General features: G+C 72.4%; 54 protein-coding genes and 1 pseudogene (1 of these 55 only partly in view). 39 read left to right on the forward strand and 16 right to left on the reverse strand.

Features of this window, described 5'->3' with window-relative positions; translation table 11 throughout:
- Positions 1–100 precede the first annotated feature (100 nt).
- Positions 101–1405 carry an HAD family hydrolase gene (locus JW613_RS16045; protein WP_209211515.1) on the forward strand — a complete coding sequence of 435 codons (1305 nt, stop codon included), beginning with the start codon at positions 101–103 and terminating at the stop codon, positions 1403–1405.
- Between the two features lie 61 nt (positions 1406–1466).
- Positions 1467–2369, forward strand: a complete 903-nt coding sequence (locus JW613_RS16050; RefSeq protein WP_245225805.1) for a DUF2510 domain-containing protein — start codon at positions 1467–1469, stop codon at positions 2367–2369.
- A gap of 33 nt (positions 2370–2402) precedes the next feature.
- Here JW613_RS16050 and JW613_RS16055 read toward each other — a convergent pair whose 3' ends face one another.
- Entirely contained in the window at positions 2403–3617 is a 1215-nt protein-coding gene (locus JW613_RS16055; RefSeq protein WP_209211517.1) for an amino acid deaminase/aldolase, read from the reverse strand.
- Positions 3618–3885: 268 nt separating this feature from the next.
- Between JW613_RS16055 and JW613_RS35815 the strand changes: the two genes are divergently transcribed.
- Entirely contained in the window at positions 3886–5421 is a 1536-nt protein-coding gene (locus JW613_RS35815; protein WP_245225787.1) for a hypothetical protein, read from the forward strand.
- Positions 5418–6677, forward strand: coding sequence for a type VII secretion-associated serine protease mycosin (mycP, locus tag JW613_RS16065; protein ID WP_209211518.1), 1260 nt, complete (start codon positions 5418–5420; stop codon positions 6675–6677). Before JW613_RS35815 ends, mycP begins: the two co-directional genes overlap by 4 nt.
- Here the strand turns inward: mycP and JW613_RS16070 are convergent.
- The gene (locus JW613_RS16070; RefSeq protein ID WP_209211519.1) at positions 6586–7434 is read right to left on the reverse strand and encodes a serine hydrolase; all 849 of its coding nucleotides are present in this window, start codon (positions 7432–7434) and stop codon (positions 6586–6588) included. The two genes, mycP and JW613_RS16070, sit on opposite strands and share 92 nt — an antisense overlap.
- A 68-nt stretch (positions 7435–7502) precedes the next feature.
- On the opposite strand from JW613_RS16070, the gene JW613_RS16075 reads away from it, so the two are divergent.
- Positions 7503–8249, forward strand: a complete 747-nt coding sequence (locus JW613_RS16075; RefSeq protein WP_209211520.1) for an SseB family protein — start codon at positions 7503–7505, stop codon at positions 8247–8249.
- A 103-nt stretch (positions 8250–8352) separates the two neighbouring features.
- Positions 8353–9117, forward strand: coding sequence for an MIP family channel protein (locus JW613_RS16080; protein ID WP_245225789.1), 765 nt, complete (start codon positions 8353–8355; stop codon positions 9115–9117).
- Positions 9118–9137: 20 nt separating this feature from the next.
- On the opposite strand, the gene JW613_RS16085 is transcribed toward JW613_RS16080, so the two are convergent.
- Positions 9138–9512 (reverse strand): DUF1844 domain-containing protein, encoded by a 375-nt coding sequence (locus tag JW613_RS16085; RefSeq protein WP_099878849.1) that lies wholly within the window; start codon positions 9510–9512, stop codon positions 9138–9140.
- Between the two features lie 451 nt (positions 9513–9963).
- On the opposite strand from JW613_RS16085, the gene infC reads away from it, so the two are divergent.
- The 8 genes from infC to JW613_RS16125 all read left to right on the forward strand — a co-directional run bounded on the left by infC (position 9964) and on the right by JW613_RS16125 (position 19020).
- Positions 9964–10584, forward strand: a complete 621-nt coding sequence (gene infC / locus JW613_RS16090) for a translation initiation factor IF-3 (RefSeq protein ID WP_209211742.1) — start codon at positions 9964–9966, stop codon at positions 10582–10584.
- Positions 10585–10686: 102 nt separating this feature from the next.
- Positions 10687–10881, forward strand: a complete 195-nt coding sequence (rpmI, locus tag JW613_RS16095) for a 50S ribosomal protein L35 (protein WP_099878846.1) — start codon at positions 10687–10689, stop codon at positions 10879–10881.
- Between the two features lie 81 nt (positions 10882–10962).
- Positions 10963–11346: a 50S ribosomal protein L20 gene (gene rplT / locus JW613_RS16100; protein ID WP_099878845.1), complete on the forward strand. Its 384-nt coding sequence runs from the start codon at positions 10963–10965 to the stop codon at positions 11344–11346.
- Positions 11347–11501: 155 nt separating this feature from the next.
- A complete protein-coding gene (locus JW613_RS16105; protein WP_209211521.1) occupies positions 11502–12305 on the forward strand; it encodes a TrmH family RNA methyltransferase in 804 nt (267 codons plus the stop codon).
- Between the two features lie 71 nt (positions 12306–12376).
- Complete coding sequence (locus JW613_RS16110) at positions 12377–13432, forward strand: sensor histidine kinase (protein ID WP_209211522.1); 1056 nt, start codon at positions 12377–12379, stop codon at positions 13430–13432.
- A gap of 192 nt (positions 13433–13624) precedes the next feature.
- Positions 13625–14746: a phenylalanine--tRNA ligase subunit alpha gene (pheS, locus tag JW613_RS16115; RefSeq protein ID WP_209211523.1), complete on the forward strand. Its 1122-nt coding sequence runs from the start codon at positions 13625–13627 to the stop codon at positions 14744–14746.
- Positions 14746–17277: a phenylalanine--tRNA ligase subunit beta gene (gene pheT, locus JW613_RS16120; RefSeq protein WP_209211524.1), complete on the forward strand. Its 2532-nt coding sequence runs from the start codon at positions 14746–14748 to the stop codon at positions 17275–17277. Before pheS ends, pheT begins: the two co-directional genes overlap by 1 nt.
- A gap of 120 nt (positions 17278–17397) precedes the next feature.
- On the forward strand, positions 17398–19020 hold the full coding sequence (locus JW613_RS16125; RefSeq protein ID WP_307865920.1) for an MFS transporter: 1623 nt from the start codon (positions 17398–17400) through the stop codon (positions 19018–19020).
- Between the two features lie 65 nt (positions 19021–19085).
- On the opposite strand, the gene JW613_RS16130 is transcribed toward JW613_RS16125, so the two are convergent.
- The gene (locus tag JW613_RS16130) at positions 19086–19673 is read right to left on the reverse strand and encodes a TetR/AcrR family transcriptional regulator (RefSeq protein WP_209211525.1); all 588 of its coding nucleotides are present in this window, start codon (positions 19671–19673) and stop codon (positions 19086–19088) included.
- 70 nt (positions 19674–19743) lie between these two features.
- Here JW613_RS16130 and JW613_RS16135 point away from each other — a divergent pair, with 70 nt between their 5' ends.
- Positions 19744–20661, forward strand: a complete 918-nt coding sequence (locus JW613_RS16135) for an NADP-dependent oxidoreductase (protein ID WP_209211526.1) — start codon at positions 19744–19746, stop codon at positions 20659–20661.
- Positions 20662–20818: 157 nt separating this feature from the next.
- Here JW613_RS16135 and JW613_RS16140 read toward each other — a convergent pair whose 3' ends face one another.
- The 3 genes from JW613_RS16140 to JW613_RS16150 all read right to left on the reverse strand — a co-directional run bounded on the left by JW613_RS16140 (position 20819) and on the right by JW613_RS16150 (position 23314).
- Positions 20819–21691, reverse strand: a complete 873-nt coding sequence (locus JW613_RS16140; protein ID WP_209211527.1) for a 3-hydroxybutyryl-CoA dehydrogenase — start codon at positions 21689–21691, stop codon at positions 20819–20821.
- A 324-nt stretch (positions 21692–22015) separates the two neighbouring features.
- Positions 22016–22222, reverse strand: coding sequence for a DUF1918 domain-containing protein (locus tag JW613_RS16145; RefSeq protein ID WP_099878831.1), 207 nt, complete (start codon positions 22220–22222; stop codon positions 22016–22018).
- Between the two features lie 27 nt (positions 22223–22249).
- Positions 22250–23314 (reverse strand): DMT family transporter, encoded by a 1065-nt coding sequence (locus JW613_RS16150; protein WP_209211528.1) that lies wholly within the window; start codon positions 23312–23314, stop codon positions 22250–22252.
- Here JW613_RS16150 and JW613_RS16155 point away from each other — a divergent pair.
- Both JW613_RS16155 and JW613_RS16160 read left to right on the forward strand, forming a co-directional pair.
- On the forward strand, positions 23313–24773 hold the full coding sequence (locus JW613_RS16155; protein WP_209211529.1) for an aminotransferase-like domain-containing protein: 1461 nt from the start codon (positions 23313–23315) through the stop codon (positions 24771–24773). The two genes, JW613_RS16150 and JW613_RS16155, sit on opposite strands and share 2 nt — an antisense overlap.
- A 104-nt stretch (positions 24774–24877) precedes the next feature.
- Complete coding sequence (locus JW613_RS16160; RefSeq protein ID WP_209211530.1) at positions 24878–25444, forward strand: histidine phosphatase family protein; 567 nt, start codon at positions 24878–24880, stop codon at positions 25442–25444.
- Here the strand turns inward: JW613_RS16160 and JW613_RS16165 are convergent, their stop codons facing one another.
- The 4 genes from JW613_RS16165 to JW613_RS16180 all read right to left on the reverse strand — a co-directional run bounded on the left by JW613_RS16165 (position 25445) and on the right by JW613_RS16180 (position 28477).
- Positions 25445–26053 carry a hypothetical protein gene (locus JW613_RS16165; RefSeq protein WP_209211531.1) on the reverse strand — a complete coding sequence of 203 codons (609 nt, stop codon included), beginning with the start codon at positions 26051–26053 and terminating at the stop codon, positions 25445–25447.
- A 74-nt stretch (positions 26054–26127) separates the two neighbouring features.
- A complete protein-coding gene (locus JW613_RS16170; RefSeq protein ID WP_209211532.1) occupies positions 26128–27114 on the reverse strand; it encodes an aldo/keto reductase in 987 nt (328 codons plus the stop codon).
- Between the two features lie 133 nt (positions 27115–27247).
- Entirely contained in the window at positions 27248–27955 is a 708-nt protein-coding gene (locus tag JW613_RS16175; protein WP_209211533.1) for a class I SAM-dependent DNA methyltransferase, read from the reverse strand.
- Positions 27956–28078: 123 nt separating this feature from the next.
- On the reverse strand, positions 28079–28477 hold the full coding sequence (locus JW613_RS16180) for a hypothetical protein (RefSeq protein ID WP_209211534.1): 399 nt from the start codon (positions 28475–28477) through the stop codon (positions 28079–28081).
- A gap of 508 nt (positions 28478–28985) precedes the next feature.
- On the opposite strand from JW613_RS16180, the gene argC reads away from it, so the two are divergent.
- The 6 genes from argC (at position 28986) to JW613_RS16210 (ending at position 35264) form a co-directional block, all read left to right on the forward strand.
- On the forward strand, positions 28986–30023 hold the full coding sequence (gene argC / locus JW613_RS16185) for an N-acetyl-gamma-glutamyl-phosphate reductase (RefSeq protein WP_209211535.1): 1038 nt from the start codon (positions 28986–28988) through the stop codon (positions 30021–30023).
- Positions 30020–31192 carry a bifunctional glutamate N-acetyltransferase/amino-acid acetyltransferase ArgJ gene (gene argJ / locus JW613_RS16190; RefSeq protein ID WP_209211536.1) on the forward strand — a complete coding sequence of 391 codons (1173 nt, stop codon included), beginning with the start codon at positions 30020–30022 and terminating at the stop codon, positions 31190–31192. Before argC ends, argJ begins: the two co-directional genes overlap by 4 nt.
- Positions 31189–32187, forward strand: a complete 999-nt coding sequence (gene argB / locus JW613_RS16195; RefSeq protein ID WP_245225790.1) for an acetylglutamate kinase — start codon at positions 31189–31191, stop codon at positions 32185–32187. Before argJ ends, argB begins: the two co-directional genes overlap by 4 nt.
- Positions 32184–33395, forward strand: coding sequence for an acetylornithine transaminase (locus tag JW613_RS16200; protein ID WP_209211537.1), 1212 nt, complete (start codon positions 32184–32186; stop codon positions 33393–33395). The genes argB and JW613_RS16200 overlap by 4 nt, the downstream gene beginning before the upstream one ends.
- A gap of 34 nt (positions 33396–33429) precedes the next feature.
- Positions 33430–33957 carry an arginine repressor gene (locus JW613_RS16205; protein WP_099886328.1) on the forward strand — a complete coding sequence of 176 codons (528 nt, stop codon included), beginning with the start codon at positions 33430–33432 and terminating at the stop codon, positions 33955–33957.
- Positions 33958–34133: 176 nt separating this feature from the next.
- Positions 34134–35264: a PQQ-dependent sugar dehydrogenase gene (locus JW613_RS16210; protein ID WP_209211538.1), complete on the forward strand. Its 1131-nt coding sequence runs from the start codon at positions 34134–34136 to the stop codon at positions 35262–35264.
- Here the strand turns inward: JW613_RS16210 and JW613_RS16215 are convergent.
- Together JW613_RS16215 and JW613_RS16220 are read right to left on the reverse strand one after the other, a co-directional pair.
- Complete coding sequence (locus tag JW613_RS16215; protein WP_307865921.1) at positions 35261–36292, reverse strand: bile acid:sodium symporter family protein; 1032 nt, start codon at positions 36290–36292, stop codon at positions 35261–35263. The two genes, JW613_RS16210 and JW613_RS16215, sit on opposite strands and share 4 nt — an antisense overlap.
- Positions 36293–36400: 108 nt before the next feature.
- Positions 36401–37285 carry an SCO6745 family protein gene (locus tag JW613_RS16220; protein WP_209211540.1) on the reverse strand — a complete coding sequence of 295 codons (885 nt, stop codon included), beginning with the start codon at positions 37283–37285 and terminating at the stop codon, positions 36401–36403.
- 72 nt (positions 37286–37357) lie between these two features.
- Between JW613_RS16220 and JW613_RS16225 the strand changes: the two genes are divergently transcribed.
- From JW613_RS16225 to JW613_RS16250, 6 genes are all read left to right on the forward strand, one after another.
- Positions 37358–37741, forward strand: coding sequence for a DUF488 domain-containing protein (locus tag JW613_RS16225; protein ID WP_209211541.1), 384 nt, complete (start codon positions 37358–37360; stop codon positions 37739–37741).
- Between the two features lie 267 nt (positions 37742–38008).
- The gene (argH, locus tag JW613_RS16230; RefSeq protein WP_209211542.1) at positions 38009–39448 is read left to right on the forward strand and encodes an argininosuccinate lyase; all 1440 of its coding nucleotides are present in this window, start codon (positions 38009–38011) and stop codon (positions 39446–39448) included.
- 147 nt (positions 39449–39595) lie between these two features.
- On the forward strand, positions 39596–40567 hold the full coding sequence (locus JW613_RS16235; protein WP_209211543.1) for an aldo/keto reductase: 972 nt from the start codon (positions 39596–39598) through the stop codon (positions 40565–40567).
- 110 nt (positions 40568–40677) lie between these two features.
- A complete protein-coding gene (locus tag JW613_RS16240) occupies positions 40678–41763 on the forward strand; it encodes an alpha/beta fold hydrolase (protein ID WP_209211544.1) in 1086 nt (361 codons plus the stop codon).
- Between the two features lie 105 nt (positions 41764–41868).
- Positions 41869–42420, forward strand: a complete 552-nt coding sequence (locus tag JW613_RS16245) for a TetR/AcrR family transcriptional regulator (protein ID WP_209211545.1) — start codon at positions 41869–41871, stop codon at positions 42418–42420.
- Positions 42417–43925 carry an MFS transporter gene (locus JW613_RS16250; RefSeq protein WP_209211546.1) on the forward strand — a complete coding sequence of 503 codons (1509 nt, stop codon included), beginning with the start codon at positions 42417–42419 and terminating at the stop codon, positions 43923–43925. The genes JW613_RS16245 and JW613_RS16250 overlap by 4 nt, the downstream gene beginning before the upstream one ends.
- 21 nt (positions 43926–43946) lie before the next feature.
- Here JW613_RS16250 and JW613_RS16255 read toward each other — a convergent pair whose 3' ends face one another.
- Complete coding sequence (locus tag JW613_RS16255) at positions 43947–44627, reverse strand: lysophospholipid acyltransferase family protein (RefSeq protein ID WP_099878786.1); 681 nt, start codon at positions 44625–44627, stop codon at positions 43947–43949.
- A 288-nt stretch (positions 44628–44915) separates the two neighbouring features.
- Between JW613_RS16255 and JW613_RS16260 the strand changes: the two genes are divergently transcribed.
- From JW613_RS16260 to JW613_RS16270, 3 genes are all read left to right on the forward strand, one after another.
- Positions 44916–46088 carry a glycerophosphodiester phosphodiesterase gene (locus JW613_RS16260; protein WP_209211547.1) on the forward strand — a complete coding sequence of 391 codons (1173 nt, stop codon included), beginning with the start codon at positions 44916–44918 and terminating at the stop codon, positions 46086–46088.
- Between the two features lie 78 nt (positions 46089–46166).
- The gene (locus JW613_RS16265; RefSeq protein ID WP_307865922.1) at positions 46167–46835 is read left to right on the forward strand and encodes an RNA polymerase sigma factor; all 669 of its coding nucleotides are present in this window, start codon (positions 46167–46169) and stop codon (positions 46833–46835) included.
- Positions 46826–47320 (forward strand): GNAT family N-acetyltransferase, encoded by a 495-nt coding sequence (locus JW613_RS16270; protein WP_099878782.1) that lies wholly within the window; start codon positions 46826–46828, stop codon positions 47318–47320. Before JW613_RS16265 ends, JW613_RS16270 begins: the two co-directional genes overlap by 10 nt.
- Before the next feature lie 26 nt (positions 47321–47346).
- Here the strand turns inward: JW613_RS16270 and JW613_RS16275 are convergent, their stop codons facing one another.
- Positions 47347–47790 (reverse strand): hypothetical protein, encoded by a 444-nt coding sequence (locus JW613_RS16275; RefSeq protein ID WP_209211548.1) that lies wholly within the window; start codon positions 47788–47790, stop codon positions 47347–47349.
- Positions 47783–48154 (reverse strand): hypothetical protein, encoded by a 372-nt coding sequence (locus tag JW613_RS16280; RefSeq protein ID WP_099878778.1) that lies wholly within the window; start codon positions 48152–48154, stop codon positions 47783–47785. Before JW613_RS16280 ends, JW613_RS16275 begins: the two co-directional genes overlap by 8 nt.
- Before the next feature lie 70 nt (positions 48155–48224).
- Between JW613_RS16280 and JW613_RS16285 the strand changes: the two genes are divergently transcribed.
- The 7 genes and pseudogenes from JW613_RS16285 to cobT all read left to right on the forward strand — a co-directional run.
- Positions 48225–48878: an HAD family hydrolase gene (locus tag JW613_RS16285; RefSeq protein WP_209211549.1), complete on the forward strand. Its 654-nt coding sequence runs from the start codon at positions 48225–48227 to the stop codon at positions 48876–48878.
- Between the two features lie 492 nt (positions 48879–49370).
- Positions 49371–50453 carry a methionine ABC transporter ATP-binding protein gene (locus tag JW613_RS16290; protein ID WP_209211550.1) on the forward strand — a complete coding sequence of 361 codons (1083 nt, stop codon included), beginning with the start codon at positions 49371–49373 and terminating at the stop codon, positions 50451–50453.
- Positions 50450–51109: pseudogene (locus JW613_RS35820) on the forward strand (methionine ABC transporter permease); the annotation flags it as partial. The gene JW613_RS16290 and the pseudogene JW613_RS35820, both read left to right, overlap by 4 nt.
- Positions 51110–51190: 81 nt before the next feature.
- A complete protein-coding gene (locus tag JW613_RS35825; RefSeq protein ID WP_245225818.1) occupies positions 51191–51970 on the forward strand; it encodes a MetQ/NlpA family ABC transporter substrate-binding protein in 780 nt (259 codons plus the stop codon).
- Between the two features lie 142 nt (positions 51971–52112).
- On the forward strand, positions 52113–52799 hold the full coding sequence (locus tag JW613_RS16300) for a GNAT family N-acetyltransferase (RefSeq protein WP_099878770.1): 687 nt from the start codon (positions 52113–52115) through the stop codon (positions 52797–52799).
- 102 nt (positions 52800–52901) lie between these two features.
- Complete coding sequence (gene cbiE, locus JW613_RS16305) at positions 52902–54146, forward strand: precorrin-6y C5,15-methyltransferase (decarboxylating) subunit CbiE (RefSeq protein ID WP_209211552.1); 1245 nt, start codon at positions 52902–52904, stop codon at positions 54144–54146.
- Positions 54147–54402: 256 nt separating this feature from the next.
- A protein-coding gene (gene cobT / locus JW613_RS16310) for a nicotinate-nucleotide--dimethylbenzimidazole phosphoribosyltransferase (RefSeq protein ID WP_209211553.1) crosses the window boundary here: on the forward strand, positions 54403–56520 show its beginning. The gene runs 2193 nt beyond the window's last position; the window shows 2118 of its 4311 coding nt (coding positions 1–2118); the start codon lies at positions 54403–54405; its stop codon lies off the right edge, out of view.

Genomic DNA, 56520 nt, shown 5'->3' on the forward strand with positions numbered 1-56520 from the left:
CAGGGAGGGGGCCCAAGTGGGCCCCCTCAAGGGATGGTGACGGGGAATTGGATGTAGCGTACACAGAGACACTGTTGATCACCCAGGAGGGGCGCCCAGCATGCGCAGCAGATCCGTCCTGTCGACCCTCACCATGGCCGCGGCCCTCGCCGCGACCCTCACCTCCACCCCCGCCCAGGCGCACGGCGCCCACCACACGGGCGGCACACGCCACTGCCCCCAGCTCTCGAAAAAGCTCAGGTGGCACGGCGACAACCGCGCCAAGCTCCAGCGCACCATCGACGAGCGCGGCACCTGCTCCGCGAAGTGGCGCGGTGGCGGGCACGGGCACCGTCCGGTCGCCGCGTTCGACTGGGACAACACCATCGTCAAGAACGACGCGACCGATGCCACCATCGCCTGGGCCCTCCGGCACGACAAGATCCTCCGCCCTCAGGACTGGGCGGACACCAGCAAGTGGCTGACTCCGGCCGCCGACCGGGCCCTCACCGAGGCGTGCGGCACCGACGTTCCGGTCGGGAAGCCCCTCCCCACGTCGAGCAACGCCGCGTGCGCCGACGAGATCCTCCAGGTCCGGGGCGAGGCCGAGACGATGAGCGGCCGGCAGGCGTTCGCCGGCGGGTGGAACCACCGCCGTACCGTTCCCCAGTACGCCTGGGTCCCGCAGCTGTTCGCGGGGCACACGGTCGCCGAGCTCCGCTCCTACGCGCGGGCCGCGCGGGACGAGGCGCTGGCGGCGCCCATCGGCAGTGAGCAGCGGGTCGGCACCCACACCGTGCCCGCCTACAGCCGCTACTACGCGCAGCAGAAGGATCTGCTCCGTACGCTCAGGAGGGCCGGGTTCGAGGTCTACATCGTCTCGGCGGGCTCCGAGCCGGTGGCGGAGGAGTGGGCCAGCGGGGTCGGTATCGACCGCAAGCACACCCTCGCGATCCGCAGCGTCGTCGAGCACGGCAGGATCACCACTTGGACCGAGGGCTGCGGAGACATGCCCCGCAGCAAGGGCGGGATGATCCCCTACATCGACGGCAAGCGCTGCGTCATCAACCAGGAGATCTTCGGTATCGAGGGCGCCCGCGCCTGGCGGAAGCAGGACCGGGGGCACCGCATCGCCATCGGCGGCGGTGACGCCGACACCGATGTCACCTTCGTCGGGGACGCGACGGGCACCCATCTCGTACTCAACCGCAACAAGCCGGAGATCATGTGCCGGGGGTACGACGACGCCGACGGGCGTTGGGCGGTGAATCCGATGTTCATCGAACCGCTGCCGCGCAAGGAGACGCCGTATCCGTGCGCCACCGAGGGCCGCACCAACCCTGACGGCTCCCTCGGGCCGGTTCGCAGGAGCGACGGTTCGATCGTCCCCGACCAGAAGGACACCGCCTTCGGCGAGGAGGCGTGAGGCGGGTCTTCGGGCCGCCCTCCGTCGTCGTACGTATGTGCCATAGGGTGCGACCGTGAGCATGACGACCCCGCCCGGCTGGTATCCCGATCCCGGGCAGACGCCCCAACTCCCGCCGCAGGAGCGCTGGTGGGACGGCAGCACCTGGACCAGTCACACCCGGCCCGGCACCGGGGTTGCCGCCCCGCTGCCGGGCCGGGGCGGTGGCGCGGCGGGGCGCGGTCCGCTCGTCGCGGGCATCGTGGGCTCGATCGTGCTGGCCGCCGCGCTGGCGGTGGGCGGGGTGCTGCTGCTGGGCGGCAGCGACGGCTCGGACGACAAGGAGCCCGAGGCGGCCTCTTCCTCCTCGTCGAAGCCCTCCGAGAGCCCGGAAGCGGAGAAACCCGGGCCGGATGACGACAAGCCGGCGCCGCACATCTCCCCGGGAGAAGTGGTGTCCATCCCCCGCTTCGGCGTCGGGATGACCGTCCCCCAGGGGTGGGAGCTCAAGAACCCCGACTCGTCCTTCCTCAGCTACCGGGGCAGCTACCCGTGCCCCAAGCCGCAGTCCACGCCCTGCGTGCGCGGTGGCGCCGCGCTGCACCGCTTCCCCGGCGTGTGGGGGAAGGACTCGCTCAAGCAGATCGCCGAGGCTGAGGTGGCCAAGAACGCCAAGGAGTCGTACGGGAAGAAGGCGTACGGCGGTATCACCTCGCACAAGGTCACCGAGTCGGGTGAGGTCACAGTCGCCGGACGGCCCGGGTACCGCATCCGCTGGCGGGTGGAGAACAAGCTCGAACCGGACGCCGACGTGGAGGCGGTCGTCTTCCGCTCCCCGCACGACCGCCAGGACATCCTGGTCATGTGGAGCAGCGTCGACGTCTCCGACGGCGGGCCGTCCGCCGCCGATCTGGACGAGCTGCGCAAGGGGCTCGTCAAGACCGAGCTCGGCCGGCAGGACGACGGCAACACCGAGGCGGTCTGACCGGCGCCGGTGGCAGCGCCGGCACCGGTCCGGTCACAGGAAGGTCATGCCCTCGCCCCGGTAGGTGGGCACCGACGCCGTCACCCGGTCGCCCTCCACCAGGTGCAGCGTGTCGAACCGCTCGCACAGCTCACCCGCCTTCGCGTGCCGGAACCAGACCTTGTCCCCGATGAGCAGGTCGTCGGCGGGCCGGCCCAGCAGCGGGGTCTGCACCTCGCCGGGTCCCTCCTGCGGGGCGTAGCGGAGCCCGGTGGGCAGCCAAGGCTCGGGCAACCGGTCGGGGCCGGCGGCACCGGAGGCCGGATAGCCGCCGCCCAGCACCGTGACCACACCCACGCCGGGCCTGCGCACCACCGGCATGGCGAACAGCGCGGCGGGCCGGCCGGTGAACGAGGTGTAGTTGTCGAACAGCCGGGGGACATACAGCCCCGAGCCGGCCGCGATCTCCGTCACCGCCTCCTCGGCCGCGGTGTGCTGGACACTTCCCGTACCGCCGCCGTTGACGAACTCCAGGTCCGGCGCCACCGCGCGGACGGCCCGCACCGCTGCGGCGCGCCGCCCCGCCAGTTCGCGCCGGGCCGCCGACTGCATCAGTCGGATGCCGCGTGAGAGCACAGGCGCACCGGCCACGGCGTCCCCCACCCCCGCCACATGGCCCTCGTACGCCATGACCCCCACCAGCTGGAAGCCCGGGCGCCGCTGCACGGCACGGGCGAGATCGGCCAGCTCGGCGGGGGAGTGCAGCGGCGAGCGGCGGCTGCCGATGTGGATCCGGCCGCCCAACAGCCGCAGCGAGGTGTCCAGTTCGATGCAGACCCGGATCCGCTCGCCGCCCCCGTCGCGTGCCGCGTCGATCAATGCGAGCTGCGCCGGGTCGTCCACCATCACGGTCACCGCCGCGGCCAGCTTGGGGTCGCCGGCCAGTTCCGCGTACCCGGCGCGATCGGCCGACGGGTACGCCAGCAGCACGTCCGTGATGCCCGATCTGGCCAGCCACAGCGACTCGGCGAGGGTGTAGCTCATCACCCCGCTGAAACCGTCCTTGGCCAGCACCCGCTCCAACAGCGCGCGGCAGCGCACCGACTTGCTGGCCACCCGTACCGGCTTGCCCCCGGCGCGCCGCAGCAGGTCGTCGGCGTTGGCGTCGAACGCCGCCAGGTCCACCAGCGCGAGCGGCGCGTCCAGCTGGGCGGTCGCACGGTCGTACCGGGCGCGGACGGTGGCGGGATCGGCAGTCGAATCGAACACCCTGGCAGCTTGCCATGGGCGCCGGGCGCCGCACAGCCCCGGAACGCCGGACACGTTCCGCGACCGTTCCCGCCGGGGCGCGTTCGCCCACCTCGCCGGGTCCGTCACCCCTTTTGGCCGGGTTGCCGTCCCTCCCGGTTCGCACCGTAGAGTGACGCCGCACGCCGTGACGGGACGGCACGCGGCGAACAGTTCACTGTGGCCACGACGAACACCCCTGCTCAGCCAGGCGTTCGTGCGGGGCGGTATGGCGCGAAGGGGGGCGCACATGGGCACTGACGCCGACCGTGCCGCTGTCCCCGAGCGCCCCGCCACCCCGCCCCGGCCCGAGGCGCCGCCGCCGCTCGCCACGTCCATCCCCGCGCCACCGGCAGCACCACCCCGCCCCGCTGTCCCTCCGCGTCCCAGCGTCCCCCCACGTCCCGTCTCCCCACCACCGTCCACCGACGGACCGGCGAGCGCCGCTGCCGACGGCGCCGCCGGCCAGGTCGACATGGACGAGGAGACGGGGCGCGCGCAGGAGGCGGAGCCGACCCCGGAAGACGAGTCCAGCCCACAGATGCCACATTCCAGGGAGAGGGAAGAGGCAGCGGCGGAGCGCTCCGAGCGCGCGTCCGTCCCTGCCCCCCGCGACCCCGCGCACGCCCTCCGTCCCCCCGCTCCCGCACAACTTCCGCAACCCGCGCCCCCCACCGGCGAACCCCTCACCGGCCCCCGCGTCCCGGGCCTGCGCAACGGGCGCCCGCAGAACGGCCGCCCGTACGACGAGCCGGAAGCCCCCGAGGCCAAGGGAACCAGCGGAGCGCCGCCCGGGCCCCGTACCCCGGGCCGCGCTGCCGACCCCTCCCCGGGGGCCGGCACCGCACCGGCCGCGCCCGTACCGCCGCCGGCCCCCACGATGCCGCCGCCACCGCCGCGCGTGTCCGCCCGGTTCGGCCCGGCCTCGGCCGCCGGTTCCCGTGGGCATGCCCCGCCCACCGTCCGGTCGCTCCTCGCCGCCGTCTGCCTCGTCCTGGGCGTCGGCCTGCTGGGCGGCGCCGGCGCCGGGGTGCTGCTGTCCGGAGACGTCGACCAACGGCCCGCGGTGGCGGCCGGATTCGACGGCGCCCGCGCGGCCTGGCACGAGATCCCCGTCGACGAACTCTTCCCCCGCACCCTCAAGGGCGAGGGCGCCGGGCCCGGCGGCGCCGACCGGCGCTGGACCCGGGTCGCGGTGGCGCCCGACAGCAGTTGTGCGCACGCCTTCGACCCGATGCTGGCCAAAGCGCTGGCCCCGGTGGGCTGCGGCCGACTGGTGCGGGCCACCTACGTCGATGAGACCTCCACCAGCGTCATCACCGTCGGGCTGATGTTCACCAAGGCCGACCCGGCCGCCATGCGCGATCTGCGGGAGCGGTTCGCCTCCCAGAACCTCGCCGACCGCGCCGATCTGATGCCGCGTCCGTACGCCGCGCGCGGTACGGTCGCCGCCGAGTTCGGCGACGCGCAGCGGGCGAGCTGGACCGTCCGGGTGCTGCGGGACGTGCCCGTGGTCGTCTACTCCGTCTCCGGCTTCGCCGACGGCCGGGTGGTCACCGACCCCCAGCCGGCGAACGACGCCACCCGCAAGGGCGAGACCTCGGCCGCCGCCCAGGCCGGACTCGGCCATGACGCCCAGGGCGTCGCCGACCGCATCGAGCGCCGGCTGCGCGAGGCCACCACCGAGCGGGAGTCCGGCTCGGGCGGCGGCGCGCACAAGGCGCCCAAGGCGGACGAGGCGGACAAGGGCAAGGACGGCGAGGCGGAAGGCGACGAGAACCGATGAAGCGCGTACTGCGCCCACTGCGCATCCGGCGCACCCTGGCCGCTCTCGTGTGTGCCCTGCTCGCCCTCGCACCCGTCACCGCCGGTACGGCACATGCGCAGGGCGAGGGGCTGCAGCGGCAGGAGTGGGCGCTCAAAGCCCTGCACGCCAAGGAGGCGTGGAAGACCACCAAGGGCCGGGGCGTCACCGTCGCCGTGCTGGACACCGGCGTCGACGGCAGCCACCCCGACCTGCGCAAGAACGTCCTCGACGGCAAGGACATGGTCGGTATCGGCGCCGAGAAGGGCGACCGCCACTGGGCCCGGCACGGCACCGCCATGGCCGGGATCATCGCCGGGCACGGCCATGGCAAGGACGGCAAGGACGGGGTGCTCGGCATCGCGCCCGAGGCCCGCATCCTGCCGGTGCGGGTACTGCTGGAGGAGAAGGACCCGCAGCGTGGCAAGGCCCGCGACCAGCGCAAGACCGCCCTCGCCGACGGTATCCGCTGGGCCGCCGACCACGGCGCCGATGTCATCAACCTCTCCCTGGGCGACGACAGCGACGCCGCGCACCCCGACGCCCGCGAGGACGCCGCGGTCCGCTACGCGCTGCGCAAGGGGGCCGTCGTCGTGGCCTCGGCGGGCAACGGCGGTGAGGACGGCGACCACGTCTCCTACCCCGCCGCCTATCCGGGCGTCATCGCGGTGGCCGCCGTCGACCGCAACGGCGCGCGGGCGGCCTTCTCCACCCGGCGCTGGTACGCGACCGTGGCGGCACCCGGCAAGGACATCCTGATCGCCGACCCCGACCGCAGCTACTACCAGGGCTGGGGCACCAGCGCCGCCGCGGCCTTCACCTCGGGCGCCGTCGCGCTGGTCCGCGCCGCCCACCCGGATCTGAGCCCCACCCAGATCAAGAAGCTGATCTCGGACACCGCCGGCCACACCCCGGAGGGCGGGCGCAGCGACGCGGTCGGCACCGGGGTGGTGGATCCGGCGGCGGCCATCGAGATGGGCTCCCACATCGAGCCGCGCAAGCAGCAGCCTGCCGTGGGCGAGTACGGCAAGGAGTACTTCGGGTCGGGGCGCCCGGGCGACGAGGGCGGCCCCGGCTGGTTCGCGATCCTGGCAGCCGTGCTGGGTGCCGTACTGATCGGGGTGGCCCTCGCCGTCCACCGCGGTTTCACCCCGCGGCTCCCGCCCCGGCTGCGGATCCGCCCCCTCCGGCCGGGCGGCGGCCCGGGAGGGGGTCCGGCACCACCCGGTGGTCCATGAGCGCGTGTACCGCCGCGCGGGCGGCCTCCTCCACCGCGGCGATGCCCGCCTCGGCCGTGGCGTGCCCGTCCGAGAGCACGGCCAGCAGCCAGGGGTGGCCCGCGGCGGTCACCCGGCCCACACTGTTGATCACCCACAGACCGGTCGCCGTGCGGGGGAGCCAGCCGTTCTTCACCTCGTGAGGCGGCGGCTGTGACGCCTCGTGCGGCGTCCTGGGCGCCGCCGGACGCCCGTCCCCGGCCGCCGTCACGCCCCAGCGCTGGCAGTCGACGACACCGCGCATCAGCTCGCGCACCCATTGCCGCGCCCCCGGCGCCAGCACCCGCGGCCCGGGGCCGCGCCCGTGCACGGCCCGCAGCAGCGCCAGCTGGTCGGCGGCCGTCGTCGTACTCAGGCCCCAGCGCCCGTCCTCGGCGGGCCGGGTGCCGACCAGCCCCAGCAGTCGGCCCGTGGCCGCGACACCCTCCGCGCCCCCGGCGGCCCGCCACAGCGCGTTCGCCGCGTCGTTGTCGCTGTGCTGGATCATGGCGGCGGCCCGCGTCCTCTCCTGCGCGGTCACCTCCCGTGCCGGGCCGCCGAGGCTGCCCTGCGCCCGCAGCAGCAGCGCCACGAGGATGTGCACCTTCATCACACTGGCCGCCACGAACGACCCGGCCTCGCCGTGCACCAGGGCCGCCGCGGGCTCGCCCGCCAGCGGCTGCGCGGCCACGGCCAGCCGCGCCGACGGCCCGTTGCCGACATCGCTGCGCGCGTTCATCCCACCGACGCTATCGGCGCCCGCCCTCCGGCGCCTCAGCGGCCTCGGCCACCCGATACGCTCGGTGCGTGGCGCTCAAGAACATCCCTCAGTCGGCCTTCTCCAGCGACGACGGCACCGCCGATGCCGAACTCGCCGACGCGCTCGCGGCCTGGCGGGCCGACCGCCGGGCACCGGGGGCCGAGGCCCGCGTGCTGTCGGCACTGCGCGGGGCCCGGCTGCTCGTTCCCGTCGTCGCCGTCCTGACCGAGGCCGAGACGGGGGAGGACGGGCTGCGCCGCGACAAGACCAGCGAGATGGCCGTCCCCACGCTCAACGCGCCCGGCGGTCGCCGGGCCCTGCCCGCCTTCACCTCCACCGAGGCGCTGGTCCGCTGGCGCCCGGACGCGCGCCCCGTCGCCGTACCGCTGCACCAGGCGCTCCAGGCGGCGGCGCACGAGCAGGCGGACACCCTGCTCCTCGACCTGGCCGGACCGGTGCCCTACGAGGTGACCGGGCCGGCGCTCCACGCGCTCGCCGAGGGCCGCGTCCACACCTCCGCGCTGGCGGACCCCGCCGTCGCCGAGGCGCTACGGGCCGTGCTCGCGGCCGAGCCCGCGGTCGCCGGCGCCCATCTGACGCCCGGCGACGCCTCGGGGGACGGCACTCTCGCCCTCGCGCTCGTGCCGGACGCCGAGGTGCAGGCCGTCGCCCAGCGGGTGGCCGGAGCGCTGGCCGCCGACGAGACACTGCGCGCCCGGCTGGTCCGCGGCCTGGACCTGGCACTTCTCCCCGCGGGCAGCCCGCTGCCCGAGTCGGCCTTCTACCGGGCCTGACCGCTCCCGAGGTGCGAGCCGCCGACGGGCGTCGGACACTCAGGGGGAGTGCGGGGAAAGACCGACCCCCGGCTGCCTCCTACGACCCCCACGGGAGGTCGACATGCAGGTCAAGTCGCTCCAGGCGAGCCCCGAGCAGCTCAAGGACCTGGAAGACAAGCCACAGCCGATCGCCGCGGAGTTCCTGGGCACGCTGCTGCTGGTGTTCTTCGGCGTCGGCGCCGCGGTGCTGGCCGCCGAGTACGTCGGCTCGCTGGGCATCGCGCTCACGTTCGGCTTCGTGATGCTCGCCCTCGCCTACGCGATCGGGCCGATCTCCGGTTCCCATGTGAACCCGGCGGTGACGCTCGGGATGTTCCTGGCCGGACGGCTGGATCTGGACCTGGCGGTGAAGTACTGGATCGCGCAGCTCGTCGGCGGTATCGCGGGTGCCGCGCTGCTGTTCCTGGTGGCCAAGCAGGTTCCGGGCCTGGAGACGAGCGGCAGCTTCGGCAGCAACGGCTTCGGTGACCGCTCGGCGGTGCACATCAACACCGGTGGAGCCTTCGTCGCCGAGCTGATCCTGACCTTCCTGTTCGTCTACACGGTGCTCGCGGTGACCCACAAGGTGGCGGTCGTCGGCTTCGACGGGCTGCCCATCGGTATCGCGCTGGCCGTCGTCCACCTGGTCGGCATCCCGCTGACCGGTACCTCGGTCAACCCGGCCCGGAGCCTGGGCCCGGCCGTCTTCGCCGGTGGCGCGGCGCTCACCCAGCTGTGGCTGTTCATCGTGGCGCCGCTGGTCGGCGCGGCCGTCGCGGCGTATGTGCACATGATCACGCACCCGCAGCCCAACCGGCGGCCCCGGCGCGAGATGAGGGTCAGCTGAGGGGCGCGCTCCCCGGCGGCTCAGCCGTGGACGGGACCGGTGAACTTCTCGCCGGGTCCCTGCCCGGGCTCGTCGGGGACGGTGGACGCCTCGCGGAAGGCGAGCTGCAGCGACTTGAGTCCGTCGCGCAGCGGCGCCGCGTGGTAGGAGCCGATCTCGGTGGCGCTCGCGGTGACCAGGCCGGCCAGGGCGTGGATCAGCTTGCGGGCCTCGTCCAGGTCCTTGTGCTGCTCGCCCTCCTCGGCGAGACCGAGATTGACGGCGGCAGAGCTCATCAGGTGCACCGCCACGGTGGTGATCACCTCGACCGCCGGGACATCCGCGATGTCGCGGGTCAGGCTGTCGAAGTCGGGGTTCTGACCGGAGGGCTGCCCGGCGGCTGCGGCGTCGCTCATGCGGATCACCCTAAGCCCCGCCGCTTCCGTATTGTCGTACGGGCCTTGCCGTGCGGGCCGCCCCGCCCGCCGCCGTACGGCCCGGCGCGGCCCTCCCCGCCGTCCGGCCGCCCCGCGACGGCGCCGCGCGGCGCTTCGTACGCCCTGCTGCTATGCTGGGATATCGACCGGCTGAAGACTGCCCCCGCCGCCATCGCCAGAGAGCGACAGGGACGGGCTCCAGCCCGCAAGTGGAGGCTCCGATCTCCCACCTGGTGGCCCTGCGGGCCGCGGGTCAACGGTCAGGCTGCGCCCCGCGGAGTTCCGCGGCGGTGCTCCCGGTCTGTGAGGAGCCCCGCCTGTGACCCGTCCGGGGCGTTTTTCGCGCTCGCGAGCGGTGGTCACTCATTGATGACGTAACTCATGCGCGGCCGTCCGCCAGACGCTCGCGCGGTGTACCCGAGGAGGCCCCATCAGCGCCGAGCCCCGCATCAACGACCGCATTCGCGTCCCCGAGGTGCGACTCGTCGGTCCCAGCGGCGAGCAGGTCGGCATCGTGCCGCTTGCCAAGGCCCTGGAGCTCGCCCAGGAATACGACCTCGATCTGGTCGAGGTCGCGGCGAACGCACGTCCGCCGGTGTGCAAGCTCATGGACTACGGCAAGTTCAAGTACGAGTCGGCCATGAAGGCCCGTGAAGCGCGCAAGAACCAGGCGCACACGGTCATCAAGGAGATGAAGCTCCGGCCGAAGATCGACCCGCACGACTACGACACCAAGAAGGGTCACGTCGTCCGGTTCCTCAAGCAGGGCGACAAGGTCAAGATCACGATCATGTTCCGCGGTCGTGAGCAGTCCCGTCCCGAGCTGGGCTTCCGACTGCTGCAGCGGCTCGCGGACGACGTGTCGGACCTGGGCTTCGTGGAGTCCAACCCGAAGCAGGACGGCCGCAACATGATCATGGTTCTCGGTCCGCACAAGAAGAAGACCGAGGCGATGGCCGAGGCCCGTGAGGCGCAGGCCGCCCGCAAGGCGGAGCGCCAGCAGGGGTCCGCTCCCGCTGAGGAGTCCGCCGAGGAGCCTGCCGAGGCGTGAGCCCTCCCGGGGCACCCGCCCCTGGAACCTGTACGAACAACTGGCGCTTCCGCCTGCCTGGATGACAGCGGAGGCGTCACCGACGAGGAGTGAAACGGCGACATGCCGAAGAACAAGACTCACAGTGGCACCCGCAAGCGCGTCAAGCTCACCGGCTCCGGCAAGGTGATGCGCCAGCGCGCCGGTCGCCGCCACTACCTCGAGCACAAGCCGTCCACGCTGACGCGCCGCCTTGCCGGTAAGACCGAAGCGGCCCCGGCCGACGCCAAGAAGCTCAAGAAGCTTCTCGGCAAGTAAGTCCCCGCACGACCGGGACCCCATCGACCTGGGCCGGAGCAGTGAAGTCCCCTCCCGGCCCCGCCAACAAGGAGTAATCACGTGGCACGCGTCAAGCGGGCAGTAAACGCTCAGAAGAAGCGCCGGGCGATCCTGGAGCAGGCCAGCGGCTACCGCGGCCAGCGTTCCCGCCTGTACCGCAAGGCGAAGGAGCAGGTCACCCACTCCTACGTCTACAACTACAACGACCGCAAGCGCCGCAAGGGCGACTTCCGGCAGCTGTGGATCCAGCGGATCAACGCCGCGGCCCGCGCGAACGGCATCACCTACAACCGCTTCATCCAGGGTCTGAAGGCCGCCTCCATCGAGGTCGACCGCAAGATGCTGGCCGAGCTGGCGGTCAACGACGCCGCCGCCTTCACCGCGCTGGTCGAGGTCGCGCAGAAGGCGCTGCCCAGCGATGTGAACGCCCCGAAGGCCGCCTGAGCGCTGCCGCTTCGCCGTTGACCGAGCGTCGTGGCTGACGCCGTCGGCCCTGTCGCCGGACTCTCGCCGTCGTGGTTTCTCTCCCCCATGCTCCGCACGGGGGTGCCCCCACGGCGGCGAGAAATTTTTTTCCGAAAGTGAGCAACTGACTTGTCATGTCACCCGAGTTGACCTCTGTGCGGTCTCCCCGCGTCAGCACAGCGCGCAAGCTCGCCAAACGGAGTTTCCGGGGCAAGGAGCGGCGGTTCCTCGCCGAGGGGCCGCAGGCCGTGCGGGAGGCGGTGGAGCACCTGGTCGAGGTCTATGTGACGCCGGAGGCCGCCGCGCGGCACACGGAGTTGCTGGACGCGGTCCGTACGGCGGGGGTTCCCGTGCTCACGGCCTCTGACGAGGTGATCGGGGAGATGGCCGACACGGTCACGCCGCAGGGCATCGTGGGGCTGTGCCGCTTCCTGGACCGGCCGTTCGAACAGATCGTGGCGGCGCGGCCCCGGCTGGTCGCCGTCCTCGCGCACGTACGCGACCCCGGCAACGCCGGCACCGTGCTGCGCTGCGCCGATGCCGCCGGAGCCGACGCCGTGGTGCTGACCGACGCCTCCGTGGACCTCTACAACCCCAAGGCCGTGCGCGCCTCGGCCGGTTCGCTCTTCCATCTGCCGGTCGCCGTCGATGTGCCCGTCCAGGAGGCGGCGCGCGGGCTCGCCGGGGCCGGGGTGCGGGTGCTGGCGGCCGACGGCGCCGGGGAGCGGGACCTGGACGAGGAACTGGACGCCGGTGCGATGGCCGGACCCACCGCCTGGGTGTTCGGCAACGAGGCGTGGGGGCTGCCGGAGGAGACCCGGGCCCTGGCGGACTCCGTCGTACGGGTGCCCATCCACGGTCGTGCCGAGAGCCTCAACCTGGCGACCGCCGCAGCCGTCTGCCTCTATGCCTCGGCCCGCGCCCAGCGGGCACACTGAGGGTGCCAAGCGGTCACCCACAGCTAGTAGGGTGCCGGGGAGCGAGGGCGCCGGAGGAGGAGCGGAACGGGATGGACGTGCGGCCCGACGACCTGCCCGACGGGCTCGTGATCGCCGATGGAGCGGGACGCGTCGTCTGCTTCAACGCCGCGGCCGTCCGGATCACCGGGCGGGCGCGCGAGGAGGCGCTGGGCAGCCCGCTGCACACCGCGCTCCCGCTGGAGGACCTGGACGGGCGCCGCTGGTGGCAGCTCACCGACCCGTACAACGGCCCGGCCATCCGCAACGGGCAGCCCGAGCGGAACCTGCTGCTGCCCGGCGGCCACGAGGTGCTGGTCGCCGCGCGCTATGTAAGGCAGCGCCCGCGAGGGCCCGTCGAGCGCGTCGTGGTCACGCTGCGGGGCACCGAGGCCAGACGGCGCACCGAGCGCAGCCACGCGGAGCTGATCGCCACCGTCGCCCACGAACTGCGCTCGCCGCTCACCTCCGTCAAGGGATTCACGGCCACGCTGCTGGCCAAGTGGGAGCGGTTCACCGACGACCAGAAGCGGCTGATGCTGGAGACCGTCAACGCGGACGCCAACCGCGTCACCCGGCTCATCGCCGAGCTGCTGGACATCTCCCGGATCGACTCGGGACGGCTGGAGGTGCGCCGCCAGCGGCTGGACATGGCGGCGGTGGTGCAGCGCCATGTGGATGCCCACGTGGCGGCGGGCCGGCCGGCCTCCCGGTTCAAGACCGAGATCGCCGACGAGCTGCCCGATCTGTGGGCGGACCCCGACAAGGTCGACCAGGTGCTGGCCAATCTGCTGGAAAACGCGGTGCGGCACGGCGAGGGAACTGTCACCATCGAGGTCCAGCCCACCTCGTCCCCCCGCGAGCCGGGCGGCACCGGCACTGCCGTCACGGTCAGCGACGAGGGCCCAGGTATCCCGGAGGAGTCCATGAGCCGCGTGTTCACCCGCTTCTGGCGTGGCAGCAGGCGCGGCGGCACGGGCCTGGGGCTCTACATCGTCAAGGGCATCGTGGAAGCGCACGGCGGCGCCATCACCGTCGAGAGGGCGCCGGCGGGCGGTGCCCGGTTCCGATTTATCCTGCCCGTGGGCGCCCCGGCCTTTCTGGCCTGACCCGCAGGGTCACGCGGCGCACCCGGGCCGACCCGGCAGACCAGCAGCCAAGGCCCCTGGCCTCCGCGTATCCGCCACCAGGCGGCCCCCTTTAGACTCGGGCCCCGGCACGCAGTCAGCAGACAAGGGCGGGACGCAGCCAGGGGGCACCTCCCAGCGACAGCTGGGGGACAATCGGAAACACGGGAAGAGATGTCGGCACCCAACAAGTCGTACGACCCTGTCGAGGTCGAGGCACTGAAACCGGAAGCGATCGACCGGGCCAGGGACGAGGCGCTCGCCGCCGTCGCCGCCGCCGGGGATCTGGAGGCGCTGCGCGAGGTCAAGGCAGCACACGCGGGCGACCGTGCCCCGTTGGCGCTGGCCAACCGCGAGATCGGCGCACTGCCCCCGCATGCGAAAGCGGAGGCGGGCAGGCGCGTCGGTCAGGCCAGGGGGGCGGTCAACAAGGCCCTCAAGGCCCGACAGGAGGAGCTGGAGCGCGAGCGCGACGAGCGCGTGCTGGTCGAGGAGGCCGTGGATGTCACGCTGCCCTACGACCGCCGCCCGGCAGGCGCCCGGCACCCGCTGACCACGCTCTCCGAGCGCATCGAGGACGTCTTCGTGGCGATGGGCTACGAGGTCGCCGAGGGCCCCGAGGTCGAGGCCGAGTGGTTCAACTTCGACGCCCTCAACCTCGGCCCCGACCACCCGGCGCGCACCATGCAGGACACCTTCTTCGTGCGGGGCCCGGACGGCGCGGAGGACTCCGGCGTCGTGCTGCGCACCCACACCTCGCCGGTGCAGATCCGCTCGCTGCTGGGGCGCGAGCTGCCCGTCTACGTCATCTGCCCGGGCCGGGTCTACCGCACCGACGAGCTGGACGCCACGCACACTCCCGTCTTCGGCCAGGTCGAGCTGCTGGCCATCGACGAGGGGCTGACCATGGCCGACCTCAAGGGCACCTTGGACCACATGGTCTCGGCGCTCTTCGGCGAGGGCCTCGGCACCCGGCTGCGCCCGTCCTACTTCCCCTTCACCGAGCCGTCCGCCGAGATGGACATGGTCTGCTTCGTGTGCCGGGGCGCGTCCGTCGGCGATCCGGACAACCCCTGCCGTACGTGCAGCAGCGAGGGCTGGATCGAGCTGGGCGGCTGCGGCATGGTCAACCCGCGGGTGCTGACCGCCTGCGGTGTCGATCCGGAGAAGTACAGCGGATTCGCCTTCGGGTTCGGCATCGAGCGGATGCTGATGTTCCGCCACAACGTCGAGGACATGCGAGACATGGTCGAGGGTGATGTGCGCTTCACCCGGCCGTTCGGGATGGAGATCTGATGCGGGCGCCGCTTTCGTGGCTCCGGGAGTACGTCGACCTGCCGGCTTCCGAGACCGGCCGGGACGTCGCGGCCAGGCTGATCGCGGCCGGTCTCGAGGTCGAGACGGTCGAGCAGACCGGTGCCGGGCTCAAGGGCCCGCTGGTGGTCGGCCAGGTCCTCGCCATCGAGGAGCTGACGGAATTCAAGAAGCCGATCCGCTACTGCCAGGTGGACGTCGGCCGGGGCGCCGACGACCCGCAGAACCTCATCTGCGGTGCCACCAACTTCGCCGTCGGCGACAAGGTCGTCGTCGTCCTGCCGGGCGCCGTGCTGCCCGGCGGATTCGAGATCAGCGCCCGCAAGACCTACGGCCGCGTCTCCGAGGGCATGATCTGCTCCGAGCGCGAGCTGGGCATGGGCGAGGACCACAACGGGATCATGGTGCTGCCGCCCGAGCACGAGGTCGGCACCGACGCGATCGAGCTGCTGGAGCTGGTCGACGAGGTCCTGGACATCGCGGTGACGCCCGACCGCGGCTACTGCCTGTCGATGCGGGGCCTCGCCCGCGAGACGGCCACCGCCTACGGGGTGCCGCTGCGTGACCCGGCGCTGCTGGACGTGCCCGCTCCCAACGCGCACGGCTACCCGGTGAAGGTCACCGACCCGCTGGGCTGCGACCGGTTCACCGCGCGCACCGTCAGCGGGCTGCGGCCCGAGGCGCAGTCGCCGATCTGGCTCAAGCGCAGGCTGCAAAAGGCCGGGATGCGCCCGGTCTCGCTGCCCGTCGACATCACCAACTACGTGATGCTGGAGCTGGGCCAGCCGCTGCACGCCTACGACAGGTCCCGTATCGAGGGGCCCATCGGGGTGCGGCGCGCCGAGAGCGGCGAGAAGCTGGTCACGCTCGACGGCACCAAGCGCGTCCTGGACGCCGGGGACCTGGTCATCACCGACGACCGCGGGCCGATCGGCCTGGCCGGAGTGATGGGCGGCGCCAACACCGAGATCGCCGATGCCTCGGCCGAGGCCGCCGACGGCCCGGTGAGCGGCACGACGGACGTGGTGATCGAGGCCGCGCACTTCGACTCGGTCTCCGTCGCCCGCACCGCGCGCCGGCACAAGCTCTCCTCCGAGGCGTCGCGCCGCTTCGAGCGGGGCGTCGACCCGGAGGCGGCGGCAGCGGCCGCGCAGCGCACCGTCGATCTGCTGGTGCTGCTCGCCGGCGGCACCGCCGAACCGGGCGTCACCGAGATCACCACGCCGTCGGGGTCCCGGACGCTCCGGATCCCGGCCGACCACCCGGACCGGGTCGCGGGCGTCTCCTACGGGCGCGAGACGGTCGTCCGCCGCCTCCAGCAGGTCGGCTGCGACGTCTACGGGGATGCCGGGCAGGACGAGCAGCTGACGGTCACCGTGCCGTCCTGGCGGCCCGATCTGACCGACCCCAACGACCTGGCCGAGGAGGTCATCCGGCTGGAGGGCTACGAGAACCTGCCCTCCACCCTGCCCAGGCCGCTGCCCGGGCGCGGGCTGACCGAGCGGCAGCGGCTGCACCGCCGCGTCGGCCGTGCGCTGGCGGGCGCCGGCTATGTCGAGGCGCCGTCCTACCCGTTCGTGGGCGAGGCCGCCTTCGACGCGCTGGGCCTGGAGGCGGGTGACCCGCGCCGTCGTACGGTGCAGCTCGTCAACCCGCTCTCGGACGAGGAGCCGGGGCTGCGTACCACCCTGCTGCCCGGGCTGCTGGCCACGCTGCGCCGCAACGACGGACGCGGCAGCCACGACCTGGCGCTGTTCGAGACCGGCCTGGTCTTCCTGCCGACCGGCTCCGAGACCGCGGCCGAGCGGCTGCCCGTCGCCCAGCGGCCCACGGACGAGCAGTTGGCCGGGCTGGACGCGGCGCTGCCCGAACAGCCCCGGCATGTGGCGGCGGTCCTGGCGGGCGCCCGTGAGCGGGCCGGCTGGTGGGGCAAGGGCCGCCCCGCCGACTGGGCCGACGCCATCGAGGCAGCCCGCACCGTGGCCGCCGAGGCGGGTGTGGAGCTGACCGTGGAGAGCGCGAGCTTCGCGCCCTGGCACCCCGGGCGGTGCGCGGCGCTCCACGTCCGGCTGGAGGGCAGCCGGGTACTGGTCGGACACGCCGGCGAGCTGCACCCGCGGGTGCTCAAGGCGCTGGGGCTGCCGGAGCGCAGCTGCGCGATGGAGCTCGACCTCGACCTGGTCGAGCGGGCCGCCACCGGTCAGGTGCAGGGCCCGCACGTGTCCACGTTCCCGGTGGCCACCCAGGATGTGGCTCTCGTCGTGGACGCGTCGGTCCCGGCTGCCGAGGTGGAGAGCGCGCTGCGGGCGGGCGCGGGCGAGCTGCTGGAGTCGCTGCGGCTGTTCGACGTCTTCACCGGTGAGCAGCTGGGCGCGGGCCGCAAGTCGCTGGCCTACGCGCTGCGTTTCCGGGCCCCGGACCGCACGCTCAAGGCCGAGGAGGCGTCCGCCGCACGTGACGCGGCCGTCGCCGAGGCCGTCGAGCGAACGGGCGCGGTGCTGCGGGGCGCCTGAGCGAGGCTCGCCCCGACGTTCGAGGGGACATCCGTCACTGGCGGATGTCCCCTCATCTTTTCGGGTGAGAAGCCCGGACGATCTTCTGACGGACGGTCGGCTGCGGTTACGGGTGACGGCGTGGCAGCAGCGAACTCATCATCCCGTCCGGCGGACTCACCGCTCCGCAGCCTGATCCCTGCACGTATCGACCGGATGCCCTGGTCCGGCTTCCACACGAAAATGATCGCGGCGCTGGGCTGTGCGTGGATCCTGGACGGCCTGGAGATCACGGTCGCCAGCTCGGTCACCTCGGTCCTCACCCGCTCGGAGACACTGGGGCTCTCCTCCAGCGAGGCGGGACTGATCGCGACCGTCTATCTGATCGGCCAGGTGACGGGTGCGCTCTTCTTCGGGCGGATGGCCGACCGCTTCGGGCGCCGGAAGCTCTTCCTGCTCACGTTCGGCGTCTATCTGTTCGGCAGCGGGCTGACCGCGCTCACCTACGGCCAGGGGCCGGGCTGGGACGCCTATCTGTATCTGACCCGCTTCATCGCGGGAACCGGGATCGGCGGTGAGTACGCGGCGATCAACTCCGCGATCCAGGAGATGATGCCCGCCCGCTTCCGGGGGCGGGTCGACCTGCTGGTCAACGGCACCTACTGGGCGGGTGCCATGGTCGGCACCGTCGCCGAGCTGATGATCCTCAGCACCTTCGACGAGTCGGTCGCCTGGCGGATCGGCTTTCTGCTGGGCCCGGTGCTGGGCTTCTCGGTGCTGTTCGTCCGCCGCCATCTGCCGGAGAGTCCCCGCTGGCTGATCATGAACGGCCGGGAGGCCGAGGCCGAGGCCGCCATCGCCCGGATCGAGTCCGCCGTACGCGGACACGGCAAGAAGCTGCCGCCGGTCGACGAGAAGGACGCCATCGAGATCACCGAGTCGGAGCACGCCACCTACGTCACGCTGCTGCGGGTGCTCTTCAAGGAGTACCCGAAGAGGGCGGTGCTCGCCTCGACGCTGATGATCACGCAGTCCTTCCTGTACAACGCGATCTTCTTCACCTACACCCTGGTGCTGACGAAATTCTATGGCGTCTCCGACAAGGACGCGCCCATGTACCTGCTGGCGTTCGCCGCGGGCAACCTCGCCGGCCCCATCATCCTGGGGCCGCTCTTCGACATCGTGGGCCGCCGCTGGCTGATCGCGGGGACCTATCTGTTCTCCGGATGCGCGCTGGCGGTCACCGCGACGCTGTTCGTCACCGACGTACTGACCGCGACCACCCAGACGATCGCCTGGTGCGTCATCTTCTTCTTCGCCTCGGCCGGTGCCTCCTCCGGCTACCTGACCGCGGGGGAGATCTTCCCGCTGGAGGTCCGGGGCAAGGCCATCGCGCTCTTCTTCGCCATCGGCCAGTGCGCCGGAGCCACCGGACCGTACTTCTACGGCTGGCTGATCGGCGACGGTACCGAGCGCGGCAGGCTCTACATCGGCTTCCTGATGGGCGCCGTCATCATGGTCGTCGGCGGGCTGGCGGAGACGTTCCTCGGGGTGGACGCCGAACGCAAGTCCCTGGAGTCGGTCGCCAAGCCGCTCTCGGTGGTGCGGACCTCGGTCGGCGCGGCCCGGCGCCGTACGGTCAAGAAGCTCAAGAAGCCGGGAGACGATCTGATCCAGCCCGGTGGTGACGGGGCGGTCGGGAAATCGGGAGACGATCCGGACCAGCCCGGCGACGAGCCACGCGCCGACACCCCCGCGGTCTGAGGCGGTGGCGCCCCCGCCCTACCGGCCGCTGTCCTACCGGCCGCCGTTCTGCCCGGAGGACCGGTTCACGTATGTCGTGAAGGTTGGCCGACCTCCCAGGCCGCCTCGATCATCCGGAAGATCTCGTCCACCGCAGCCTCGGGATCGGCCGCCTCCCGCGCCAGTGAATAGGCGTCGATCACGAATCTGGCGATGGTCCGGCAGGCCGTCGTGGTCCGGGAGAGACCGGGATCGGCGGCGATGGCCGTCGCCAGCGACTCGGCGTGGCGCAGCCTCATCGACTCCTCGTACTTCCGCAGGGCGGGCGATTCGTCGATCATGCGCCGGATCGGGGCGGCCCCGTCCGCCGTGCAGTGCCGTACCAGGGCCAGGATCTCGCGGCGCAGTGCCGGGATGAGCGGCTCGTGCGGCGCCCGGCCGGTGACCGCCTGGGTGAGGCGCTGCTCGAAGTCCTCGTCCTGCTCGAACACCAGAGCCTCTTTCGAGGCGAAGTGGGAGAAGAGCGTGGTGACGGCCACGTCGGCCTCGGCGGCCACGTCCCGGATGCCCACCGCGTCGTACCCGCGTTCCGAGAAGAGCTCCATGGCGGTGTCGGCGATCTTCTGGCGGGTCGCGGCCTTCTTGCGCTCACGGCGTCCGGACGGCACGTTCATGCCCTGACGCTACCAAATGCAAAAGTGGAACCGTTTTTTAAAGCTAACCGTTAGTGCTACGGTCGGCCGCATGAAGAAAGTGAGCTTCGCCGAGTTCGGCGGTCCGGACGTGCTGCAACTCGTGGACGCCGATGAGCCCCACGCCGGTCCCGGTCGGATACGCATCGCCGTACGGGCGGCGGGTGTGAACCCCGTCGACTGGAGAATCCGTGAAGGCCAGTTCCAGAAGGACCGCCGTACGGCACACGATCCGATCGAGTTGCCCGCCGGTGTGGGGCTCGACGCCGCCGGGGTGGTGGACGAGGTCGGCGAGGGAGTCGAAGGGGTCGAGATCGGCGACCATGTGTTCGGCGAAGGCTCGAGCACCTATGCCGAGTTCGCCGTGCTGTCGGCCTGGGCGCGGATGCCCGAGGGCCTGACGTTCCAGGAGGCGGCCGGGTACCCCTCCGTGGTGGAGACCGCGCTGCGCATCCTCCGCGAGGTCGGTGTGCGGTCCGGGCAGACGCTGCTGGTCAGCGGTGCGTCCGGGGGAGTCGGGTCGGCGGTGCTGCAGATCGCCCGTGCCCGCGGCATCACGGTGATCGGCACGGCCGGGGCCGCGAACCAGGACTATCTGCGGGGCCTGGGGGCCCTCGCCACGACATACGGCGAGGGGTGGGTCGAGCGGGTGCGGCGGCTCGGCCAGGTGGACGCGGCTCTCGATCTGGCCGGCTCGGGCGTGATCCGCGAACTCGTCGAGCTGACCGGGGATCCGCTGAAGGTGGTCTCCATCGCCGATCTCGATGCGCCCAGGCTCGGTGTGCGATTCTCCGGCGTGGCCGGGAGCGTGCCGGCAGCGCTCGCCGAGGCCGCCGACCTCATCTCGCGGGGGAAGCTGCACATCCCGGTCGAGAAGTCTTACTCGCTCGCCGAGGCCGCGGCGGCGCACACCGACAGCCAGGCCGGTCACACCCGCGGGCGCCGGGTCATGGTCGTACGAGGCGGATGAGTTCGGAAGTCATCGACCGCACCTGATCCTCCCTGAGAACTCCGCAGGCCCCTTCGGACTTCGAGGGCCGCTTCCCGCTTCCTGAGCTCCGGGCAGCGGCCCTCGTCACGCGGTTGCACGGCGATGACCTGACGGACCGAGCGGAGTTGTCCGCTGCTCAGGAGTAGGCGTAGAAGCCGGCGCCCGCCTTGCGGCCCAGCCGGCCGGCGTCGACCATGCGCTGCAGAAGCGGGGGAGCGGCGTAGAGCGGTTCCTTGAACTCGGCGTACATCGAGTCGGCGACCGAGGCGACGGTGTCGAGGCCGATGAGGTCGGTCAGCTTGAGGGGACCCATGGGGTGGGCGCAGCCGAGTTCCATGCCGTTGTCGATGTCCTCGCGGCTGGCGATGCCCGATTCGAACATCCGGATGGCGGAGAGCAGGTACGGGATCAGCAGCGCGTTGACGACGAAGCCGGAGCGGTCCTGCGCGCGGATGGTGTGCTTGCCCAGCACCTGGCCCACCACGGTCTCGGCGCGCTTGACGGTCTCCTCCCCGGTGGTCAGCGCCGGGATGAGCTCGACGAGCTGCTGCACCGGTGCCGGGTTGAAGAAGTGGATGCCGATGACCTGGTCGGGGCGCGAGGTCGCGACGGCGAGCTTCACCAGCGGGATCGAGGAGGTGTTCGAGGCCAGGATGGCGTCGGAGCGGGTCACCACCTGGTCCAGTACCTGGAAGATCTCCGTCTTGACCTGCTCGTTCTCGATCACGGCCTCGACGACCAGGTCCCGGTCGGCGAAGTCGCCCAGGTCGGTGGTGAAGGACAGTCGTTCCAGCGCGTCGTCGCACTCCTGTCGGCTGATCTTGCCGCGGTCCGCGGCCTTGCCGAGCGAGTTGACCAGCCGGGTGCGGCCGAGCTCCAGTGCCTCACCGGTGGTCTCCGCGACCATCACCTCCAGGCCGGACCGCGCGCACACCTCCGCGATCCCCGCACCCATCTGGCCACAGCCCACCACTCCGACGCGTTCCACGCCGGCTACAGACTCCGTCACCTCGTGCCTTTCGCTGAATTTCACGGTCCGTGGCGAACCCGTCCCGGATGTCTGAGGGCGCCGGGACGCGCCGCCTCGCCGCCCGACGTTACCTGTGCGGGAACGACAGGGGGCGGGCGGGGGCGAAAGGTCCTTTATGTGCGGAAGGCGGGCTCGCTGCCGCGCGGAGCACCAGAACGGCGCCCGCACCGTGTGCGGGCGCCGCAGCGGAAGGGGCCACGGAGGTCACGGGGCCGAGGGGCCGATGGCGGTCGAAGGGCCGGGCCGGAAGGGAGCGGGTCCCGTGCCGGCCCGGTCCCCAAGGCCGGCGCTTCGCCGGGAGGCTCAGCCCTTCTCGCCCTGCTTCTCCGGGCGTCCCCGGACGACGGAATCGGGGCCGGGGGAGACCACGGCCTCGTGGCCGTCGTCGTAGCGCACTCGGTACGGGGGCTCGCCCCTGGTGCCCATCACCTCGACGATCTCCGCCGTACGGTCGTGCTGCCCCACGGTCCTTCCGTGCATCAGCAGTTGGTCGCCTGTGTTCGCTCGCATGACACATGCCCTCCTGTTCGGCGGTGGTCAGGCGCGGCTGCGCTGTACGACCACGATGCACACCAGCACGGCGAGCGCCGCCGCCGGCGCGGCGGGAGACAGCCGCTCACCGAGTAGGAGCACCGCCCACACCAGCGTAAGCAGCGGCTGCGCAAGTTGCACCTGGCTGGTTCGGGCCACTCCGGCCAGCCCCATGGCGCGGTACCAGAACAGCAGCCCCACGAACTGGGAGCACACCGCGCTCCACACCAGGCCCGGCACCGAGTGCGCGGTCAGCGTGACCGGCTCGTACGCCAGAGCGAGAGCGGCGCCGACCGCGGACACCGGGAGACAGCCCACCAGCGCCCACCCGATCACCTCCAGCGCGGGCAGCTCCCGCGCCAGCCTGCCGCCCTCCGCGTACCCGGCGGCGCAGATCAGCAGCGCCCCGCACAGATAGAGGTCACCGATGCCGGGGGCGCCGCCGCTCTGGTACAGCGCGAACGCGACCACCACGGCGGCGCCCGCGAGCGCCGCCACCCAGAACAGCGGAGCGGGCCGGGACCCGGTGCGCAGCGACGAGTAGAGGGCCGTCGTCAGCGGGAGCAGGCCCACGACCACCGCGGCGTGCGAGGTGGTGGAGGTCTGCAGGGCGAGTGTGGTCAGCAGCGGGAACCCGATCACGACCCCGGAGGCGGCGAGCGCGAGCCCGACCCAGTGTTGCCGAGCCGGAGCCGGTATCCGCCGCACCGCGAGCACGGCACCGGCGACGAGCCCCGCGAGAACGCCGCGCAGCGCTGTCGACGTCCATGGACCGAACCCCTCCAGTGCCCAGCTGGTCGCGGGAAACGTCAGCGAGAAGAGCACGACCCCGAGGACGGCGAACACGACACCGGTGCGCGCGGCCGGGGCGGTGGGCGCGGCCGGGCGCCGTTCCGTGGCGGATCCGACGGTGGCGGACGGTGGCGGGTGGGCTGCCGACCGGGGCGGAGCGCTGGGGGAGGGGGCCGGTGCCGGGCCGGTGGCCGGGCTCCTGAGTGCGGTCCCTGCGGGCCCTCCCGTGGCCGGGTCCGCTATCTCCGCGTGGCGAGTAGCGCTATCGTGTTCTCTCATGGCAGAGCGTAGCAGTGTTGCCGAACTGGCCGCTTGGCTGCGGGGGGAGCTGGATCGCTACTCTCCGGGAGCGAAGCTCCCTTCCAGTCGGGCCCTGGTCGAACGGTTCCGGGCCAGCCCGGTCACCGTGTCCCGGGCGCTGGCCGTGCTGGCGGCCGAGGGGCTGGTGGTCACCCGTCCCGGAGCCGGCGCCTTCCGCGCCGAGCCGCGGCAGCCGCACAGCGAGCTCCACGGGCGGGGCGACACCTCCTGGCAGGAGGTGGCCCTGAGCGCCGACGCCTCCCCCGACCAGGTGCCCCGCAGCGTCGACGCGAGCGGGGTGACGACGACACTCGACGCACCGCCGCCCGGCGTACTCGAACTGGGCGGCGGCTATCTGCCGTCCGGCCTCCAGCCGGAGAAGGCCCTCGCCGCCGCACTCGCCCGGGCCGGACGCCGCCCGGGAGCGTGGCGACGGCCGCCCCTCGAAGGCGTGGAGGAGCTGCGCGGCTGGTTCGCCCGGGAGATCGGCGGACCGGCGGGTCCGGTCTCCGCCGGGGACGTGCTGGTCACCGCGGGCGGACAGGCGGCGCTGACCACCGCGCTGCGGGCGCTCGCGCCCCCGGGCGCCGCCGTGCTCGTGGAATCCCCCACCTACCCCGGCATGCTCGCCGCCGCACGCGCCTCGGGGCTGCGCCCCGTCCCGGTGCCGGTCGACACCCGGGGAGTGCGGCCCGAACTGCTGGCGGACGCCTTCCGGGCCAGCGGCGCCCGGGTCTTCGTCTGCCAGCCGCTGTTCCAGAACCCGACCGGCGCCGTGCTCGCACCCGACCGCCGCCGCGAGGTGCTGCGGGTGGCGAGGCAGGCGGGAGCCTTCGTGATCGAGGACGACTTCGCCCGGCACCTCGCGCACGAGGACGCCGGGCCGCTCCCGGCCACGCTGCGCGCCGAGGACCCGGACGGCGTGGTCGTCCACGTCTGCTCGCTGACCAAGGTCACCTCGCCGAACCTGCGGGTCGGCGCACTGGCCGCACGCGGACCCGTACTGGAGCGGCTGCGCGCCATCCAGATCGTCGACAGCTTCTTCGTGCCCCGGCCGCTCCAGGAAGCGGCGCTCGAACTCGTGGGCGCCCCGGCCTGGCCCCGTCATCTGCGGACCGTCGCCGCCGAGCTGCGTACCCGCCGCGAACTGATGCTCACCGCGCTCGCCGCCGAACTGCCCGCACTGGAGCTCGCCCACGCCCCGCGCGGCGGCCACCACCTGTGGCTGCGGCTCCCCGACGGGACGGACGAACACGCGCTGAGCGCGGCCGCACTGCGCGCCGGAGTCGCGGTCGCGCCCGGCCGCCCCTACTTCGCCGCCGAGCCCCCGGCCCCCTATCTGCGGCTCGCGTTCGCGCCCGCTGCGGCCGAGGGCGACATCGTGGAGGGGGTGCGCCGCCTCCGTGCGGCCTGCGCCGAGGTGCTGCCGGAGAGCTGACACGCGCGCCGACGCCCGTCGAGCGGGCGCGTACGGTCAACTCCCGGAAAACTCCCGGGTGTACGACTCTCGAACACCCGGCCGTGCGGCTCTACTCTCACCGCATGCACGTGCGTATGACGCTGCTCGCCGCCGGCCGCAGCTCCATTGGAGCGGACGTGCGCTTCGACGACGACCGGTCGCTGGACGCCGCCGGGTGGGAGGAGGCCGTCCGGAGGGCTCCCACGCTCTCCCACCTGGCGGCGGCCCAGCTGCGCTACTGCTCACCGTCGACCCGCTGCCGCGAGACAGGGGCCGTCCTCGGCCTCAGTCCGCTCGCCCAACCGGCTCTGCTCGACTGGGACATGGGCCGCTGGCGCGGCGCCACCCTCACCGAGGTGACCGTGCGCGAGCCGGAGGCCGTGCACCAGTGGCGCACCGACCCGCGATCGGCCCCGCACGGCGGGGAGTCCCTGCTGACCTTCATCCGCCGGATCGGCGGCTGGCTGGACACCCGGCCGGTGGCGGCGGGCGAGTGGGCGGTCGCCGTCACCGAACCCTCCATAGTGCGGGCGGCGCTCTGCTACGTACTCAAAGCACCACCGCACACCTACTGGCACCTGGACGTCCAGCCGCTCGCCACCCTCACGCTCACCGGGCTCACGGGTGACTGGCGGCTGGAGCTGCGGTGATCAGCTGCGGGCGGCAGCAGCGTGCAGGGCGTGCAGGAGCCGGAAGCGGTCCGACTCGGGGCTCCGGCGGCCGTCGGCCATGGCACGGGACAGCTGGAACATGGGCGGTGGCCCGTCGACAGGAGCGCCCTCCTCGCGGGCCAGCAGATCGCCGAGCGCCCGCCACACCGCGGCCCGGCGCGCCGCCGCGCTCTCGTAGCCCGGTTCGCCGCCCTCCGCCGAGTCGTCGGCTCCTCCTCCGGCCTCCGGCCGGGCACCGCCCCCGGCGGCACGGGCCGCGAGGTCGGCCCGCAACCCGCTGCGGCCCTCGGGAGGACCGCAGCCGTCCAGTACCGCCAGCGCGAAGGTGCACAGCGGGTCGTCGGCCAGCCCGTGGTGCCGCGCGGCCAACTCCGCGCCGTAGCGCTCCATCTCCGCCACGACACCCGGCCCGGAATCGGTGAGGAACGACCGGAAGGGCTCCTCGGCCAGCAGCGGTGAGTCCGCCGGCGCCCCCGGCACCGCGGCCACGGGCGCCTTCCCGCTCTCCACCGGTGACTGCCCGGGCCCGCTCGGCGGCGCCGCGTGGTCCCGCTCCGCCTCCGCGGCCCGCTCCCTGCCTTCAGCCATGGTGACGAGTATGGCCCCGGGGACCGACAGCGCCACCCCGCAGGGCCGTGAGCAGGCCGACGGCCGGATACCGCTCAGCCGTTGACGAAGGCCAGGGCACCGTCGTCGTAGCGGGCCCCGGCGATCCGGTCGCGGGGGGCCGCCGCCTCGATGTCCGCCAGCTCCTCGGACGTGAGGGAGATCGAGAGCGCCGCCACGTTCTCCTCCAGGTACTTCTGCCGCCGGGTGCCCGGGATCGGCACCACGTTGTCGCCCCGGTGCTGCACCCATGCCAGGGCGAGCTGGCCCGCCGTGACCCCGCGCCGTTCGGCGAGCTCGTTCAACCGCTCGACGATCGCCAGGTTCCGGTCGAAGTTGTCCCCGGCCCAGCGCGGCATGGAGCGCCGGGCGTCGCCCTCCTCCATGGCGTCGGGCGAGGTGTAGCGCCCCGTCAGGAAGCCGCGACCCAGCGGGGAGAACGGCACCACGCCGATGCCCAGTTCGCGGCAGACCGGGGCGATCTCGTCCTCCAGATCGCGGGTCCACAGCGACCACTCGCTCTGCAGCGCGCTGATCGGGTGCACCGCGTGGGCGCGCCGGATGGTCTCGGCGCTCGCCTCGGACAGTCCCAGGTGGCGGACCTTGCCTTCGGCCACCAGCTCCGCCATCGCCCCGACCGTCTCCTCGATGGGCACCTGGGGGTCGACGCGGTGCTGGTAGTACAGGTCGATGTGGTCGGTGCCCAGCCGGCGCAGCGACGCCTCGCACGCCTGGCGGACGTAGGCGGCGTCGCCCCGGATCAGCGTGGGCTCGCCGAGCTTGTTGGCGAAGCCGAACTTGGTGGCCAGCACCACCTGTTCGCGGCGGTCGGCGATGGCTCGGCCGATGAGTTCCTCGTTGGTGCCCGCACCGTAGAAGTCGGAGGTGTCCAGGAGGTTCACGCCCAGGTCGAGTGCCCGGTGAAGGGTGGCGACGGACGTCTCGTCGTCGGAGGAGCCGTAGCCGTGGCTCATACCCATGCAGCCGAGCCCCTGCGCGGCGACGGTGAGCTCCCCGAGGTGGCGGGTGGGAAGGGCGGTCATGCGGTACCTCCTGTGCCGGGGCGCCCGGACCAGCGGTTTTCGGGCCGGGCGCCGTTTGGTGCGATCTGGTCGTTGACGCTAGGCCTTGGAGCGCGCTCCAACGCAAACGCGCGTCGCGAGGTCGCCGCCGAACTCAGTCGCCCTCCCGGTGCCACACCAGCGCTGCCGAGATCGGGTGGTGGCGGTACTTCTCCCACTTCGGTTTGCGCTCCAGCCAGCGGTCGTCGATGACTCCCTCCCGCATCTCGGCGAGGCGCCATCCGGCACCCAGCCCCGCGCTCACATGGTCGCTGAGCAGATGGACGTGGGTGCTGATGGCGACGTGCTCCCCCGAGGCGTCGGTGAAGTGGGTGGGCATCCCGGAGGCCATGATGAAGTGCGGATGGAAGGCGACGACGACGCAGTGCGCGCCCGGCGCCGCCAGCCGCCACGCCTCCTGGTAGAACGGCCGCAGATCGGGCAGGTGCTCGTCGATGAGTGAGGAGATCACCAGGTCGTAGGCGCCCGACTCCAGCTCGGTGGCGCGGACGTCGCCCTCCAGGAGCCGGTCGTGGACGCCCTTGGCGCGGGCCTTTCGCAGCATCCCGGGCGTCAGGTCCACCCCGTCGAGCGTGCCGGTGACCCCTCGACGCCGCAGCCAGGCGCCGGTCCGACCGGTGCCGCACCCCAGGTCGGCCGTGCGCCGCACCTCGCGCCACGGGGGCACGGTCAACTCGTCCAGCAGCGCGAGGTCCATCACGTCCTCGACGGTGTCCTCGTAAGTGGTGACCCACTGGCCGTAGCCGGTGGCGACGTCCACGGTGCGGTAGCCACGCGTGTCGAAGTCGGAGAAATCAAGCATGGGGGCGAGTATCACGGCCGGTGCCACCCCCGGGCGACAGCTTTTCCGCCCCTCGGCCCCGCCTCACCTGCCCCCGGCGCCGCCTGCCGGGCCCGGGCGCCTCGGACCCGGCAGGCGCTGACGTCAGCTCTGGTAGGTGGTGACGTCCAGGTTGTCCGCGGTCCAGTGGCTGCCGTCACCCGGCTTCTTGTAGAAGGTCTCCCGCTCGCCGTCGGGGCAGGCCTTCGCCGAGTAGTCGGTGTCCGCGACCCTGCCGTTGCGCTTCCATTCGATCTTGACCTGGACGCACTTGCCGTCGGACTCCTGGTCCTCGACCCAGCCGGAGGCCCAGGTGGAGGAGCAGGTCCCGGCGCTCTCGCCCCAGTAGCGGTCGTGGTGCCACGAGCACCCCGCCAGGTCGATGGAGTACTTCGAGACGACGTCCCCCGCTGCCGGAGCCGCCGGAGCCGCTGCTCCCGCGGGTGCGGCCCCGGTCAGTGCGGCGCCGGTCGCGACGGCGAAGGCGAAGGCGGTCGCGGTCACACGCTTCCTGAGATGCATCAATCCCCCTCGTTGAGATCTCAACCCCCTGTTGAAATCGCAACGAGCCTAGGAGAGGAACGCATGCTTCAGTAGCCCCCGGAGAACGATAGTTCTCGCTCTTCTCGGAACCCGGCCCCGGGTGACCGAGTGCTTCAGATGGCGGGCATCGCCATCTGAAGCCTCAATCTGTCGGGACCGCACCTGGGGCGTCGGGCCGGCCTCACCTGGAGACCGCGAGCCGCCTTCTGCGCCAGACCATTGCTGCCACCGAGAGCGCGGCGAACTGAGACCGGATGCCGGGCGCCCGAGTCCCCCGCATCGCTAGGTCCTCGCAGGTGAGAACCGTAGTCACTCTCTCGTCCGTCGGCTGAAGGGCTCAGGGCCGCCAAGTCGGGTGCTCATCCGTCAAGTGAAGCGCCCAGTCGTATCCCGGCAACCAGGTGATCGCATCATTCGTTGCATAAAACTGCTGCACTGCGTATAGTCATGCCTCCGAGGAGGAGGTCTCATGGCGGTGCGCACGGCGGTGGCGGGAGCGAGTGGATACGCGGGAGGTGAGGTACTGCGCCTGCTCGCCGGGCATCCACAGGTGGAGGTCGGGGCGCTGACCGGCAACAGCAACGCCGGGCAGCGATTCGGGACGCTCCAGCCGCACCTGGTCCCGTATGCGGACCGTGTGCTGGAGGAGACTACGGTCGAGGTGCTGCGGGGTCACGACGTGATCTTCCTCGCCCTCCCGCACGGGCAGTCGGCGGCCGTCGCCGAGCAGCTCGGCACCCCCGACGACGGGCCCCTCGTGATCGACTGCGGCGCCGACTTCCGGCTGGCCGACGCGGCGGACTGGGAGCGGTTCTACGGCACCCCGCACGCCGGTACCTGGCCCTACGGTCTCCCCGAGCTGCCCGGCGCCCGCGAGGCGCTGCGCGGGACGAAGCGGATCGCGGTACCCGGCTGCTTCCCCACCGCCGTCTCGCTCGCGCTGGTGCCCGCCTACGCGGGCGGCCTCGCCGAGCCCGAGGCCGTGATCGTCGCCGCGACGGGTACCTCCGGCGCCGGCAAGGCCCTCAAACCGCATCTGCTCGGCAGCGAGGTCATGGGCTCGATGAGCCCCTACGGGGTCGGCGGTACGCACCGGCACACCCCCGAGATGATCCAGAATCTCTCGGCCGCCGCGGGGCAGCGGGTCAGCGTCTCCTTCACCCCGACCCTCGCCCCCATGCCGCGCGGCATCCTCGCCACCTGCAGCGCCAAGGCCACCCCGGGTACGAGTGTCGAGCAACTGCGGGCCGCGTACGAGAAGGCGTACCAGGACGAGCCGTTCGTCACCCTGCTCCCGGAGGGGCAGTGGCCCGCGACGGCCTCGGTGGCCGGCTCCAACTCCGTGCACCTGCAGGTCGCCCACGATCCGGAAGCGGACCGGGTCATCGTCGTCGGCGCCGTCGACAACCTCACCAAGGGCACCGCGGGCGGTGCCGTGCAGAGCATGAACATCGCCCTCGGCCTGGACGAGGGACTGGGACTTTCCACGATCGGAGTCGCACCATGAGCGTCACAGCGGCCGGCGGGTTCACGGCGGCGGGTATCGCCGCCGGGATCAAGGAGAGCGGGGGGCTGGACCTCGCGCTCGTCGTCAACAACGGGCCGCGCCAGGAGGCGGCGGGGGTCTTCACCTCCAACCGCGTCAAGGCGGCGCCCGTGCTCTGGTCCGAGCAGGTCCTCAAGGGCGGCCGGGTGTCCGCCGTGGTCCTCAACTCCGGCGGCGCCAACGCCTGTACGGGCGCTCCCGGCTTCCAGGACACCCACGCGACGGCGGAGCAGGCGGCCGAGGCGCTGACGGCTGCCACCGGTAGCGAGCACAGCGCGGCGGAGGTCGCGGTCGCCTCCACGGGGCTGATCGGGCTGCGGCTGCCGATGGACAAGCTGCTGCCCGGCGTCGAGACGGCCACCGCAGCGCTGTCCGAGCACGGGGGTGAGAAGGCCGCCCTCGCCATCAAGACGACCGACACCGTGCACAAGACGGCCGTGGTCACCAGCCCCGCGGGCTGGACCGTGGGCGGTATGGCCAAGGGCGCGGGCATGCTCGCCCCGGGTCTGGCCACCATGCTCGTCGTCCTGACCACCGACGCCGACCTGACGGCAGGGGAGCTGGACGGCGCGCTGCGCGCCGCCACCCGCACCACCTTCGACCGCATCGACTCCGACGGTGCCATGTCCACCAACGACACGGTGCTGCTGCTGGCCTCCGGAGCGAGCGGAGTCCGCCCGGAGCAGGCCGAGTTCGCCGAGGCCGTCCACGCGGTCTGCGCCGACCTGGGGCAGCAGCTCGTCCGGGACGCCGAGGGCGCCTCCAAGGACATCCGTATCGAGGTGGTGGGCGCGGCCGACGAGGACGAGGCCGTCACCGTGGGCCGCACCATCGCCCGCAACAACCTCCTCAAGTGCGCCGTGCACGGCGAGGACCCCAACTGGGGCCGGGTGCTCGCCGCCATCGGCACCACCGACGCGACCTTCGACCCCGACCGGCTGGACGTGGCCATCAACGGCGTGCAGGTCTGCCGCGGCGGCTCCGTCGGCGAGGACCGCGACAAGGTCGACATGCGCTTCCGCGAGGTCCGCATCACCGCGGACCTGAACGCGGGCTCCGCGTCCGCCGTCATCTGGACCAACGACCTGACGGCCGACTACGTCCACGAGAACAGCGCGTATTCGTCATGAGCGTCCGACAGCCCCGCAGCACCCGCAAACACACCGCGCTGCCCAAGGCGCAGATCCTCGTCGAGGCGCTGCCCTGGCTGACCCGGCACCACGGCAGGACCGTGGTGATCAAATTCGGCGGCAACGCCATGGTGGACGAGGAGCTGAAGGCGGCCTTCGCCCAGGACGTCGTCTTTCTGCGGCACGCCGGGCTGCGCCCCGTCGTGGTGCACGGCGGCGGCCCTCAGATCAGCAAGCAACTGGACCGGCTGGGGCTGGAGTCCGAGTTCCGGGCCGGGCTGCGGGTGACCACGCCCGAGACGATGGACGTCGTACGGATGGTGCTGGCGGGCCAGGTGCAGCGCGAGCTGGTCAATCTGCTCAACCAGCACGGCCCGCTCGCCGTCGGCATGACCGGCGAGGACGCCCACATCATGGCGGCCACCAAGCACCTGGCCGAGGTGGACGGGGAAGCCGTCGACCTGGGCCGGGTGGGCCGGATCAGCTCCGTGGAGACCGGTGCCATCGAGGCGCTGCTGGACGACGGGCGGATTCCGGTCATCTCCTCCATCGCCCGCAGCGCGGACGCCGCCGACGGCGCGGGAGGGGTCTACAACGTCAACGCCGACACCGCGGCAGCCGCGCTCGCCGCCTCGCTGGGGGCCGAGACGTTGATGGTCCTCACCGATGTGGAGGGCCTGTACGCGGACTGGCCGAACAGCGACGACGTGATCAGCGAACTGAGCGCGGCGGAGCTGGAGAAGCTGCTGCCCGAGCTGGCGAGCGGGATGGTCCCCAAGATGGAGGGCTGTTTGCACGCCGTACGGAACGGGGTGCACACGGCCCGGGTGCTGGACGGGCGGGTGCCGCACTCCATCCTGCTGGAGATCTTCACGGACGAGGGCATCGGCACGATGGTCGTGCCGGACGCCGTGCCCGAGCCACGCGACGCACCCCGGAACACGCCTCGCGACGCGGGCGAGCACACGCCACGGAAGCCGGAGGGCCCCGCATGACCATCGCGCACGACAACTCCGCCCTCACCGGACGGTGGCAGGGCGCGCTGATGAACAACTACGGCACCCCGCGCATCCCGCTGACCCACGGCGAGGGCAGCCGGCTGTGGGACGCCGAGGGCAAGGAGTACACCGACTTCGTCGGCGGCATCGCCGTCAACGCGCTCGGTACCGCGCATCCGGCCGTGGTGCGTGCCGTCTCCGATCAGGTGGCCACTCTCGGCCATGTCTCCAACCTCTTCATCGCCGAGCCGCCCGTCGCGCTCGCCGAGAAGCTGCTTCAGGTGGCGGGCCGCCCGGGGAGGGTGTATTTCGCCAACTCCGGTGCGGAGGCCGTCGAAGCCGTCTTCAAGATCGGGCGGCGCACCGGGCGCAGCCATATGGTCGCCACCCAGGGCGGTTTCCACGGCCGCACCATGGGCGCCCTCGCGCTGACCGGCCAGCCGGGCAAGCAGGACCCGTTCCGTCCGCTGCCCGGCGACGTCACCCACGTCCCGTACGGCGATATCGAGGCGCTGCGCGCGGCGGTCACCGAGGAGACGGCCTTTGTGATCGTCGAACCGATCCAGGGCGAGAGCGGCGTCGTCGTGCCGCCCGAGGGCTATCTGGCCGCGGCCCGGGAGATCACCGCCGCCACCGGCACGCTGCTGGTGCTGGACGAGATCCAGACCGGCATCGGCCGAACGGGGCACTGGTTCGCGTGCCAGGCGCAGGGTGTCGCGCCCGATGTCATCACGCTCGCCAAGGGGCTGGGCGGCGGGCTGCCGCTGGGCGCCACGCTGGCGTTCGGCGCCGCCGCCGAGCTGCTGGAGCCGGGCCAGCACGGCTCCACCTTCGGCGGCAACCCGGTCGCCTGCGCCGCCGGCCTCGCGGTGCTGGAGACGATCGCGGCCGACGGGCTGCTCGATCACGTCAAGCGCGTCGGCGCCCGGCTGCGGGAGGGCGTCCTGGGCCTGGACCACCCCTTGGTCGCACAGGTCCGCGGCGCGGGGCTGCTGCTGGGTATCGTGCTCACCGAGCCGGTCGCGCCGCGCGCGCAGCAGGCGGCGCAGGACGCGGGGTTCCTGGTGAACGCGGTCGCCGGGGACGTCCTCCGGCTCGCTCCGCCGTTGATCGTCGGCGAGGCCGACGCGGAAGCGCTCGTGCGGGCGCTGCCCGCCGTCCTCGACGCGGCGGCGGCCGACGCCACGGCCGGCAGACAGCGATGAGCCGAAGCAGATGAACCAGAGGGGTACGCGCACGATGACCGAGGAGCAGCACGGGGGACAGGCCGTCCCGCAGACGCGGACGGCCCGTCATCGCCGTATCGTCGACATCCTGAGCAGGCAGCCGGTCCGCTCGCAGAGCCAGCTCGCCAAGCTCCTGGCCGACGACGGGCTCACGGTCACCCAGGCCACCCTCTCCCGGGACCTCGACGAACTGGGCGCTGTCAAGATCCGCAACACCGGGGGCGAGCTGATCTACGCGGTCCCCGCCGAGGGCGGGGACCCCACCCCTCGGGCGCCGCTGGGCGAGTCCGCCACCGAGGCCCGGATGGCGCGGCTCGCGGGTGAGCTGCTCATCTCCGCCGAGGCGTCCGCCAACCTCGTCGTGCTGCGTACTCCGCCCGGCGCCGCCCAGTTCCTCGCCTCGGCCATCGACCAGGCGGGGGTGCACGAGATCATCGGCACCATCGCGGGGGACGACACGCTGCTGCTGATCAGCCGGGCGCCGGACGGCGGGCAGGCACTGGCCGACCATCTGCTGGCACTGGCGCAGAAGGAACGCTGAGCGCGCGCGAGGGGTGCACAAGACCTGTCCCGCGCGGTTCGCGGGCACTACCCTCACGGACAGCCAGTAGGGCACCACCCCCCACCCAGGTTGCATGCTGGCGCGGGCGCCCCCCATCTCCCACGGCCCCCTCGCAGCCGGGTGACGACGTGACCGCTGCTTGCAGGAGGATCAGGGTGAGAGTTCGCAAACGCCCGGCGCTGGTCGGCACGCTCGTGCTGGCCGCCTCGCTCGCGTTATCCACGGCGTCCGCCGAAGACAGGACCGCGCCGCGACAGGCGGACGTGTCCCTCACGAAGGTCGCCGAGGCCAAGAACCCCATCGACGGAACGGCCGGTCCCGACGGCACCGTCTGGATCGCCGAACGGTCGGGCACGGTACGGGTCCTGGACGACAAGGGACTCGGCGACCCCGTCGTCGACATCACTGAGGAGACCACCGAGGACGGTGAGCGAGGCCTCCTCGGCATCGCCTTCGATCCCGGTTTCAAGCATCTGTACCTCTCGTTCACCGATCTGCAGGGCGACAGCAGGCTCGACGAGTTCGCCGTCGAGAACGGCGAGGTGCAGCAAGGCAGCCGCCGCACCGTTCTCCAGCAGGAGCAGCCGTACGCGAACCACAACGGCGGCGACATCGCCTTCGGACCGGACGGCATGCTCTACGTCGCCTTCGGCGACGGCGGCAGCGCCAACGACCCGCAGGACAACGGGCAGAATCTCGACACGCTCCTCGGCAAGATGCTGCGCATCGACCCGGGCAAGGGCGATCCGTACGCGGTGCCCGAGGACAATCCGTTCGTCGGGAAGCCGGGTGCGCGCCCCGAGATCTGGGCGTACGGGCTGCGCAACCCGTGGCGGTTCTCCTTCGACTCGGCCACCGGTGATCTGCTGATCGGCGACGTCGGCCAGAACCGGCGCGAGGAGATCGACTGGGCGCCCGCCGACAGCGCGGGCGGCGAGAACTACGGCTGGGCCCGGATGGAGGGCACGCTGCCGGTGGCAGGTCAGGAGCCGGCGAACCATGTGCCGCCGGTCTTCGAGTACGACCGCGGCCCGGCACGCTGCTCGGTGACCGGGGGCCACGTCTACCGCGGCGACGCCCTCCCCGACCTGCGGGGCCAGTACCTGTTCTCCGACTACTGCGAAGGCGCGATCCGCGCGCTGGAGATGAAGAACGGAAAGGTCACCGGCGAGACGGACCTCGGCGTCGACGGCGGGGAGGTCGTCTCCTTCGCCGAGGGCGGTGACCAGGAGCTCTACGTGCTGGCGCTGGGCGGCGAGATCTACCGGCTGGACCCGGCCGCTTAGCCGTCGGAGTCCTTCGGGCTCCCGGTTCCACCGGCGTCCTCGGGGGCGGCGGCCCGGTCGCGGTAACCGAACCACGCGGCGGCCACCGCTCCCGAGACGTTGTGCCACACCGAGAAGACGGCGGCGGGCAGTGCCGCGAGCGGGCTGAAGTGCGCCGTGGCCAGGGAGGCGGCAAGACCCGAGTTCTGCATACCGACCTCGAAGGCCATGGCGCGGCCGGCCGGTTCGCCGAGCCGGGTCAGCCGCCCCACGGTGTAACCGATCGCCAGGCCCAGGCCGTTGTGGAGTGCCACCGCCAGGAAGACCAGGGCGGCCGCCGACTTGATGGTGTCCGCGCTGCCGGCCACCACGATGGTGACGATGGCCGCGATGGTGACCGCGGACAGCCACGGCAGGACCGGCAGCGCCCGCTCCACATGGCGCCCGGCGACCAGCCGCACCAGCAGTCCGCCCAGCACCGGCAGCAGCACCGTCTTGAGGATGTCGCCGAACATCGAACCGGTGTCCACCGGCAGGAACTCGCCCGCGAGGAACAGCGTGAGCGGCGGCGTCAGCAGCGGTGCGACCAGCGTGGAGACCGAGGTGACGGAGACCGAGAGGGCGACGTCACCGCGGGCCAGATAGGTGACGACGTTCGATGCCGTGCCGCCCGGCGAGCAGCCGACGAGGATCACACCGGCGGCCAGCTGCGGGGAGAGGTCCAGCGCCTGGGCGATCAGCCAGCCCAGTGACGGCATCACGAGGTACTGCGCAGCGAGCCCGAGCGCGACCGCCCAGGGCCGCCGCACGATGCCCCGGAAGTCCGGCACCGTCATGGTCAGTCCCATGCAGAACATCACGACGCCGAGCAGATACGGCACCGCCTCGGCCCCTCCCGTGAAGCTGCCGGGACTCAGCAGTCCGAGCGCGCCCGCGAGCAGCACCAGGAGGGGGAAGAGGGTCACCGCGCGGCGGGCTCCGCGCTGCTCGGCTGCGGCCCCCGGGGAGTCGGGGGCGCCCGGCGAAGTGTTCTGGTGTTCGGTTCGCACCCGGAGAGAAAACGCCCTGGTAGGGCCGGTTGGCAAGGCCGTCTCGCGATGTGGCCGCCGCATGCCGCCCCGGCGGGCGCCCGCCGGGGCGGCATGCGGCTGTCGCGTTCACCTGGGCCCGGGGGCCCGCACCGTGAGGATGCCCAGCGTGGACTGCGTGGGCAGCAGCCCGGATTCGATCACGGCGGTGAACGCCGGACGGTTCAGCTCGGCCAGCCGGGCGCAGCCGTCCTCACCGAGGGCTCGGTACGGCGCCGCGGCCAGCTCGTCGGTGACGCGCTCCACCTCGTCCCGCACCTCGCGCCCGCGTTCGGTGGCGCCGCCCTCGGCGTCGAGCAGGCCGCGATCCCGCAGCCGGTCGCGGGCCGCCGCCCACTCCTGCTCGCTCCAGCCGCGGGAGGCGAAGTTCGCCACCGGGGCCGCGCCGATCCCCGCGAAGGACACCAGCGCCTCGCAGCCGTCCAGCCCGGCGGCCTGCAAGGCCACCAGATGGCCGTCACCGCGGTGCTCCCGCAGGATGTTGGCCGCCTGCCACAGCACCAGATGCGGTTCGGTGGGCCAGTCCAGCGCGGCGTTGGCGGCGGCCAGCGGGCGCCCGGCGAGAGCGGCGGCCTCGGCGGCGGTGCGGGCCAGTTCGGCGGCCTCGGCGAGACCGGGGTCCGCGATCCGGTCGCCGAGCATGGCGCGCAGCGTGGCGTCCACGCCCCGGGTGCGGGCGTCCAGCACCGCCTGGGGCGAGGCGGTCCGCCAGATGCCGGGAACGTGCTCGGCGACCACGTGCGGGCTGAAGCTGTAGAAGGTCGCCGTCACCAACTGGGCCGTCGCCGCTCCGAGCGGAGCCGCGCGCAGAGCGAAGTAGGCGGGCCAGCGCTCGGTGGTGTCGTAGCCGAGGGCGTCGGCCTGGGCGGTGACCTCGGGGGAGAAGTAGACGGATGCGTAGACGGGTTCCAACTGGTGCCACGTCTGCCGCGCGAGACTCGGGAAGTCGGCCATGGCGGTACGCTAACGAGCAATGTGAACGGCGTCAACATGCGAGAGCCGCGGCACCGGCCGCACGCTGGCCTCATGACTGCCGAGAAGAAGCTCAGTATCCGGGTCCGGCGCGTCTACGAGGCCCCGGACCCCGCCGCGGACGGTGCCCGCGTCCTGGTGGACCGCGTCTGGCCGCGCGGGCTCTCGAAGCAGGACGCCGCGCTGGACGCCTGGCGCAAGGAGGTCGCACCCAGTACGGAACTGCGCAAGTGGTACGGGCACGACCCGGAACGCTTCGAGGAGTTCGCCGAGCGCTACCGCGGCGAACTCGCCACCCGGGAGGGGGAGCAGGCGATCGACGACCTCCTGGAGGCCGCGTCCGGCGCCCGGGTGCTCACCCTGCTGACCGCTGTCAAGGACCCCTCGATCGGTCACACCCGTGTGCTGGCCGAGGAGCTGGAGAGTCGCGCCTCGTAGGGGAGGGGCGGTGCATGGCACGCGTCGCCATGTCGCCGGCGGCGGTGGGTGGCAGGGGTGCACTGCCGGTCAGGACCGGCTGCTCGGTGAATTGACGAATCATGCAGCCCAACGCATACTTATGCTATTCAGTGTATGCCCGTACGGGGAAGAAGATGCCGACGAGGCCGACCAGCACGCGTAGGCTCGGGCCCCCGACTCCGACCGGACGGCGTCCGGGAAGTGGCAGGGGCATCTCCACCACCAGACGAACAGGCACGCAATCCAGTGAGCAGCCACAACAGCAGTGACAGCGGGGACGTCCGCCTGTGGGGCGGACGCTTCGCCGACGGCCCGGCCGAGGCCCTCGAAAAGCTTTCCGCATCGGTCCACTTCGACTGGCGCCTGGCGCCGTACGACATCGCGGGCTCGCGAGCGCACGCCCGGGTCCTGCACAAGGCGGGCCTGCTCACCGAGGACGAGCTGCGGCAGATGATCGCCGGGCTCGACGCCCTGGAGCGGGACGTCGCCTCCGGCCACTTCCAGGGCACGATCGCCGACGAGGACGTGCACACCGCGCTGGAGCGCGGCCTGCTGGAGCGGCTGGGCAAGGACCTCGGTGGCAAGCTGCGCGCGGGCAGGTCCCGCAACGACCAGGTGGCCACCCTCTTCCGGATGTATCTGCGGGACCACGCCCGCGTCATCGGCGGGCTGCTGGCCGACCTCCAGGGCGCGCTCGTCGGCCTCGCCGAGGCGCACCCGAACGTGGCGATGCCCGGCCGCACCCACCTCCAGCACGCACAGCCCGTGCTGTTCGCGCACCACGTCCTGGCGCACGCCCAGGCGCTGGCACGGGACGCGGAGCGGCTGCGGCAGTGGGACGCGCGTACGGCGGTCTCCCCCTACGGGTCCGGAGCGCTGGCCGGGTCGTCGCTCGGCCTGGACCCGGAGGCCGTCGCCGCCGATCTGGGTTTCGAGGGCGGCAGCGCGGCCAACTCCATCGACGGGACGGCCTCGCGCGACTTCGTCGCGGAGTTCGCGTTCGTCACCGCGATGATCGGTGTCGACATCTCCAAGATCGCCGAGGAGGTCATCATCTGGAACACGAAGGAGTTCTCCTTCGTCACCCTGGACGACGCCTTCTCGACCGGCTCCTCGATCATGCCGCAGAAGAAGAACCCGGACATCGCCGAGCTGGCACGCGGCAAGTCCGGCCGGCTGATCGGCAATCTGACGGGACTCATGGCGACGCTCAAGGCGCTGCCGCTCGCCTACAACCGGGACCTCCAGGAGGACAAGGAGCCGGTCTTCGACTCCATCGACCAACTGGAACTGCTGCTGCCCGCGTTCACCGGCATGATGGCGACGCTGACCGTGCACGGCGACCGGATGGCCGAGTTGGCGCCCGCCGGCTTCTCGCTGGCCACCGATGTGGCCGAGTGGCTGGTCAAGCGGGGGGTCCCGTTCCGGGTCGCGCACGAGGTGGCGGGTGCCTGTGTGAAGGAGTGCGAGCGTGCGGGCATCGAGCTGGACCAGCTCACCGACGAGCAGTTCGCCGCGCTCTCCCCGCACCTCACCCCGGAGGTCCGCGAGGTGCTGAACGTACCGGGCGCGCTGGCGGCCCGGGACGGCAAGGGCGGCACAGCGCCCTCCGCGGTGGCCGCGCAGCTGGCCGACTTCCGCGCCGATCTGGACCGGCAGCGCGAGTGGGCGGACGCCAAGCGCTGACGCCGGACCCCGTGCCCCTCAGGGGCGCGGGGCCGGGTCGACACCGCCGGCCCCCACGCCGGGGTACGGGTGCCAGGTGGGGCCCGGCGAGTACGGTGGTGCGGCACAAGAGCCGCACCGCCGCACCACCATGGCCGGGAGATGCCGATGCCTTTCACTCGTCTCGCCTCTGCCACCACGCCGACGGTCCACCTCGGCCTCGGGCTCGCCGCCGTCGGCCGCCCCGCGTACCTCACCCTCGGCAGGGAGGCGGAGCTGCCCACCGAGCGCACCCCCGAGGCGATGCGCGCCCGGACGCACGAACTCCTGGACGCCGCCTATGCGCAGGGCGTGCGCTACTTCGACGTGGCGCGCTCCTACGGGCGGGCGGAGGAGTTCCTGGCGGCCTGGCTGAGTGAGCACCCAGAGATCGACGACGTCGTCGTCGGCAGCAAGTGGGGCTACACCTATGTGGGGGAGTGGCGCACGGACGCCGAGGTGCACGAGGTCAAGGACCACTCCCTGGCGGCGTTCGAGCGGCAGCTGGCCGAGAGCCGGGAACTGCTCGGCCACCGGCTCGACCTCTACCAGATCCACTCCGTCACCCCGGACAGCCCCGCACTGACCGACAGCGCGCTGCACGAGCGGCTGGCTCGGCTGGCCGACGAAGGCGTCACGGTCGGCTTCAGCACCAGCGGCCCCGCACAGGCCGACGCCATCCGCGCGGCGCTGGCGGTCACCGTGGACGGCGAGCGGCTCTTCCGCACCGTGCAGAGCACCTACAACCTGCTGGAGACCTCGGCGGCCGGGGCGCTGGCCGAGGCGCACGAGGCGGGACTGACGGTGATCGTCAAGGAGGCGATGGCCAACGGACGGCTGGCGGGGGGTCAGGAGCCCCGCGATCTGCACCTGGTGGCGCAGGCGGCGGGCACCACGCCGGACGCGGTGGCGCTGGCTGCGGTACTGCGGCAGCCCTGGGCGGGGGTGGTCCTTTCGGGCGCGGCCACCGTCGGGGCGCTGCACGCAAACCTGCTGGCCACGGCGGTCGAGCTGGACGAGGCCCAACTGGCCCTGCTGTCCGACCTGGTGGAGGAGCCGGACGTGTACTGGCGGCGCCGCTCGGAGCTGCCCTGGGAGTGAAGTCGCAGGTCACCACGGCAGCGGGTCGGCCGAGGTGCGGATTTCGTCGCATGACCCATCGGTTCCGGGGCAGGTGGTCCTGCGCACATTGAGACCCGGGAGACCGAGAAGTGAAAAAAGTATCGACAGCCGCAGTGGCCCTCACCCTTTCCGTCGCAGCAGTCGCGGGCGGGATCGGGTTCACGGCCGGAGCATCGCAGGCGGAAGCCACCAAGAAGCCGAAGCCCGTCGTCCAGGACGCGTTCGACCCGCTCGGCCCGCCGATGCACCAGCTGCGGCACGCGGGCCGCACCGTGCACTACAGCGACACCGGTGAGAAGGGCGGCACTCCCGTCCTCTTCCTGGGCGGTACGGGGACCACGGCCCGCGTTTCGGGGATGACGGAGTTCCTGCGCACGACCCGGCAGAAGCTGGGGCTGCGGCTGGTCTCCGTCGAACGCAACGGGTTCGGTGACACCGAGTTCGATCCGGACCTGGGGTTCGCGGACCACACCTCGGACGTGCGTGCCGTCCTCGACAAGCTCGGTATCCGCAAGGCGCCCGTCGTCGCGATCTCCGGTGGCGGCCCCTACGCCGCGCACTTCGCCGCCGCCGCGCCCGAGCGGGTCTCCTCCCTCCACCTGGCGGCGGCGCTTCCGCCCTACGGCGACAAGCCCTCGTACTGCGGCAAGAGCGACGAGGAGCTCAAGGCGTACTTCCGGGAGCAGATCCGCGACCCGCGCAAGTGGTGGGCCTTTCCCGAGGACAGCCCCGTGCGTCGCATCCCCGGCTTCACGGACACAGCGGAGGAGGACGGGGCCCGCTCGTACTATCTGCGCGGCCAGTTGGGCGACCCCTCGGCGCAGGTGCACGAGCAGAAGCTGTACTGCCGGCGCCCCGGCCCCGACCTGTCGCACCTCAAGGCGCCCGCCTACGTCTACACCGGCACGAAGGACACCACCGTCCCGCCCGCGACCCAGGCCCGCTGGAAGGAGGCGCTGCCCCATAAGCCGGTGACGCGCAGCTACGACGACAGCGGACACGACGTGCAGTACCGCCACTGGGACCAGATACTGCTGGACATGGCCGGTTACGCGGACCGCACAGCGGTGTGCACCGGGCAGGGAACGAAGAAGCGCACCCGTGTGCTCCGGGAGGACGAAGCCGAGCGCGCCCTGGAGCGCGGTGCGACGCAGGGGAGCTGCGCCTGGCGCTGAGCATCCGCCCCGCCTCTCGATGACGCGCCCCGTCGCCCGGTGCGGCGGGGCGCCATTGCTGTCGCGGGTGAGACATTCATGTCTCATGTGCGGTACGATTGTCTCATGAGTCTGGACCGGGAAGAGCTGCTGAGCACCGCCGCCGATGTGCTGACGCGGCGGCCGACCTCCTCGATGGACGACATCGCCAAGGCGGCGGGCATCAGCCGGGCGACGCTGCACCGGCACTTCGCCGGCCGTGAAGCGCTCGTCCGCGCGCTCGAACAGCTCGGCCTGCGCCACCTCGACGCGGCGCTGGACGCGGCCCGCACCCAGGAAGGTGACGCCGCCGACGCGGTTCGGCGCCTGATCACCGAGACCGAACCGCTCGCCGGCTTCCTCGGCTTCCTCGTCACCGAGAACCAGCTGTTCGAACCCGGCGAACAGCACCCGGGCTGGACCCGGATCGACGAGCGCATCAGCGCCCTCTTCCAGCGCGGCCAGCGCGAGGGCGCCTTTCGGATAGACCTGTCCCCGGCCTGGCTGACCGAGGCCCTCTACGCGCTGATCACCGCGTCGGCCTGGGCGGTCCAGGACGGCAGGGTCGCGGCCCGCGACTCGGTACGGATGACCACCGAGCTGCTGCTCGGCGGCGTACGCCGGAGCAGTGAGGAATGAGCAGCCAGACCGTCGCCCCCACCCCCACCCGGCTGCGCTGGCTCGCCCTCGGGGTGCTGGTGCTGGCCGTGCTGCTGGTCGGCATCGACGTCACCGTCCTCGGCCTGGCGGCGCCCTTCCTCAGCGAGGACCTGCGGCCCTCCGGAACCCAGCTGCTGTGGATCGGCGACGTCTACTCCTTCGTCATCGCCGGGCTGCTGGTCTCCATGGGCAGCCTCGGCGACCGGATCGGCCGCAAGAAGCTGCTGCTGGTCGGCTCGGCGGCGTTCGGCGCCCTGTCGGTGCTGACCGCCTACGCGCACAGTGCCGAGGCGATGATCCTGTGGCGGGCGCTGATGGGCGTGGCGGGCGCCACCTTGATGCCCGCCACCCTCGCGCTGATCCGCAACATCTTCCCCGACCCGCGGGAGCGCAGCCTGGCCGTCGGTGTCTGGGGCGCCATGACGGCCGCGGGCACCGCCGTCGGCCCCGTCGTCGGCGGGTTCCTGCTGGAGCACTACTGGTGGGGATCGGTCTTCCTGATCAACGTTCCGGTGATGGCCGTGCTGGTGCTGGTCGGCAGCAAGCTGCTGCCCGAGTCCAAGAACCCGGCGCCGGGCCCGTGGGACCTGCCGAGCGTCGGCCTGTCGATGGTCGGCCTCATCGCCCTCGTCTACGCCGTCAAGGAAGCCGCGGCCTACGGCTTCCGCTGGGACGCCGCGGCGGCGGCCGTCGTCGGCCTGGCGGCGCTGTACGCCTTCGTACGGCGGCAGCTGCGGCTGCCCGCCCCGCTGCTGGACATGCGGCTGTTCGCCCATCGCGGTTTCAGCGGCGCCGTCCTCGCCGACCTGCTGACCATCCTCGGGCTGTCCGGACTGGTCTTCTTCCTCTCCCAGTTCCTCCAGATGGTGCAGGAGCGCACCCCGTTGCAGGCCGGCCTCGCCGAACTGCCCGCCGCGATCGGTTCGATCGTCGCCGGACTGCTCGCGGGGTGGGTCGCCCGCCGCACCTCCGTGCGGGGCGCGGTCTCCGGCGGGCTCGCCGCCGTGGGGCTGGCCCTGGGAGCCTGCGTGTGGCTGCAGACGACGACCAGCTATCTGCTGCTGGGCAGCGTGCTGCTGGTCGTGGGCGTGGGTGCGGGACTGGCCTTCACGGTGACCGCCGATGTGATCCTCTCGACCGTGCCGAAGGAGCAGGCCGGTGCCGCCTCCGCGGTCTCGGAGACCGCCTACGAACTGGGGGCCGCGCTGGGCATCGCCCTGCTGGGGTCGGTCGTGACGGGCCTCTACCGCTCCTTCGAGACGCCCTCAGGCGTTCCGGAGGGCTCCGCGGAGCACGCCCGGCAGTCGCTGGGCGAGGCCGTGCAGACGGCGCACACCCTGCCGTCGGCGCCGGGCGGGGAGTTGCTGGCCGCCGCGCGCGACAGCTTCACGGAGGGCTTGCGGTACGGCGCCGGTGCCGGAGCCCTCGTGCTGCTGGCCGCCGCGGCACTGGCCTGGCGGCTGCTGCGCGGGCAGCGCCTGTAGGGGCGTCGGGCGCGGCGCCCCTCAGGCCGCCTTCGCCTTCGTCGCGTAGACGTCCACGTACTCCTGACCGGACAGGCGCATCACATCGCTCATGACCTCGTCGGTCACCGCGCGGAGCACATAGCGGTCGCGGTCCATGCCCTCGTACCGCGAGAAGTCCAGCGGCTCGCCGAAGCGCACCGTGATCCGCCGGCCGCCACCGATCCTGGGAAGCCCCTTGCCGCCCGGCTGCACCTCGTCCGTGCCGATCATCGCGAACGGCACCACCGGGGCGCCCGTCATCAGGGCGAGCCGGGCGATGCCGGTACGGCCGCGGTAGAGCCGGCCGTCGGGGGAGCGGGTGCCCTCGGGGTAGATGGCGAAGAGGTTGCCCTCCTCCAGCACCCGGCGGCCGGTCATCAGCGCGGCCACGCCACCGCGTCCGCCGTCCCGGTCGACGGGGATCATGCCGACACCGGTGAAGAACCACGCCATCAGCCGGCCCTTGAGGCTCTTGCCGGTGACGTACTCGTCCTTGCCGATGAAGAAGACCTGCCGGGTGGTGACCAGCGGCAGCACCATCGAGTCGATGAAGGTGAGGTGATTACCCGCAAGGATCACCGGACCCGAGCCAGGGATACGTTCGGCCCCTTCGACCTGCGGCCGGAACAGCACGCGAAGAAGCGGGCCGAGCACTGCCTTGATCAGCCGGAAACGGGACAACGGACCCTCCGCCCAAGTCGAATATGGCCGTGCGCCCGGTCGATGCGCACGGACGCGCAGATGAGGACGATACTCGCAGCTACGGGTACCCGGTACACCGGGTCGCTTGCACCGTTACGGGGAATTGACGCGGTTTACCTCCGTATTGCTCCGTTCCCCGTCGTCGACTCCCCCGTGTTTCCGCCGTGTTCGCACGCACGTCTCCCCGGCGCCGCCCGGCCGGTCCTACGATCAGCCCGACGTGTGGCAGGGGCCGGACTTCGGCGCCACCGAAGAAGGGGAGAGCGCATGGGACAGGAGCAGCAGCCGGGCCGCAGAACCGTGCTCGGGGCGGCGGCGGTGCTGGGCGCGGCGGGCACGGGTGCGGTCGCGCTCGGCGGGGGCACCGCGCAGGCCGCGGAGCGCTCGTCGGTCCGCACCGACGGGCGCGGGAGGGGCCACCGGGGTCTGCCCACGCCGGCCGTCGTCGCGCACCGCGGGGCCAGCGGCTACCGCCCCGAGCACACCCTGGGCTCCTACCAGCTCGCCCTCGACATGGGCGCCGACATCATCGAGCAGGACCTCGTCCCCACCAAGGACGGCCACCTGGTGTGCCGGCACGAGAACGACATCACCGCCACCACCGACGTGGCCGACCACCCCGAGTTCGCCTCCCGCAGGACCACCAAGACGGTGGACGGCAAGAAGCTCACCGGCTGGTTCACCGAGGACTTCACCCTCAAGGAGCTCAAGACGCTGCGCGCCAAGGAGCGCATCCCCCAGCAGCGTCAGCACAACACCCTCTACAACGGCCGCTGGGAGGTGCCCAGCTTCGCCGAGGTCCTGGAGTGGGCCGAGAAGCAGGGCAGGCGGCGAGGCCGTCCGGTATGGCTCCACATCGAGACGAAACACCCCACCTACTTCCGCAAGCTGGGCCTCGCGCTGGAGAAGCCGCTGGCCAAGCTGCTGCGCCGGTACGGCCGGCACAAGGCGCACGCGCCCAATTTCCTGCAGTCCTTCGAGCCCAGCAGCATTCAGCAGCTGAGCAGGCTGGTGGACTGCCCCCTCGTCGTCCTGCTGTCCGGCCCCACCTCGCGGCCCTGGGACTTCGTGGAAGCGGGCGATCCGCGCACCGTCGCCGACCTGGTCGAGCCCGAGGGGCTGAAGTGGATCTCAGGCTTCGCGCAGGGCATCGGGCCCACCCTCGACCTGATCATCCCCCGGAAGCCGGACGGCTCCCTCGGTGAGGAGACGACCCTGGTGCGGGACGCGCACGCGCGGAAGCTGGTGCTGCACCCGTACACCATGCGCAACGAGAACACCTTCCTGCCCGCGGACTTCCGCGTGGGCGACGACCCGAACGCGTACGGCGACGCGTTCGGCGCCTTCAAGCGCTACTTCGCCACGGGCATCGACGGTCTGTTCTCGGACAACTGCGACACGGCGCTGCTGGCAGCGGCGGACTTCCGCGGCGACCGCTGACCGACAACTGCCGCCCCCGCACGAGTGACGCGCCGCCCGTACCGCAACCGCGGGCGGGCGGCGCGCGTGCAGTGGCGTATGGACGAACCCTCCCTGACGGATCCGGGCCTGCGGGCGCTGCTGTACGCCGAGTGCGCCGCCGAGGCCGCCGCCGGCTGCGGGGTGGACGCCGAGGATCTGCGGCAGGGCGTCTGGCTGCGCTGGCTGGAGCGGCTGGGGGAGGGCGGCGGACCGCCCGCCGAGCCCGCCGCCTGGCTGGGCGCCGCCGTACGCGCCGAGGCCCGCGCGGCGGGCGGCAGCCGGCGCGAGGTGCCGCTGGCCACGGAGCCCGCGCCCCGCGTACCCCGGCAGCGGCGGGTCACCGCGACCGACGGCACCGGGGACCCGGCCAGCGACACCGAGGCGCCGCTGCTGGCCGCCGAGCGGCGCCGCGAACTGGCCGCGGCCGTCTCCCTGCTGCCGGGGCGCTGCCCCGCCCTGCTGCGGGCCCTGCTGTCCCGAGAAGAGCCCACATACCCGCAAATCGCCCGTGAGTTGGGAATGTCACAGGGTGCGCTGGGCCCGCTGCGTTCCCGCTGTCTGGAATGCCTGCGCAGAATGCTCGCGGCAAAGGTTCCACCACCCGGCCTCAGGGGAAGGGTGCGAGAGGCAACCGGCGTCACCAGGGCAGACTGCACGGACACGGCACCCTCACTCTCCCGTGCCCGTGCGCACACAATTTGGGGAGGCATGCGCACATGGGCATGAGCGTGACCATCTCTGCGGCGGACGAGCGCGACGCCGAACAGATACTGAAGCTGCAGTACCTCTGCTTCCAGAGCGAGGCGGAGCTGTACGGCGACTACCGCATCGAGCCGCTCGTCCAGACGCTGGACGAGCTGCGGACCGAACTGGCCGAGGGCTGCGTGGTCGTGGCCCGGCTGGGTGAGGAGGTCGTCGGCACCGTGCGCGGCATGGTCGACGCCGAGGGCACCGCGCGGATCGGCCGGTTGTGTGTGCACCCCCGCCTCCAGCGGCACGGGCTGGGCGGCCGGCTGCTCGCCGCCGTCGAGTCGCGTCTCGCCGACCGGTTCGCGCCCAAGCGCTACCACCTGGTGACCGGCAGCCGCAGCGAGGGCAACCTGCGGCTCTACCGGCGGCTGGGCTACACCCCCGTGGGCACCGAGCGCGACCGCCGGGTGACCCTGGTCGCGCTGGCCAAGGACGCCACGGAGTACGCGACCAGCGCCTAGCGTTCCGCGGGTGGCCGAGCGCCGGCTTACGCCGCCGCGCCCCGGCCGTGGGGCCTTCGCAGCCACCACAGGCCGGTCAGGGGCAGGGCGACCGGGATGAAGAGGTAGCCCATCCCGTAGTCCGACCAGACGGTGGCGTCCGGGAAGGCGGAGGGCTCCACCAAGGTCCAGGTGCCCACCGCGAGGACACCGAACAGCTCCAGCGCGCAGCAGGTGAGGGCGGCCTTCCGGGCGCCCTCACCGCCTCGGACGAGCGAGAGCGTGATGAACGCGTACACCACCGCGGCGATCGCCGAGAGGATGTAGGCCAGCGGCGCCTCGTGGAAGCGGGTGGACAGCTGGACGATGGAACGCGACGCCGCGCCCACCGTGAAGATCCCGTACAGCGTCACCAGGAGCTTGCCGGGGCCGGTGTTGATGCCCGCGCGCCGGGGCGCGGGGACGGTTTCCGAGTGCGTGGGCTCAGCCACCCGTGCCGCCTCCCCAGATGTCGTGGAGCCGCACCTGGAGCACGGCCAGCACCACGGCGCCGGCGACCACCGTCAGTGAGCCCCACTTGGTGCGTTCCGTCAGTGAGATCAGTCCCACCACCGGCAGGCAGGCGACGACGCCGACCAGGTAGGAGAAGAAGATCAGTGAGCCCTCGGCCGCGGTCTGGCCTCGGGCCGCCTGCACGATGCCGACCACCAGCTGCGCCAGCGCCAGCACGGTCACCACGGCCATGCCGATGAAGTGCCAGTCCTTGGTGGGCTGGTCGCGGTAGGCCGCCCAGCCGCACCACGCGGCCAGCACGAGCGCGGCCACGGCGAGCGTGACGGTGAGCGGGGTGAGCATGTGAAGGAGTCTAAAAGGGCGCCCGGGCCCGCCGACGCGCGCCCCCGGGCGCCCACGTACGCTGCCCGGCATGAAGTTCGAAGCCCCCGTGACCTTGCTGTTCGACAACGACGGCACCCTGCTGTCCTCCATGGACTCTGTGCTGAGCTGCTGGACGAGGTGGGCGCGGGAGTACGGGATCAGCGCCGAGGACTTCGCCGCCGTCGAGCTGCACGGCCGGCCGGCCGCCGACATCGTCGGCGACCTGCTGCCCGCCGAGCTGATACCCGAGGCGCTGGCCCGGATCGAGCGGTTGGAGGTCGAGGACGTGCCGCGGGGCGGTGTCGTCCCGCTGCCCGGTACCGCCGAACTGCTGGCCTCGCTCCCGGAGGGGAGCTGGGCCGTGGTGACCTCGGCCACCCGCGAGCTGGCCGAGGCCCGACTGCGTGCCGTGGGTATCGAGGCGCCGCTGGTCATCGCCGCCGACGACATCACCCGCGGCAAGCCCGATCCGGAGCCGTATCTGCTGGCGGCCGAGAAGCTGGGCGCCGACCCGGCACGGTGTGTGGTCTTCGAGGACGCCCCCGCTGGGCTGGAGGCGGGCCGCAGCGCCGGTATGCGCACCGTGGGCTTGGCCACAACCCATCGGCGAGAGCAGCTGCGCGCCGATGTGGTGGTGGAGCATCTGGGGTCGGTGACGGCCCAGGCCGGCGCCTCGGGTGTGACGGTCGTCGCAGCGGACTGAGCGGACCGTGGCGCACCGCGCTGCTGTCCATTTCCCTGTCCGGAATGCGGACAGGGTTCTCGGTACCGCCCGCCTCATCTGATTTACTGAGCCCCATGAACACGACGAGCTGCCGCACGCTTGCGACCGAGGCGACCTGGACGCCCGGTGCTCGTTGTATGCCTGTGCGCGCCTGGCCGTCGCGGACCGCGCGGCGAATGTGTGCCCGCTGAGGGCCCCCGCCTGAGCTGACCGAGGCGACTCGCGCCCCGAAGCGAGTCACGAGCCCGCGCACCGAGCACCGCGAACAGAGCCCCTCCGCCGCTGGAGCCCTCCGGCGCGGCCCCCAGCCTTCGGCCGGGGGGATGCCCAGGGCCCCGGGGGAGAACCCACCCACGCGTGAGCGAACACCGCAGCCGTGGTTCGACTCTGCCCGCACCGCCGCGGACCGCGCCGCGCGCCTGCCTCGACGGCACCGTAAGCGCTCATCCCACCGACACCACGGATGTTTCTGTGATCACGACAAAGGACCTCACAAAGGTCTACCGCACACGGGACCGCGAGGTCACCGCACTGGACGGCGTCGACCTCCACGTCCATGAAGGCGAGGTCTTCGGCGTCGTCGGCCAGAGCGGCGCCGGGAAGTCCTCGCTCATCCGCTGCGTCAACCTCCTGGAACGCCCCACCTCCGGCACCGTCACCGTCGACGGCCAGGAGCTCACCGCCCTCGCCGGCAACGGCAAGCGGGCGGGCAAGGAGCTGCGGGCGGCACGCGGCCGGATCGGCATGGTCTTCCAGCACTTCAACCTGCTGTCCTCGCGCTCCGTGCTCGGCAACGTCGAACTGCCGCTGGAGATCCTCGGCCACTCCGGGCAGGAGCGCACCCGCAAGGCGCATGAACTGCTCGACCTGGTCGGCCTCGCCGACAAGGCCAAGGCGTACCCCGCGCAGCTCTCCGGCGGCCAGAAGCAGCGGGTCGGCATCGCACGCGCCCTCGCGGGCGACCCGAAGGTGCTGCTCTCCGACGAGGCGACCTCCGCGCTCGACCCGGAGACCACCCGCTCGGTCCTCCAGCTGCTGCGCGACCTCAAGGAGCAGCTCGGGCTGACCGTGCTGCTGATCACGCATGAGATGGACGTGGTCAAGGCCGTCTGCGACTCCGCCGCGCTGATGAAGAACGGCCGTATCACCGAGTCCGGCACCGTGCCCGAACTGCTGGCAACGCCCGGCTCCGAGCTGGCCCGTGAGCTCTTCCCGGTCGGCGGGGTGCCCTCGGCGCCCGGCCGTACCGTCGTCGACGTCACCTTCCACGGGGAGACGACGACCGAACCGGTGATCTCCAAGCTGTCGCGGACCTACAACGTTGACATCTCCATCCTGGGCGCCGCCATGGACACCGTCGCGGGCAAGCAGGTCGGCCGGATGCGGATCGAGCTGCCCGGCAGCTTCGAGGACAACGTGGTGCCGATCGGCTTCCTGCGCGAGCAGGGCCTGACCGTGGACGTGGCCGCCGTCGCACGGGACGACGCGCCGGACACCGGGAAGACCGACGCCGCCGACAGCGCCGCCGGTCTCGTCAAGGAGGGGGCCAAGTGACCTGGTCGGAGATACAGCCGCTGTTGACCCAGGGGTTCTGGGACACCCTCTACATGGTCGGCTGGTCCGCGCTGGTCGCGCTGCTCGGCGGCCTGCCCCTCGGGGTGCTGCTCGTCCTGACCGACAAGGGCGGGATGCTCCACAACGCCCCCGTCAACAAGGTCGTCGGCGCCGTCGTGAACGTCGGCAGGTCGCTGCCCTTCATCATCCTGCTGATCGCGCTGATCCCCTTCACCCGCCTGGTCGTCGGCCAGTCCGTCGGCTCGACCGCCGCCATCGTGCCGCTGGCCATCGGCGCCATCCCGTTCTTCGCCCGGCTGGTGGAGACCGCCGTCCGCGAGGTCGACCGGGGGCTGGTCGAGGCCGTGCAGGCGATGGGCGGCGGCACCCCCACCGTCGTCTTCAAGGCGCTGCTCCCACAGGCGCTGCCCTCCCTGGTGGCGGGACTGACCACGACCGTGATCGTGCTGATCGGCTACTCGGCGATGGCCGGCACCGTCGGTGGCGGCGGTCTCGGCTCGGTGGCCGTGCAGTACGGCTACCAGCGCTTCGAGACCAGCGTCATGGTCGCCACGGTCGTCGCTCTGATCGTCATCGTCACCGCCGTGCAGCTGATCGGTGACGCCGTCGTACGGCTGCTCACCGCGGGCCGGGGCGGCGAGGGAGCAGCGGGCAGGTGGCCGGCCCGGCTGGGCCGTGGCCGTACGGTCGGCGTCGCCGCGGCTGTCGTCGTCCCGCTGGCGCTGATCGGCTACGGCGTCGGGCAGGGCGGCGAGGACAAGCAGACGCTCACGATCGCCGCCTCGCCCACCCCGCACGCGGAGATCCTGGAGTACGTCGAGAAGAACCTCGCCGAGAAGGAGGGGCTCAAGCTCGACATCCGCAAGTTCAACGACTACGTGGTGCCGAACACGGCCACCGAGAGCGGCGAGGTCGACGCCAACTTCTTCCAGCACAAGCCCTACCTCGACGACTTCAACAAGAAGCAGCACACCCACATCGAGCCGGTCGTCAACGTCGAGCTGGAGCCGCTGGGCCTCTACTCCAAGAAGGAGAAGAGCCTCAAGGGCATCGGGTCCGGCGACACCGTCGCCGTTCCCAACGACAGCACCAACGAGGGCCGCTCCCTCCATCTGCTGGACGAGCACGGCCTGATCGAGCTGAAGCCGGGTGCCGGTCAGGAGGCCACCCTCGGCGACATCGCCGACACCAAGGGCCTGAAGTTCAAGGAGTTGGAGGCCGCGGCGGTGCCGCGCGCGCTCGACGATGTGGACGCCGCCGTCGTCAACGGCAACTACGCCGTCGACGCCGGCCTCAACCCGGCCAAGGACGCCCTGGTCGCGGAGGAGGCCAAGGGCAACCCGTACGCCAACTTCCTCGCGGTCAAGGACGGCAACCAGGACGACCCGCGGATCAAGAAGCTGGCCAAGCTCCTCAACTCCGAGCAGGTGAAGGAGTTCATCCAGGACAAATACCAGGGGGCCATCGAGCCGGTCTTCGGGCCTGTGGGATCGTGAAACCCACGGCCTGATCCGGGGAAAGTCCCCGTGTCGACAAGTCTCTGATCAGCGCCGGGCCGCATCCGCGAGGGAGGGCCCGGCGCTGCACATCCCGGTGCCGATGCTGCATGCTGTGCACCCCGACGTGTAGGAGCGGCGCATGACCTCGACCTTCCCGGACATCTCGATCAGCACGGACCGGCTCGTGCTGCGCCCGTTCGAGGAAGCGGACGTCCCCGCGCTCACCGAGATGATGGCCGACGACCAGATCACCGCCTGGATGGCGGCGCCGGTGCCCTACACCGAGGCCGAGGCCCGGAACTTCGTCGCCCGCCGCGCCCCGGCCCGGCGCACCTCGGGCGACGGCATCGTCTTCGCCGTCACCGAAATGCTCACCGAGCGCCTGGTCGGACTGGTCGAGCTGCACGGCGCCGACTGGCGGGTGCTCTCCGTGCACGCCGCGTACGCCACCGCCTCCTGGGCCCGCGGCGAGGGCTACGCCTCCGAGTCGCTGACGGCCGTCGCCCAATGGCTCTTCCAGGACCAGAAGTTCGAGCGCCTGGAGATCCGCACGGCGGCCGACAACACCGCGGCGCAGCAGGTCGCACAGAAGCTCGGCTGCATCAGCGAGGGCGTGCTGCGCAACGCGTGGATAGCCCGCACCCGCACCGAGAACTGGGGCCCCTCCCGGACCGAGGCCCAGGGAGGCTGGGCGGACATCCGTACCGACCTGATCGTCTGGAGCCTGCTCCCCGAAGACCTCGACGGTGCCTTCGAGGGCGCCTTCGACCAGTCGGCCGAAGCCGGTGGCTACGCGCCCTACCCCGGTTGGCCCCAGCGGCACTGACCGCCGCGCTGCACGGGTGCCGGGGCTGACACGCCGCCGCAGGGGGTACGCTCAGTGGGCCCCGACCTGCGATGAGCACAGACCAGCCAGGAGACACCCACCATGGCCGACCGCGTCACCGTGATCGGGTGGGACGGTTCGCCGCTGACCGACGCCGCCCGCTCGGCACTGGCGGCGGCCACCCTCGTCGCCGGAGCCGCGCACCATCTCGCCCTTCCGGAGGTTCCGCCGCGGGCCGAACGCATCCGGCTCGGCAGCACCTCCCTTGCGGCGCGCCGTATCGCGCGCCACCGCGGCTCGGCCGTCGTCCTCGCCGACGGCGACCCCGGCTTCTTCGGCGTCGTACGGACCCTGCGCGCGCCCGAGCACGGCCTGGAGGTCGAGGTCGTACCCGCCGTCTCCGCCGTCGCCGCGGCCTTCGCACGCGCCGGGATGCCCTGGGACGACGCCCAACTGGTCGTCGCCAACAGCCGCACCCTGCGCCGTGCGGTCAACGTCTGCCGCGCCCACAACAAGGTCGCCGTGCTCACCTCGCCCGGTGCCGGGCCCGCCGAACTCGCCCTGCTGCTGACCGGAGTCCACCGCACCTTCGTCATCTGCGAGGCGCTGGGCACCGAGCGCGAACAGGTCACCGTCCTCACCTCCGACAAGGTCGCCGACCACACCTGGCGCGACCCGAACGTCGTCATCGTCGTCGGCGGTACGGGAGCCGGCGCCGAGACCGGCACCACCCAGGGCAGCGGCTGGATCGCGGGCCACGAGGTCGGCTACCCGCCCGCCGTGCGCGGCTGGGCGCTGCCGGCGGTCGAGTACACGGGTGAGCCGAGGAAGGGCAGCGGCGGCGCGCCCCGGGCCAGCGAGTCGGCGCAGTTGCGTGCCGCGCAACTCGCCTGGCTGGGCCCCCGGATCGGCGACCTGGTGTGGGACATCGGCGCGGGCAGCGGAGCTCTCGCCGTGGAGGCGGCGCGGTTCGGCGCCGCCGTCATCGCCGTCGACAGCGACGCCGACGCCTGCGCCCGCATCTACGCGGCGGCCCGGCGGTTCGGCGTCCAGTTGGAGACCGTGCACGGCGTCGCCCCGCACATCCTGGAGGATCTGCCCGAGCCCGACGTGGTGCGGGTCGGAGGCGGGGGAGCGGTCACCGTCACCGCTGTCGCCGACCGCCGCCCCACGCGCATCGTCACCCACGCCATCACCAGAGATGAGGCGGAGGCGGTCGGAAGGGCGCTCGGGGAGCGGGGTTACGCCGTCGAGTGCGCCCTGCTCCAGTCCGTGGAGCTGGAGACCGCCGCCTGGACGGAGACCGAACGCTCCGTCGTTTTCCTGCTGTCGGCCGTCCGGAACTGAACCTCTGTGACGTCGTGCGTGACGAACCCCGACGAAGTGCGCTTTCTCTCCCACCCATGGCCGGTGGGGTCTGCGGCGACGGGTAGGCTGATGGACTGTTGTGCCACCGTTCGGGGTTGACGCTTCGTCCGTCATTGTCCGAATGGTGTAGGCGGAGGCACGTGCCGCACAGAGTGCGTGCTCGTTCTTCATCTACGGGGCGCGGCGGTCCGTCCGCCGGGTTGGAAGGAGCACTAGCGATGGGCGAGGGGAACGCATGACTGACACCGGCCAGATCCCGGGAGAGGGGCTGCCGGAGAACGCAGGCGGGCAGCAGCCGGAGGGACAGCCGGGCGTTCCGGCCTCCGGCACCTACGCCGTCACCGACCCGGCCGGCGGCGTCGGTGACGTCCAAGCCGTCCAGGACGCAGCCCAGGCGCCCTCCGCTCACGCCCCCCACGGCCACCACGACGCGCAGAGTCAAGTCGTCGCGCAGGAACAGCCCGAACCGCACGAGGAAGAGGACCTGCTGCTGATGCCCTCGGCGCAGGGCGCGTGGAACGAGCAGCCGGCCCCCGGACAGGGACAGCCGATGCCCCAGGCCCCTTCGCAGGCCCGGCCGGAAGCGCCCTACGGGTACGAGTACGACGCCCACGGGCAGCCGCAGCCCGTCGCCGCACAGCAGGCGCCGCCCGACGGCCAGTTGACGCCGCAGACGCCGTACGCGCCGGAAGGCGGCCAGCTGCCGGGTGACGCGTACGCGGTCAACGGGCACGCGCAGCACGGATACGAGCCACAGGAGGCCGCCCACGCCCAGCACGCGCAGGGCGCCCCGCAGCCGAGCCCGCAGGCCGCCCAGCCGGACCAGCCGCAGCCGGACGCCGGGGCCGCCCCCGCCGCGCAGCCGGAGGCGGAGGGCGAAGCCGTACCGGGACCCCATGAGACCGACGGCCGCGACTCCGGCTCCCTCGATGTGAGCGCCGTACGCACGCCCCAACAGCCGCACGGGGCGCCCGCGTCGACGCCGGGAGCGCCCGGCCAGCAGAGCGCACCCGGCCAGGGCGCGCGCCGCCCGCTGCACCTGGGACCGCCGGTGCCCGAGCAGTCCGGAACCGTACGTCCCCTCTCCGAGCGTGCCGCCGCGCAGTCCGCCCCCGCGGCGCCGCAGGCCGCGCCCGTGCAGGGGGCGCCCGCCACGCTTCCGGGTGCCCAGCCCGTCGCCGCCCCGGCGGACGGTCGGCTCCCGGCGGAGCAGGCACAGCAGCCCTCCGCGCCGCAGGACGCCACCGCCGCCGGTCGGCAGCCGACAGCTCCTGCTGTCATGGACCCGCAGAACGTGGCGGCGCCGGCGCCCGAGCAGCCCGCGGAACAGGCGACGGGGACCCCGGCCCCGGAGTCGCAGTCGCAGCCGCAGCCGCGACCGGAGGACCAGCAGCCCGGTGACGGCCGGCCCGCGCAGGCGACGGCGGCTGCTCAGGCACCCGCTGCCCCGCAGCCGGAAGCTCAGCCGCAGGAACCGGCGCAGCCGCCGGCCCAGCAGGCGCCCGCGCCGGTCGCCGAGGAGCCGTTGCCCGGCCCGCAGCTCGGTCAACTCCCGCCCCAGCAGGACGGCTGGGTCACTCAGCCCGCCGCCGCCCCGGCCGATCCCGCCGTTCCCACAGGGCCGACGCCGCAGGACGCCACGGCAGAAGCGGCTGCTCCCGTCCCCGCTCCGGAGGACGGCCTCACGGACCCGGTGCCGCAGGAGCCCGCCGCGACGACGCCGGGCGCCGCTCCCGACGCCGTACAGTCCGACGCCGTACAGTCCGACGCCGCACAGTCCGACGCCGTACCGGCCGAAGCCGTTCCCGAGGAACTGCCCGCACCCGCTCAGGAGGAGCCCGTCAACGAGTCGGTGCCCGGCCCCCGTCAGGAGGCGCAGCCCGGCGGATTGCCGACCGTCCCGTCCCAGGGCGGCGAGCCCGAGCCGCAGCAGGGCGCCGTCGCACCGCCGTCGGTGGCGCCACCGATAAACCAGGCCACTCAGGCGTATGACGGCGCCCAGCCGGACAGCCCCGTGATCCCCGAACAGGCGACAGCCTCCGACTCCCCGGGCACCGCGTCCGAGGCACAGCCCGGTGAGGAGCCCGAGCCCATGCCGGCTCCCGAAGCCGCTGCCCCGGCACCGGACGCACAGCCCGAGGCCCCCGAGACGCCGCCGGAGAACGCGGTGACGCCGGAGTCGGCAGCCGGTGCGGAAGCGCCTTCGGCCGCGTCCGACGACACCGCCCCGGAAACGTCCGCCGTCGGGACGGGCGCGCCCGAGGTGGCGAACGCCGAGGCGGAGGCCGCCCCGGTTCCGGCCCCGGCCGAAGCGGAGCCCGAGGCGGCGGGTGGTCAGGCGTCCCCGGCCGCC

Source organism: Streptomyces smyrnaeus (assembly GCF_017676345.1).
Classification (GTDB): domain Bacteria; phylum Actinomycetota; class Actinomycetes; order Streptomycetales; family Streptomycetaceae; genus Streptomyces; species Streptomyces smyrnaeus.

Bases quoted from the DNA above. Each gene is read 5' to 3' on its own strand.
- JW613_RS16235 (WP_209211543.1), top strand. From the start codon at position 39,596: ATGCCTTTCACTCGTCTCGCCTCTGCCACCACGCCGACGGTCCACCTC.
- JW613_RS16150 (WP_209211528.1), bottom strand. From the start codon at position 23,314: ATGAGAGAACACGATAGCGCTACTCGCCACGCGGAGATAGCGGACCCG.
- JW613_RS16170 (WP_209211532.1), bottom strand. From the start codon at position 27,114: ATGACCGCCCTTCCCACCCGCCACCTCGGGGAGCTCACCGTCGCCGCG.
- JW613_RS16205 (WP_099886328.1), top strand. From the start codon at position 33,430: ATGACCGAGGAGCAGCACGGGGGACAGGCCGTCCCGCAGACGCGGACG.
- JW613_RS16160 (WP_209211530.1), top strand. From the start codon at position 24,878: ATGCACGTGCGTATGACGCTGCTCGCCGCCGGCCGCAGCTCCATTGGA.
- JW613_RS16135 (WP_209211526.1), top strand. From the start codon at position 19,744: ATGAAGAAAGTGAGCTTCGCCGAGTTCGGCGGTCCGGACGTGCTGCAA.
- JW613_RS16045 (WP_209211515.1), top strand. From the start codon at position 101: ATGCGCAGCAGATCCGTCCTGTCGACCCTCACCATGGCCGCGGCCCTC.
- argJ (WP_209211536.1), top strand. From the start codon at position 30,020: ATGAGCGTCACAGCGGCCGGCGGGTTCACGGCGGCGGGTATCGCCGCC.
- JW613_RS16145 (WP_099878831.1), bottom strand. From the start codon at position 22,222: ATGCGAGCGAACACAGGCGACCAACTGCTGATGCACGGAAGGACCGTG.
- JW613_RS16200 (WP_209211537.1), top strand. From the start codon at position 32,184: ATGACCATCGCGCACGACAACTCCGCCCTCACCGGACGGTGGCAGGGC.
- JW613_RS16175 (WP_209211533.1), bottom strand. From the start codon at position 27,955: ATGCTTGATTTCTCCGACTTCGACACGCGTGGCTACCGCACCGTGGAC.
- pheT (WP_209211524.1), top strand. From the start codon at position 14,746: ATGCGGGCGCCGCTTTCGTGGCTCCGGGAGTACGTCGACCTGCCGGCT.
- JW613_RS16130 (WP_209211525.1), bottom strand. From the start codon at position 19,673: ATGAACGTGCCGTCCGGACGCCGTGAGCGCAAGAAGGCCGCGACCCGC.
- JW613_RS16250 (WP_209211546.1), top strand. From the start codon at position 42,417: ATGAGCAGCCAGACCGTCGCCCCCACCCCCACCCGGCTGCGCTGGCTC.
- rpmI (WP_099878846.1), top strand. From the start codon at position 10,687: ATGCCGAAGAACAAGACTCACAGTGGCACCCGCAAGCGCGTCAAGCTC.
- JW613_RS16050 (WP_245225805.1), top strand. From the start codon at position 1,467: ATGACGACCCCGCCCGGCTGGTATCCCGATCCCGGGCAGACGCCCCAA.
- JW613_RS16105 (WP_209211521.1), top strand. From the start codon at position 11,502: ATGTCACCCGAGTTGACCTCTGTGCGGTCTCCCCGCGTCAGCACAGCG.
- argC (WP_209211535.1), top strand. From the start codon at position 28,986: ATGGCGGTGCGCACGGCGGTGGCGGGAGCGAGTGGATACGCGGGAGGT.
- JW613_RS16085 (WP_099878849.1), bottom strand. From the start codon at position 9,512: ATGAGCGACGCCGCAGCCGCCGGGCAGCCCTCCGGTCAGAACCCCGAC.
- JW613_RS35815 (WP_245225787.1), top strand. From the start codon at position 3,886: ATGGGCACTGACGCCGACCGTGCCGCTGTCCCCGAGCGCCCCGCCACC.
- JW613_RS16155 (WP_209211529.1), top strand. From the start codon at position 23,313: ATGGCAGAGCGTAGCAGTGTTGCCGAACTGGCCGCTTGGCTGCGGGGG.
- JW613_RS16280 (WP_099878778.1), bottom strand. From the start codon at position 48,154: ATGCTCACCCCGCTCACCGTCACGCTCGCCGTGGCCGCGCTCGTGCTG.
- JW613_RS16270 (WP_099878782.1), top strand. From the start codon at position 46,826: ATGGGCATGAGCGTGACCATCTCTGCGGCGGACGAGCGCGACGCCGAA.
- JW613_RS16110 (WP_209211522.1), top strand. From the start codon at position 12,377: ATGGACGTGCGGCCCGACGACCTGCCCGACGGGCTCGTGATCGCCGAT.
- JW613_RS16260 (WP_209211547.1), top strand. From the start codon at position 44,916: ATGGGACAGGAGCAGCAGCCGGGCCGCAGAACCGTGCTCGGGGCGGCG.
- JW613_RS16245 (WP_209211545.1), top strand. From the start codon at position 41,869: ATGAGTCTGGACCGGGAAGAGCTGCTGAGCACCGCCGCCGATGTGCTG.
- JW613_RS16225 (WP_209211541.1), top strand. From the start codon at position 37,358: ATGACTGCCGAGAAGAAGCTCAGTATCCGGGTCCGGCGCGTCTACGAG.
- JW613_RS16285 (WP_209211549.1), top strand. From the start codon at position 48,225: ATGAAGTTCGAAGCCCCCGTGACCTTGCTGTTCGACAACGACGGCACC.
- argB (WP_245225790.1), top strand. From the start codon at position 31,189: ATGAGCGTCCGACAGCCCCGCAGCACCCGCAAACACACCGCGCTGCCC.
- JW613_RS16265 (WP_307865922.1), top strand. From the start codon at position 46,167: ATGGACGAACCCTCCCTGACGGATCCGGGCCTGCGGGCGCTGCTGTAC.
- JW613_RS16220 (WP_209211540.1), bottom strand. From the start codon at position 37,285: ATGGCCGACTTCCCGAGTCTCGCGCGGCAGACGTGGCACCAGTTGGAA.
- cbiE (WP_209211552.1), top strand. From the start codon at position 52,902: ATGGCCGACCGCGTCACCGTGATCGGGTGGGACGGTTCGCCGCTGACC.
- JW613_RS16165 (WP_209211531.1), bottom strand. From the start codon at position 26,053: ATGGCTGAAGGCAGGGAGCGGGCCGCGGAGGCGGAGCGGGACCACGCG.
- JW613_RS16070 (WP_209211519.1), bottom strand. From the start codon at position 7,434: ATGAACGCGCGCAGCGATGTCGGCAACGGGCCGTCGGCGCGGCTGGCC.
- JW613_RS16300 (WP_099878770.1), top strand. From the start codon at position 52,113: ATGACCTCGACCTTCCCGGACATCTCGATCAGCACGGACCGGCTCGTG.
- JW613_RS16080 (WP_245225789.1), top strand. From the start codon at position 8,353: ATGCAGGTCAAGTCGCTCCAGGCGAGCCCCGAGCAGCTCAAGGACCTG.
- pheS (WP_209211523.1), top strand. From the start codon at position 13,625: ATGTCGGCACCCAACAAGTCGTACGACCCTGTCGAGGTCGAGGCACTG.
- mycP (WP_209211518.1), top strand. From the start codon at position 5,418: ATGAAGCGCGTACTGCGCCCACTGCGCATCCGGCGCACCCTGGCCGCT.